The sequence below is a fragment of the Cupriavidus sp. 22TCCZM04-2 genome (assembly GCF_057798895.1).
Map to the genome: position 1 here is coordinate 1 of NZ_JBYOJS010000011.1, position 57,061 is coordinate 57,061.

At 66.2% G+C, this 57,061-nt stretch carries 48 protein-coding genes, 1 tRNA gene and 1 pseudogene (1 of these 50 cut by a window edge); 29 read left to right on the forward strand and 21 right to left on the reverse strand.

The window, feature by feature from the left end; translation table 11 throughout:
- Nucleotides 1-962: bifunctional UDP-4-keto-pentose/UDP-xylose synthase (locus AC3FKG_RS16975; protein ID WP_488743753.1), on the reverse strand; the 962-nt coding region annotated here is incomplete at its 3' end.
- 56 nt (nucleotides 963-1,018) lie between these two features.
- Entirely contained in the window at nucleotides 1,019-2,782 is a 1,764-nt protein-coding gene (locus AC3FKG_RS16980) for a glycosyltransferase family 39 protein (RefSeq protein ID WP_483711195.1), read from the reverse strand.
- 228 nt (nucleotides 2,783-3,010) lie between these two features.
- Here AC3FKG_RS16980 and AC3FKG_RS16985 point away from each other — a divergent pair, with 228 nt between their 5' ends.
- A complete protein-coding gene (locus tag AC3FKG_RS16985; RefSeq protein WP_483711196.1) occupies nucleotides 3,011-3,682 on the forward strand; it encodes a response regulator in 672 nt (223 codons plus the stop codon).
- On the forward strand, nucleotides 3,679-5,031 hold the full coding sequence (locus AC3FKG_RS16990) for an ATP-binding protein (protein WP_488743620.1): 1,353 nt from the start codon (nucleotides 3,679-3,681) through the stop codon (nucleotides 5,029-5,031). The genes AC3FKG_RS16985 and AC3FKG_RS16990 overlap by 4 nt, the downstream gene beginning before the upstream one ends.
- 64 nt (nucleotides 5,032-5,095) lie before the next feature.
- Here AC3FKG_RS16990 and AC3FKG_RS16995 read toward each other — a convergent pair whose 3' ends face one another.
- The gene (locus AC3FKG_RS16995; protein ID WP_488743621.1) at nucleotides 5,096-7,444 is read right to left on the reverse strand and encodes a Tex family protein; all 2,349 of its coding nucleotides are present in this window, start codon (nucleotides 7,442-7,444) and stop codon (nucleotides 5,096-5,098) included.
- Between the two features lie 163 nt (nucleotides 7,445-7,607).
- Between AC3FKG_RS16995 and AC3FKG_RS17000 the strand changes: the two genes are divergently transcribed.
- From AC3FKG_RS17000 to yoaA, 3 genes are all read left to right on the forward strand, one after another.
- Nucleotides 7,608-8,438: a hypothetical protein gene (locus tag AC3FKG_RS17000; RefSeq protein WP_488743622.1), complete on the forward strand. Its 831-nt coding sequence runs from the start codon at nucleotides 7,608-7,610 to the stop codon at nucleotides 8,436-8,438.
- A gap of 49 nt (nucleotides 8,439-8,487) precedes the next feature.
- Nucleotides 8,488-8,691 (forward strand): DUF465 domain-containing protein, encoded by a 204-nt coding sequence (locus AC3FKG_RS17005; protein ID WP_483711200.1) that lies wholly within the window; start codon nucleotides 8,488-8,490, stop codon nucleotides 8,689-8,691.
- Between the two features lie 68 nt (nucleotides 8,692-8,759).
- Nucleotides 8,760-10,982, forward strand: coding sequence for a DNA repair helicase YoaA (gene yoaA, locus AC3FKG_RS17010; protein WP_488743754.1), 2,223 nt, complete (start codon nucleotides 8,760-8,762; stop codon nucleotides 10,980-10,982).
- Between the two features lie 104 nt (nucleotides 10,983-11,086).
- Here the strand turns inward: yoaA and AC3FKG_RS17015 are convergent, their stop codons facing one another.
- Nucleotides 11,087-11,917 (reverse strand): outer membrane protein assembly factor BamD, encoded by an 831-nt coding sequence (locus tag AC3FKG_RS17015; protein ID WP_211948054.1) that lies wholly within the window; start codon nucleotides 11,915-11,917, stop codon nucleotides 11,087-11,089.
- A gap of 16 nt (nucleotides 11,918-11,933) precedes the next feature.
- On the opposite strand from AC3FKG_RS17015, the gene AC3FKG_RS17020 reads away from it, so the two are divergent.
- Entirely contained in the window at nucleotides 11,934-13,148 is a 1,215-nt protein-coding gene (locus AC3FKG_RS17020) for an RluA family pseudouridine synthase (RefSeq protein WP_483711201.1), read from the forward strand.
- Nucleotides 13,138-13,935, forward strand: coding sequence for a peptidoglycan editing factor PgeF (gene pgeF / locus AC3FKG_RS17025; protein ID WP_488743623.1), 798 nt, complete (start codon nucleotides 13,138-13,140; stop codon nucleotides 13,933-13,935). The genes AC3FKG_RS17020 and pgeF overlap by 11 nt, the downstream gene beginning before the upstream one ends.
- 16 nt (nucleotides 13,936-13,951) lie before the next feature.
- Here the strand turns inward: pgeF and AC3FKG_RS17030 are convergent, their stop codons facing one another.
- Nucleotides 13,952-14,185, reverse strand: coding sequence for a hypothetical protein (locus tag AC3FKG_RS17030; RefSeq protein ID WP_483711202.1), 234 nt, complete (start codon nucleotides 14,183-14,185; stop codon nucleotides 13,952-13,954).
- 404 nt (nucleotides 14,186-14,589) lie between these two features.
- Here AC3FKG_RS17030 and phaC point away from each other — a divergent pair, with 404 nt between their 5' ends.
- The 9 genes from phaC (at nucleotide 14,590) to AC3FKG_RS17075 (ending at nucleotide 25,419) form a co-directional block, all read left to right on the forward strand.
- A complete protein-coding gene (gene phaC, locus AC3FKG_RS17035) occupies nucleotides 14,590-16,383 on the forward strand; it encodes a class I poly(R)-hydroxyalkanoic acid synthase (protein WP_488743624.1) in 1,794 nt (597 codons plus the stop codon).
- A gap of 69 nt (nucleotides 16,384-16,452) precedes the next feature.
- Complete coding sequence (locus tag AC3FKG_RS17040) at nucleotides 16,453-17,634, forward strand: acetyl-CoA C-acetyltransferase (protein WP_483711204.1); 1,182 nt, start codon at nucleotides 16,453-16,455, stop codon at nucleotides 17,632-17,634.
- 74 nt (nucleotides 17,635-17,708) lie between these two features.
- The gene (locus AC3FKG_RS17045) at nucleotides 17,709-18,449 is read left to right on the forward strand and encodes a 3-ketoacyl-ACP reductase (RefSeq protein ID WP_483711205.1); all 741 of its coding nucleotides are present in this window, start codon (nucleotides 17,709-17,711) and stop codon (nucleotides 18,447-18,449) included.
- A gap of 407 nt (nucleotides 18,450-18,856) precedes the next feature.
- Nucleotides 18,857-19,408 (forward strand): polyhydroxyalkanoate synthesis repressor PhaR, encoded by a 552-nt coding sequence (phaR, locus tag AC3FKG_RS17050; protein WP_483711206.1) that lies wholly within the window; start codon nucleotides 18,857-18,859, stop codon nucleotides 19,406-19,408.
- Nucleotides 19,409-19,631: 223 nt separating this feature from the next.
- The gene (locus AC3FKG_RS17055; RefSeq protein ID WP_483711207.1) at nucleotides 19,632-20,642 is read left to right on the forward strand and encodes a tRNA dihydrouridine synthase; all 1,011 of its coding nucleotides are present in this window, start codon (nucleotides 19,632-19,634) and stop codon (nucleotides 20,640-20,642) included.
- 146 nt (nucleotides 20,643-20,788) lie between these two features.
- Nucleotides 20,789-22,150, forward strand: a complete 1,362-nt coding sequence (gene rimO / locus AC3FKG_RS17060; protein ID WP_488743625.1) for a 30S ribosomal protein S12 methylthiotransferase RimO — start codon at nucleotides 20,789-20,791, stop codon at nucleotides 22,148-22,150.
- A gap of 103 nt (nucleotides 22,151-22,253) precedes the next feature.
- A complete protein-coding gene (bktB, locus tag AC3FKG_RS17065; protein ID WP_483711209.1) occupies nucleotides 22,254-23,438 on the forward strand; it encodes a beta-ketothiolase BktB in 1,185 nt (394 codons plus the stop codon).
- Nucleotides 23,439-23,462: 24 nt separating this feature from the next.
- Complete coding sequence (locus AC3FKG_RS17070) at nucleotides 23,463-24,074, forward strand: hypothetical protein (protein WP_488743626.1); 612 nt, start codon at nucleotides 23,463-23,465, stop codon at nucleotides 24,072-24,074.
- Between the two features lie 115 nt (nucleotides 24,075-24,189).
- On the forward strand, nucleotides 24,190-25,419 hold the full coding sequence (locus AC3FKG_RS17075; protein WP_488743627.1) for a cystathionine beta-lyase: 1,230 nt from the start codon (nucleotides 24,190-24,192) through the stop codon (nucleotides 25,417-25,419).
- A gap of 14 nt (nucleotides 25,420-25,433) precedes the next feature.
- Here the strand turns inward: AC3FKG_RS17075 and AC3FKG_RS17080 are convergent, their stop codons facing one another.
- From AC3FKG_RS17080 to mfd, 6 genes and pseudogenes are all read right to left on the reverse strand, one after another.
- Nucleotides 25,434-25,670 (reverse strand): DUF2789 domain-containing protein, encoded by a 237-nt coding sequence (locus tag AC3FKG_RS17080; protein ID WP_483711212.1) that lies wholly within the window; start codon nucleotides 25,668-25,670, stop codon nucleotides 25,434-25,436.
- 131 nt (nucleotides 25,671-25,801) lie between these two features.
- On the reverse strand, nucleotides 25,802-27,433 hold the full coding sequence (locus tag AC3FKG_RS17085; protein ID WP_488743628.1) for a PepSY-associated TM helix domain-containing protein: 1,632 nt from the start codon (nucleotides 27,431-27,433) through the stop codon (nucleotides 25,802-25,804).
- 9 nt (nucleotides 27,434-27,442) lie between these two features.
- On the reverse strand, nucleotides 27,443-27,736 hold the full coding sequence (locus AC3FKG_RS17090; protein WP_488743755.1) for a hypothetical protein: 294 nt from the start codon (nucleotides 27,734-27,736) through the stop codon (nucleotides 27,443-27,445).
- Between the two features lie 482 nt (nucleotides 27,737-28,218).
- Entirely contained in the window at nucleotides 28,219-29,073 is an 855-nt protein-coding gene (gene serB, locus AC3FKG_RS17095; protein ID WP_483711215.1) for a phosphoserine phosphatase SerB, read from the reverse strand.
- Between the two features lie 198 nt (nucleotides 29,074-29,271).
- Nucleotides 29,272-30,250: pseudogene (locus AC3FKG_RS17100) on the reverse strand (M20/M25/M40 family metallo-hydrolase).
- 85 nt (nucleotides 30,251-30,335) lie between these two features.
- Entirely contained in the window at nucleotides 30,336-33,785 is a 3,450-nt protein-coding gene (gene mfd / locus AC3FKG_RS17105; protein ID WP_483711217.1) for a transcription-repair coupling factor, read from the reverse strand.
- Between the two features lie 187 nt (nucleotides 33,786-33,972).
- On the opposite strand from mfd, the gene ispD reads away from it, so the two are divergent.
- Complete coding sequence (gene ispD, locus AC3FKG_RS17110) at nucleotides 33,973-34,728, forward strand: 2-C-methyl-D-erythritol 4-phosphate cytidylyltransferase (RefSeq protein ID WP_483711218.1); 756 nt, start codon at nucleotides 33,973-33,975, stop codon at nucleotides 34,726-34,728.
- Nucleotides 34,729-34,731: 3 nt separating this feature from the next.
- Nucleotides 34,732-35,241 carry a 2-C-methyl-D-erythritol 2,4-cyclodiphosphate synthase gene (gene ispF, locus AC3FKG_RS17115; RefSeq protein ID WP_483711219.1) on the forward strand — a complete coding sequence of 170 codons (510 nt, stop codon included), beginning with the start codon at nucleotides 34,732-34,734 and terminating at the stop codon, nucleotides 35,239-35,241.
- Between the two features lie 36 nt (nucleotides 35,242-35,277).
- Here ispF and AC3FKG_RS17120 read toward each other — a convergent pair whose 3' ends face one another.
- The 6 genes from AC3FKG_RS17120 to ompR all read right to left on the reverse strand — a co-directional run bounded on the left by AC3FKG_RS17120 (nucleotide 35,278) and on the right by ompR (nucleotide 41,090).
- The gene (locus tag AC3FKG_RS17120; protein WP_483711220.1) at nucleotides 35,278-35,850 is read right to left on the reverse strand and encodes a GNAT family N-acetyltransferase; all 573 of its coding nucleotides are present in this window, start codon (nucleotides 35,848-35,850) and stop codon (nucleotides 35,278-35,280) included.
- Between the two features lie 156 nt (nucleotides 35,851-36,006).
- Nucleotides 36,007-36,528, reverse strand: coding sequence for a carboxymuconolactone decarboxylase family protein (locus tag AC3FKG_RS17125; RefSeq protein WP_483711221.1), 522 nt, complete (start codon nucleotides 36,526-36,528; stop codon nucleotides 36,007-36,009).
- Nucleotides 36,529-36,635: 107 nt separating this feature from the next.
- On the reverse strand, nucleotides 36,636-37,184 hold the full coding sequence (locus AC3FKG_RS17130) for a peroxiredoxin (RefSeq protein ID WP_012352655.1): 549 nt from the start codon (nucleotides 37,182-37,184) through the stop codon (nucleotides 36,636-36,638).
- 258 nt (nucleotides 37,185-37,442) lie between these two features.
- Nucleotides 37,443-38,741, reverse strand: a complete 1,299-nt coding sequence (locus AC3FKG_RS17135) for a tricarballylate/proton symporter TcuC (protein WP_483711223.1) — start codon at nucleotides 38,739-38,741, stop codon at nucleotides 37,443-37,445.
- A gap of 255 nt (nucleotides 38,742-38,996) precedes the next feature.
- Nucleotides 38,997-40,346, reverse strand: coding sequence for an ATP-binding protein (locus AC3FKG_RS17140; RefSeq protein WP_483711224.1), 1,350 nt, complete (start codon nucleotides 40,344-40,346; stop codon nucleotides 38,997-38,999).
- A gap of 21 nt (nucleotides 40,347-40,367) precedes the next feature.
- Complete coding sequence (gene ompR, locus AC3FKG_RS17145; protein WP_010810107.1) at nucleotides 40,368-41,090, reverse strand: osmolarity response regulator transcription factor OmpR; 723 nt, start codon at nucleotides 41,088-41,090, stop codon at nucleotides 40,368-40,370.
- On the opposite strand from ompR, the gene AC3FKG_RS17150 reads away from it, so the two are divergent.
- Together AC3FKG_RS17150 and AC3FKG_RS17155 are read left to right on the forward strand one after the other, a co-directional pair.
- The gene (locus AC3FKG_RS17150) at nucleotides 41,073-41,384 is read left to right on the forward strand and encodes a hypothetical protein (RefSeq protein WP_488743629.1); all 312 of its coding nucleotides are present in this window, start codon (nucleotides 41,073-41,075) and stop codon (nucleotides 41,382-41,384) included. The genes ompR and AC3FKG_RS17150 overlap by 18 nt on opposite strands.
- Nucleotides 41,368-41,721: a hypothetical protein gene (locus AC3FKG_RS17155; protein WP_483711226.1), complete on the forward strand. Its 354-nt coding sequence runs from the start codon at nucleotides 41,368-41,370 to the stop codon at nucleotides 41,719-41,721. Before AC3FKG_RS17150 ends, AC3FKG_RS17155 begins: the two co-directional genes overlap by 17 nt.
- Before the next feature lie 22 nt (nucleotides 41,722-41,743).
- On the opposite strand, the gene AC3FKG_RS17160 is transcribed toward AC3FKG_RS17155, so the two are convergent.
- Together AC3FKG_RS17160 and hpnD are read right to left on the reverse strand one after the other, a co-directional pair.
- Nucleotides 41,744-43,009, reverse strand: coding sequence for a Zn-dependent hydrolase (locus AC3FKG_RS17160; protein WP_488743630.1), 1,266 nt, complete (start codon nucleotides 43,007-43,009; stop codon nucleotides 41,744-41,746).
- A 91-nt stretch (nucleotides 43,010-43,100) separates the two neighbouring features.
- Nucleotides 43,101-43,937 carry a presqualene diphosphate synthase HpnD gene (gene hpnD / locus AC3FKG_RS17165; protein WP_483711228.1) on the reverse strand — a complete coding sequence of 279 codons (837 nt, stop codon included), beginning with the start codon at nucleotides 43,935-43,937 and terminating at the stop codon, nucleotides 43,101-43,103.
- A gap of 426 nt (nucleotides 43,938-44,363) precedes the next feature.
- Between hpnD and AC3FKG_RS17170 the strand changes: the two genes are divergently transcribed.
- Both AC3FKG_RS17170 and AC3FKG_RS17175 read left to right on the forward strand, forming a co-directional pair.
- On the forward strand, nucleotides 44,364-45,560 hold the full coding sequence (locus AC3FKG_RS17170; RefSeq protein WP_483711229.1) for an efflux RND transporter periplasmic adaptor subunit: 1,197 nt from the start codon (nucleotides 44,364-44,366) through the stop codon (nucleotides 45,558-45,560).
- A 9-nt stretch (nucleotides 45,561-45,569) separates the two neighbouring features.
- Nucleotides 45,570-48,680, forward strand: a complete 3,111-nt coding sequence (locus AC3FKG_RS17175; RefSeq protein ID WP_483711230.1) for an efflux RND transporter permease subunit — start codon at nucleotides 45,570-45,572, stop codon at nucleotides 48,678-48,680.
- 6 nt (nucleotides 48,681-48,686) lie between these two features.
- Here AC3FKG_RS17175 and AC3FKG_RS17180 read toward each other — a convergent pair whose 3' ends face one another.
- Nucleotides 48,687-48,839 carry a hypothetical protein gene (locus AC3FKG_RS17180; protein ID WP_483711231.1) on the reverse strand — a complete coding sequence of 51 codons (153 nt, stop codon included), beginning with the start codon at nucleotides 48,837-48,839 and terminating at the stop codon, nucleotides 48,687-48,689.
- A gap of 632 nt (nucleotides 48,840-49,471) precedes the next feature.
- On the opposite strand from AC3FKG_RS17180, the gene AC3FKG_RS17185 reads away from it, so the two are divergent.
- The 3 genes from AC3FKG_RS17185 to AC3FKG_RS17195 all read left to right on the forward strand — a co-directional run bounded on the left by AC3FKG_RS17185 (nucleotide 49,472) and on the right by AC3FKG_RS17195 (nucleotide 51,098).
- Nucleotides 49,472-49,558 (forward strand) — tRNA-Leu (locus tag AC3FKG_RS17185).
- Nucleotides 49,559-49,685: 127 nt separating this feature from the next.
- Nucleotides 49,686-50,636: an SOS response-associated peptidase family protein gene (locus AC3FKG_RS17190; RefSeq protein WP_488743631.1), complete on the forward strand. Its 951-nt coding sequence runs from the start codon at nucleotides 49,686-49,688 to the stop codon at nucleotides 50,634-50,636.
- Between the two features lie 78 nt (nucleotides 50,637-50,714).
- On the forward strand, nucleotides 50,715-51,098 hold the full coding sequence (locus AC3FKG_RS17195; protein WP_488743632.1) for a VanZ family protein: 384 nt from the start codon (nucleotides 50,715-50,717) through the stop codon (nucleotides 51,096-51,098).
- Here the strand turns inward: AC3FKG_RS17195 and AC3FKG_RS17200 are convergent.
- The gene (locus tag AC3FKG_RS17200) at nucleotides 51,095-51,952 is read right to left on the reverse strand and encodes a 23S rRNA (adenine(2030)-N(6))-methyltransferase RlmJ (RefSeq protein ID WP_488743633.1); all 858 of its coding nucleotides are present in this window, start codon (nucleotides 51,950-51,952) and stop codon (nucleotides 51,095-51,097) included. The genes AC3FKG_RS17195 and AC3FKG_RS17200 overlap by 4 nt on opposite strands.
- Nucleotides 51,953-52,067: 115 nt before the next feature.
- Between AC3FKG_RS17200 and mnmC the strand changes: the two genes are divergently transcribed.
- The 4 genes from mnmC to clpX all read left to right on the forward strand — a co-directional run.
- Nucleotides 52,068-54,074, forward strand: coding sequence for a bifunctional tRNA (5-methylaminomethyl-2-thiouridine)(34)-methyltransferase MnmC2/FAD-dependent 5-carboxymethylaminomethyl-2-thiouridine(34) oxidoreductase MnmC1 (gene mnmC, locus AC3FKG_RS17205; RefSeq protein ID WP_488743634.1), 2,007 nt, complete (start codon nucleotides 52,068-52,070; stop codon nucleotides 54,072-54,074).
- Between the two features lie 152 nt (nucleotides 54,075-54,226).
- Nucleotides 54,227-55,585: a trigger factor gene (tig, locus tag AC3FKG_RS17210; RefSeq protein ID WP_483711236.1), complete on the forward strand. Its 1,359-nt coding sequence runs from the start codon at nucleotides 54,227-54,229 to the stop codon at nucleotides 55,583-55,585.
- Between the two features lie 90 nt (nucleotides 55,586-55,675).
- Nucleotides 55,676-56,326, forward strand: a complete 651-nt coding sequence (gene clpP / locus AC3FKG_RS17215) for an ATP-dependent Clp endopeptidase proteolytic subunit ClpP (RefSeq protein ID WP_211948088.1) — start codon at nucleotides 55,676-55,678, stop codon at nucleotides 56,324-56,326.
- Between the two features lie 226 nt (nucleotides 56,327-56,552).
- Nucleotides 56,553-57,061 carry the start of an ATP-dependent Clp protease ATP-binding subunit ClpX gene (gene clpX, locus AC3FKG_RS17220; protein ID WP_483711237.1) on the forward strand. The gene runs 769 nt beyond the window's last position, so only the first 509 of its 1,278 coding nucleotides appear in the window; the start codon lies at nucleotides 56,553-56,555; its stop codon lies off the right edge, out of view.

Genomic DNA, 57,061 nt, shown 5'->3' on the forward strand with positions numbered 1-57,061 from the left:
TTCCAGCCCAGTTCCTGCATGGTGTTGTCGATCTTCGGCACGCGGTGCTGCACGTCCTGGTAGCCCTTGCCGTAGAAGTCACCCGACGAGGTCTCGACGATCTGCGTCTTGCGCGCCTCTTCGGCGTACTCGGGGTAGTCGGCGGCCATCTTCAGCATCATCTCGGCCAGCTCGCGCACCGAGTGGATGTTGGACGGATTGCCGATGTTGAAGATCTTGCCGCTGGCGACGCCGTCCTTGTTCTCGATGATGTGCATCAGCGCCGAAATACCGTCGGAGATATCGGCAAACGCGCGCTGCTGCGCACCGCCGTCAACGAGCTTGATCGGCTCGCCGCGCACGATATGGCCCAGGAACTGCGTGACCACGCGCGAGGAGCCTTCCTTCGATTCGAAGATCGAATCGAGCCCGGCGCCGATCCAGTTGAACGGGCGGAACAGCGTGTAGTTCAGGCCCTGCTCCATGCCATAGGCGTGGATGACGCGGTCCATCAGCTGCTTGGAGCAGGCGTAGATCCAGCGCGGCTTGTTGATCGGGCCGTAGATCAGCGGCGAGGCTTCCGGATCGAACTCCTCGTCCGCGCACATGCCGTAGACCTCGGAGGTCGACGGGAACACCAGGTGCTTGCCGTACTTGACGGCGCTGCGCACGATCGGCAGGTTGGCTTCGAAGTCGAGCTCGAACACGCGCAGCGGGTTGCGCACGTAGGTGGCCGGCGTGGCGATGGCCACCAGCGGCAGGATCACGTCGCACTTGCGGATGTTGTACTCGATCCACTCCTTGTTGATGGTGATGTCACCCTCGAAGAAGTGCATGCGCGGATGGTTGACCAGGTCGCCCAGGCGGTCGGACGACATGTCCATGCCGTAGACCTCCCACGACGTGGTTTCCAGGATGCGGCGCGTCAGGTGGTGGCCGATGAAGCCGTTGACGCCAAGGATGAGGACTTTCTTGCCTTGCATGGGAGTGGTCTGTTGCATGGGTTAAGCGTAAGGATGGGCCGGGCGCGGGGGCCAGCCTAGCGTTGTGGTGCCGGTGCATTCACGGCAAAGTTGGTTACGGCCACGCGGCGCCAGTCGCGTGCGACCACGTACATGGGGGCGCGCTGGCTCAGTTCGGCGAAGGTATCGGGCGACATGATCGCCATGGCGGGCTGGCCGTCCTGCCATGCGGCCAGGAACGACGCGGTGGTCGGCTGCCACTTGCGCGGTTCCTGGGTCACGCCGAATTCGAGTTCGTCGGGCCGCTCCACCATGACCAGCGTGTGGCGCAGGTAGAACGGCAGCGTGTGGTCCAGCACGCGCACGCTATAGAGCTTCATCTCGGGCCGCAGCACGCGCGCCACGGGCGCGATCATGTCGATGCCGGACGCCGAGCGGCCGATCACTTCATGCCCAAGCAGCGCACCGGAGAATGCCGTGCACATGCCGATCGCATAGACCGTGATGCTTGCCATCAGTCCGCGTCGCGGCAGCAGCCAGCGCGCCGCGAGCGTGCTCGCGATCATCAGGCCGAATGCTACGGCCACCCAGATGGCATAGGCGCGATACAGCGTATTGGGCGTGTTGTTCGAATTGAGCGTGGCGACGATGGGGCTCGCCAGCAGCCCGATGATGCCGATCGCCAGGCCGCCCACGAGCTGGCGGCGCCAGGAGCGCTCGTTGATCGAATCCAGCGCCACGCCGCCGAGGATGCCCAGCGCCGGGAAGACCGGCAGGATATAGCCGGGCAGCTTCGAGTGCGACAGGCTGAAGAAGACAAAGATGGCGATGGCCCAGATGGCGGCGAGCAGCGCGGGCTGGAATGGACGCGGGACGTCGCCGGCCGTCACGCCGGCGCGCTCGCGCACCGCGCGCCACATGCGCGGCACCAGGCCCAGCCACGGCAGGAACCCGCCGATCACGAGCGGCACGAAGTAGAGCAGCGGGCCTTTGCGCGAATGCACGTTCGACGTGTAGCGCTCCCAGTGCTCGTGGATAAAGAAGAAGCGCAGGAATTCCGGATTGCGTTCGGATACCAGCCAGAACCACGGCGCCGCGACCAGCAGCATCAGCGCGATGCCGCTCACCAGATGCAGGCGCCGCCACAGGCCGAGGTCGCGGGTCACGAAGGTGTAGATCACGAGCACCAGCCCGGGCAGCGCGATGCCGACCAGTCCCTTGGTCAGGATGGCGACGCCCATGGCGAGCCAGCACGCCAGCATCCAGTTGCGGCGGGTGGCCGGCGTGGCGTCGGGGTGCTGCGCCAGGAGCATGAACGCCAGCACGCAGGCCATGGCCCCGGACAGCGTCATGTCTAGCGTATTGAAGTGCGCCGCCACGCTCCACATCGGCGCGGCGACCATCACCAGGCCGGTGAGCAGCGCGGCGCGGGCGCCGAACCACCGGTGCGCAGCCAGCATGGAGGCCAGCAGGCCGAAAGCGCCGGCCAGGGCCACGCACAGGCGCGCCTGCCAGTCGCCGATGCCGAACAGCACATAGGACAGCGCCGTCACCCACATGTGGAACGGCGGCTTTTCAAAGTACTTGAGCGCGTTGTAGCGGATTGTCACCCAGTCGCCGCTGACGAACATTTCGCGGGCGATTTCGGCATAGCGGCCTTCATCGGGCCCGATCAGGTGGCGGAACTCCAGCGTACCGAACCAGAGCAGCGCGATCAGCGCGCAGACGCCGGCCAGCACCATCATGGGCACACCGCCGAAGCGGCGCCGGTGCCACGGCAGGGCAGCTTGCGAGGCAAGCGCGTCGGGCTCGCTCGTCAGGCGGTCGGAACCTTGATGCATGAAGGAAGGGAGGGCGTGGCGGATATCGGGCCGGAAACCGGGCAAATGCCGTGTGGCAACGGTTGTCGGATAGCGATCGGACAAGCGGCCGGCTCAGGGCAACATGGGAGGATAAGTGACGAACCTTAATGGCAGATTAAGGAAATTTGGGCAGAATGGCGGCTGCGTGACTTGCCGCGGCTTTATCGCCCTGTATTGGCCTATAACGCAAAAAAGCTGGCCTGGAAAATGAGAATTCTTATTGTTGAAGACGACCCCATGCTGGGCGACGGCTTGCTGCACGGGCTGCAACTGATGGGATACATCGTCGACTGGTTCACCACGGGCGCCGAGGCGGATCATGCGCTGGGCGTGGTGCAGTACGACGCCGTGGTGCTGGACCTCGGGCTGCCCGGCGACGACGGCATGTCGTGGCTCAGGCGCTGGCGCGAGCGCGGGTGCCAGATACCGGTCCTGGTGCTGACGGCCCGCGACGCAATCGAGAGCCGCATCAGCGGCCTGGACAGCGGCGCGGACGATTACCTGGTCAAGCCGATTTCCCTCGATGAACTGGCCGCCCGGCTGCGCGCCATGACGCGCCGCGCCGCCGGCAACTCGGCGCCGGTCTGGCGGCATGGGGCGCTGGAGTTCCACCCGGCGGCAAAGCAGGCCTTCTGGCACGGCAAGCCGGTGGACCTGACCAGCCGCGAGGCCATGCTGCTGGAGTTGCTGCTGGCGCATCCGAACCGGCTGCTGACGCGCGAGGTCCTGCGCGACAAGCTCTATGACTGGCAGGCCGGGCTGGAGAGCAACACGCTCGAAGTGCATATCCACCATCTGCGCCGCAAGATCCATCCGAAGATCGTTCGCACCTTTCGCGGCGCCGGCTATACCCTGGGCGCCGCCGAGGATTGCGCATGACGCTGCAGCGGCGCCTGATCCTGGCCGTGCTGATCGCGACCCCGGTGGTGTGGCTGCTGACCATCGCCATGACGTACGTGCGGGCGCGCCACGAGATCAACGAGCTTTACGACACCGCCATGGTCCGCATGGCGATGCAGATGCATTCGCTGGTGCCGCTGGTCGACATCACGGCAGCGCCGTCGCGCGCGCGGCTGCCGGCGCTTGCGGCGGGTGACCAGGGCGATGCGGGCCTTGGCGACCTCGCCATTGCCGCGTGGCTGCCGGACGGCACGCCCATGCATATCGATCCGGACGGGGACCGGCTGCCGCGGGCGCCGGCCGCCACGGGTTTCACCGACCGGCGCATCGACGGTCATCGCTGGCGGCTGTATTACCTGGACGATGCCATGACCGGGTGGCGAGTCTGTATCGGGCAGAAGCTGGGCGAGCGCAACGAGCTGATCCTGTCCTATATCGCCGCGCAGGTGCTGCCGTGGATTGTTGGCCTGCCTGTGCTGATCGGACTGCTGATCTGGTTCATGCGGCGTGCCATGGCGCCGGTCCGTGAACTGTCGGCCGATATCGAGCGCCGCTCCCCGCACGACCCTGCGCCACTCAGCCTGGCCGCCGTGCCGGGCGAACTGGTGCCGCTGGTCAACGCCATGAACCGGCTGCTGGTGCGCGTTTCGGACTCGATCGAGCACGAGCGGCGCCTGACCGCGGACGCCGCGCACGAAATGCGCACGCCGCTGGCGGCGCTGAAGGCCCAATGGGAAATCGCGCAGCGTTCGCCCGATGAAAGCGAGCGGGCCCGGGCACGCGCCAACGTCGAGTCCGGCATCGACCGCATGAGCCGGCTGGTGTCGCAGTTGCTGACCATGAGCCGGCTGGAGGATGCCTCGGCGCTGGCCATGCTGGAGGACGCGAACTGGCGGCCGATCGCGCAGCAGGCACTGTCGGATTGCCTGGTGCTGGCCCAGCGCAGGAAGGTGGATGTGGAACTGATCTGGCCGCCCGAGGACGTCGCGCCATTGCCGCTGGCCGGCGACCCGAACCTGCTGGGGCTGATGCTGCGCAACCTGCTGGACAACGCGATCCGCTATAGCCCGGCGGGCGCGATGGTCACCATGGATTTCCGAGCCGATGCGATCGTGATCTGCGATGAAGGGCCCGGGGCGGCGCCCGAGGTGCTGGCGCGGCTCGGGGACCGGTTCTTCCGCGCGGGTGGCCAGCGGGAGCAGGGGCATGGGCTCGGCATCTCGATCGCGCAGCACGTGGCGAGGCTGCATGGGTTGGGCATTGCGTTTGCCAACCGCACCGACCGATCCGGGCTGACGGTACGCATCTGCCGCTGCGGCGAGCAGTAAAAAAACGCCCCGTGCGGTCAATGACCCACGGGGCGCTTTTTTCGCGGACGCGGAATCCGTCAACTCATCGCTTGAGCTTGGCAAATGCCGCCGCCATGGCGCCGCCCGACTCCACCTCGCGGCGAGCGCCGCCGTTGCCGAAGCCCTTGCCACCCGGGCGCTGGCCGCCGCGGTCACCCGACGGGCGCGCCGAAGTCTGGCCCGGCTCGTCATCGAGCCGCATGCTCAGGCCGATACGGTTGCGCTTGACGTCGACCTCCATGACCTTGACCTTGACGATCTGGCCGGCCTTGACCACTTCATGCGCGTCCTTGACGAACTTGTTCGACAGGGCGGAGATATGCACGAGACCATCCTGGTGGACGCCGATGTCGACGAACGCGCCGAATGCCGCCACGTTGGTGACCACGCCTTCCAGGATCATGCCCGGCTGCAGGTCCTTCACGTCTTCGACGCCTTCCTGGAAGGTGGCGGTCTTGAACTCGGGCCGCGGGTCGCGGCCGGGCTTTTCCAGTTCGGTCAGGATGTCGCGCACGGTCGGCAGGCCGAACGACTCGTCGGTGAACTGCGCCGGCGACAGGCCGCGCAGCGCTTCACGGTTGCCCATGACGTCCGACAGCCCCTTCTTGATATGGTCCAGGATGCGCTTGACCACCGGATAGGCCTCCGGGTGCACCGACGAGCGGTCCAGCGGATTGTCGCCGGTATTGACGCGCAGGAAGCCGGCCGCCTGCTCGAAGGTCTTGTCGCCCAGGCGCGGCACCTTCTTCAGCGCGTCGCGGTTCGGGAACGCGCCGTTGGCATCGCGGTACTCGACGATATTGCGCGCCAGCACCGTGTTGAGGCCCGACACGCGCGCCAGCAGCGGCGCCGACGCTGTGTTCACATCCACGCCCACGGCATTCACGCAGTCCTCGACCACGGCATCGAGCGTGCGAGCCAGCTCGCGCTGGTTCACGTCGTGCTGGTACTGGCCCACGCCGATCGACTTCGGGTCGATCTTCACCAGCTCGGCCAGAGGATCCTGCAGGCGGCGCGCGATCGACACCGCGCCGCGCAGCGACACGTCCAGTTCCGGGAATTCCTTGGCGGCCAGCTCCGATGCCGAGTACACCGATGCGCCGGCTTCGCTCACGACGATCTTGGTGAGCGTCAGGTCGGGCGCCAGGCGCATCAGGTCCTGCACCAGCTTGTCGGTTTCGCGGCTCGCGGTGCCATTGCCGATCGACACCAGTGCAACGCCATGCTGCTTGGCCATGCGCGCCAGCGTGGCGAGCGAGCCGTTCCAGTCGCGGCGCGGCTCATGCGGGTAGATCGTCGCAGTTTCCAGCAGCTTGCCGGTGGCATCGACCACGGCTACCTTGCAGCCGGTACGGATGCCCGGATCGACGCCCATCACGGCCTTGGGGCCGGCGGGCGCGGCCAGCAGCAGCTCGTGCAGGTTGCGGCCGAACACCTTGATGGCCTCGCTTTCCGCGGTTTCGCGCAGTTGCGTCAGCAGCTCGGTTTCCAGGTGCGGCTGCACCTTCACCCGCCAGCACCAGCGGCAGACATCGGCCAGCCACTTGTCGGCGGGGCGGCCCAGGTTCTGGATGCCGACGTGGCGCGCGATCATGCCTTCGCACGGATGCGGCACCATGGCATCCTGCTCTTCGCCCAGGCCCAGCTTGACCATCAGCACGCCCGCATTGCGGCCGCGGAACAGCGCCAGCGCGCGGTGGGACGGCACCGAGCGGATGGTCTCGCTGTACTGGTAGTAGTCGCGGAACTTCTCTTCCTCGGCGGTTTCCTTGCCGTCCATCACCGTGGAACTGACCACGCCGTTGCTCCACAGGTGCTCGCGCAGCTTGCCGAGCAGTTCGGCGGTTTCGCCGAATTGCTCGGACAGGATGTCGCGCGCGCCGTCCAGCGCCGCCTTGACGTCCGGCACGCCGCCATCGGCGGTCGGGTTGCCGTTCACGTATTTGGCCGCTTCAGCCTGCGGGTCCAGCGTCGGATCGGCGAGCAATGCCTGGGCCAGCGGCTCCAGGCCGCATTCGCGCGCGATCTGGGCGCGTGTGCGGCGCTTGGGCTTGTAGGGCAGGTAGAGGTCTTCCAGCGCCTGCTTGGTTTCGGCGCCCTCGATGGCCGTGCGCAGCTCCGGCGTGAGCTTGCCTTGCTCCTCGATCGAGGCAAGGATCGCCAGGCGACGCTCTTCCATGTCGCGCAGGTACAGCAGGCGCTCTTCCAGCGTACGCAGCTGCGTGTCGTCCAGGTTGTCGGTCACTTCCTTGCGGTAGCGGGCAATGAACGGAACGGTCGCGCCTTCGTCGAGCAGGGCCACGGCAGCCGCCACCTGGCGGGGTTGAACGGTCAGTTCAGCCGCGATGAGCGACACAATCTTTTGCGAAACGGATGCGGGCAGATTGGACATCGGGAATTCGGTCTGTCGAAGCGGTCAGTCGAAAGCGGGGCATTTTGCCACAAGCGGGGCGGCTTTCCGTCACAGAAGAGGGACTGTTTGCGGGCGTGTATCTTGCTGCACGCCGCCCGGCAGCGCCCTCAGGCGCGTGGCGGGCGGATGCTAGAATTCGGCCATGACCTTCAAGCCCCATCCGGCCGTCGCGCCCGCCACGCCCGTGGCCGTCCGCGACACGGCAACCCTTGCCCCGATCCCCGCCGCATGCCTGCCCCGTTCCGTCCCGCGCCGTGAGGGGCCAATGATGCCGTCTGCCCGCCTGTTTGCCATGGCGGTGTGGCTGACCGTCGTCGGCGCCGGCACGCTGGCGCCGCTGTCGGACGGCGCCGCGCAGGCCATCGCGCCGGCAGCGGCGCCGCGTGATTTCGCCGCCGAACGCAAGGCGATCGGCGATTCCCGCGCGTGGACCAACTATCGCTTCGCCACGGCGGAACGCGCGTGCTACGACAAGTTCTTCGTCACCCACTGCATCGACCAGGCGAAGGAAGTCCAGCGCGGGGAATTGCAGGTATTGCGCCAGCGCGAGCTGGAAGTGGGTGAAGCCGAGCGCGCCCAGCGTGCGGCCGACCGCGATCGCGAACAGGCGTTGCGCCGGGCCGAGTTCGAAGCTGGCCAGCCCAAGCGCAGCGCGAACGAACAGGCCAGCCGGGAGTCGTTCGAAAAGAAGCAGCAGGCGCAGCAACTGCGGGACGCGCAGCACCAGGCCGACGCACCGAAGCGCTCGGCCAACGCACAGTCCTACCAGCAGAAGCAGGCCGACTACGACGCCCGCATGCGCGAGGCGCAGAGCAAGGGGGCGGAACAGGCACGGCAACGCGAAGAGAACGTCAAGGCGTACGAGGCCAAGCAGCGCGAGGCCGAACAGCGCCAAAAAGATCAGGACGAGCGGCGCGCCAAGGCGAAAGAGCAGCAGGGGCAGGCGTCGGCGCCGCGGCCCTTTGGCTTCTGAGCCGGGGCCATGCCAGCCTGTTTTGGGCAGATGCGGCGGGGAAATGCAAATGGACGATAACCTGAACACCCTCGAACGGCAGATCATGGACCTGCAGATCGAGCACCGCGACCTGGACTACCTGATCGACCGGCTGGCGGACGACCCGACCCACGACGAACTCCAGTTGCGGCGGCTGAAGAAGCGCCGTCTCAAGCTGAAGGACGCCATCACCCTGCTGCAGCTCCAGCTCGAACCCGACGTGCCGGCCTGAGCGCAGCGCACGCGACACTGACAGCGCCACATGGCGCGAACTCCTGAGCCTTGCCCGCCTTGACCATCCTGACCGATCCGACCGACCTGCCAGAGCCGGGCGCAGACACCGAAAGCCCCGCGCCAGCGCAGGCCGACCTGGTTCCCGCGTCCGCCGTCCCCGCCAACCACGCCAGCGAACTGGCCACGATCTTTGCCGAAACCGGCACGCTGGCGCAGGGCATTCCGGGCTATCGTCCGCGCCACGCGCAACAGCAGATGGCGCAGGCCGTGGCAGGAGCCATCGAGCGCAGCGACACGGTGATCGTCGAGGCCGGGACGGGCACGGGCAAGACCTTTGCCTACCTGGTCCCCGCCATGCTGTGGGGCGGCAAGGTGGTGCTTTCGACCGGCACCAAGAACCTGCAGGACCAGCTTTTCCTGCGCGATATCCCGACCGTGCGGCGCGCGCTGAATGTGCCGATCTCGGTATCGCTGCTCAAGGGCCGGGCCAACTATCTCTGCCACTATCACCTTGAACGCGCGCAGGCCAACGGCCGGCTCGCGTCCAAGCAGGACGCGGCATGGCTGCGCGACATCGCGCGCTTCGCCAAGACCACCACGTCGGGCGACAAGGCTGAACTGGCCGAAGTGCCCGAAAATGCGCCGGTGTGGCAACTGGTAACCTCCACGCGGGACAACTGCCTGGGTTCGGAGTGCCCGAACTACAAGGACTGCTTCGTCATGCGGGCCCGCAAGGAAGCCCAGCAGGCCGACGTGGTGGTGGTGAACCACCATCTATTCTTTGCCGATGTGGTGCTGCGCGACACCGGCATGGCCGAACTGCTGCCGGCCGCGAACACGATCATCTTCGACGAGGCGCACCAGCTTCCCGACACGGCCACGCTGTTCTTTGGCGAGACGCTGTCGACCAGCCAGCTGCTGGAGATCTGCCGCGACACGGTGGCCGAAGGGCTGTCGCACGCGCGCGATGCGGTCGACTGGGTTGCCATCGCGGCGCCGCTTGAACGCGCCACGCGCGACCTGCGCCTGGCTTTCGGCAAGGAGAATGCGCGCCTGGCGCTGGGCCAGATCGAGGCCGACCGGCGTATCGGCGAGCCGTTCTTCGACACGCTGGATACGCTCGAAGAGGCGCTGTCGATCTTCGTCGAGCATCTCGAAAGCCAGGCCGAGCGGGCGGAGACGCTGCAGCAATGCCACCGGCGCGCCGTCGAGTTGCAGCAGCGGCTGGAAGCGTGGCGGGACGAAGGCAAGGCGTTCGCCGTACCCGCCCCGCAAGCGGCGGACACGGCGGACGAAGCCGCGCAGGCGCCCGCTGCAACGCCGCCGGCCGCGCCGGCGCAGTTCGGCCCCGAGACGGTGCGCTGGGTCGAGGTGTTCTCGCACACCGTCCAGCTGCACCGTACCCCGCTATCGATCGCGCCGATCTTTACGCGGCAGCGCGAAGGGCATCCGCGCGCATGGGTGTTTACATCGGCGACGCTGTCGGTGAAAGGCAACTTCACGCACTATGCCGCGCAACTGGGGCTCAACAAGGACAATTCGCTGACCTTGCCGAGCCCGTTCGACTACGGCAAACAAGGCCTGCTTTACGTCCCGCGGGACATGCCGCCGCCCAATTCGCCGCAGTTCACCGATGCGGTGGTGGCGGCGGCGCTGCCGCTGATCGAGGCCGCCGGCGGGCGCACGTTCCTGCTGTGTACGACGCTGCGCGCCGTGCAGCGCGCCTCGGACCTGCTCTACGATGCCTTTGCCGAGCGCGGACTCGAACTGCCGCTGCTGGTGCAGGGGCAGGCCAGCCGCACGGAACTGCTGGACCGGTTCCGCGAACTGGGCAATGCCGTGCTCGTGGGCAGCCAGAGCTTCTGGGAAGGCGTGGATGTGCGCGGCGAGGCGTTGTCGCTGGTCATTATCGACAAGCTGCCGTTCGCGCCGCCCGATGACCCGGTGCTCGCCGCGCGCATGGAGGTGCTGCAGAAGAAGGGCCTGAGCCCGTTTGCGGTACACCAGCTGCCGCATGCGGTGATCACGCTGAAGCAGGGCGCCGGGCGGCTGATCCGCTCGGAATCCGATCGCGGCGTGCTGGCCATCTGCGATACGCGGCTGGTCGAGAAGCCCTATGGCCGCCAGATCTGGCAAAGCCTGCCGCCGTTCACGCGAACGCGCGAGGCTCAGACCGTGGTGCGCTTCCTCGAATCCCTGCGGGACAGGGGGAAGGGAGAGGGCGAGAGCGACAGCCGAAGCAACGACGAGGACGCGGGCCTGGACATGGACGGCGCACAGCAGGACTGAGCCGCGTCGCCCGTGCCGTCATCGAACAAAAAAACGGGACAATCCTTGCGGATTTGTCCCGTTCCTGTGTGCGTCGCAGGGTCAGTGCGCTGCGTCGCCGCCGCTCAGAACACTTCCCACCACGATTTGTCCTTGCGGCGCTCGCCGTACTTGATGTAGTCGCTGTTGGGGAAGTTGCGTTCCATCACGCGTGCCGTATCGTCGCGCAGGTCCTTCATGCCGAGCGAGTCGTACGAGCGGATCATGATGTACAGCGCTTCCTCGTTGGCCGGGGCACCGTCGTAGTCCTTGAGCGACTGCTGGGCCCGGTTGACCGCGGCGAGGTAGGCGCCGCGCTTGTAGTAGTAGCGGGCGGCGTGGACCTCGTGCTGGGCCAGCGAGTTGACGATGTACTGCATGCGCGCGGTGGCGTCAGGCGTGTACTTGCTGTCCGGGTACTTGGTGACGAGCGTATTGAAGGCGTCGTAGGCCGCGCGGGCCGCCTTCGGGTCGCGCTCGCTCAGGTCCTGGCCGGAAAAACGGCCAAGCCACCCCAGGTTGTCGTTGAAGTTGATCAGGCCCTTGAGGTAGTAGGCGTAATCGATGTTCGGGTGGCTCGGGTGCAGCTGGATGAAGCGATCCACCGCGGCCAGTGCCGCCGCCGTCTCGCCATCCTTGTAGCTGGCGTAGGCGGTATCGATCTGGGCTTGCTGCGCGTAGCGGCCGAACGGATAGCGGCCCTCGAGCTTTTCGTAGAGCTTGACGGCGCGTGTGTAGTCGCCGCCGTCCAGGGCGTCCTTGGCTTCCGAATATAATTTGTTGGCCGACCAGCCGGCAGTCTCGTCGGGCTGGTCAGCGAGCAGGCCGCATGCCGACAGCATGACGCAGCCGCCTGCGAGCAGAATCGCTCCAAATCCCGCGCGCCAATTTGCGCGCTTCATGCTCAGCAATTGCATGGGCAACGTATCCCGGATGAAGAAAAATAGCGTCAAGCATTATAGCCCAAGCCCCCAGCCAGAATCCGGCCCGGGAACACAGTCACCCGGTCAGGTGCGCGTCCAGGCATCCCTGGCCGACAACGATGAGGTCGAAGACTTCGCCGACGAGGCGCCCCCGGCACCCGCGGCAGATCTTGCCATACCGCTGATCCTGGAAGTCGACAGTGCCGCACATGGCGAGCGGCTGGACAAGCTCCTGGCTCGGCATTTCAGCGAATTCTCGCGTAGCCGGCTGCAACAGTGGATCGAAAGCGGCGCCGTGCGCGTCGACGGCGAAGTGCGCCGGCCGCGCGACGCGGTGCAGATGGGCAGCCGCATCGAGATACAACCGCAGGCCGCGCCGGAATCGCAGGCGTTCGCCGCGGAAGACGTGCCGCTGGACATCGTGTACGAGGATGAAACGCTGCTCGTCGTCAACAAGCCGGCCGGGCTGGTCGTGCATCCCGCCGCGGGCAACTGGAGCGGCACGGTGCTCAACGGGTTGCTGCACCGTTACCCTGGCGCGGCGGCCTTGCCGCGCGCGGGCATCGTGCATCGGCTCGACAAGGAAACCACGGGGCTGATGGTCGTGGCGCGCACGCTGACGGCGCAGACCGACCTCGTCCGCCAGCTGCAGGCGCGTACGGTCAAGCGCACGTATCTCGCGCTGGTGTGGGGGCGAACGTACGACGAAGGCACCATCGATGCGCCGATCGGCCGCGATCCGCGCGAGCGCACGCGCATGGCCATTGTCCATACCAGCAGCGGCAAGCCGTCGCGCACGCATTTCCGCACGCTGGCGACGGTGCCGCTCGGGCGCAGCTTCGTGTCGATGGTGCGGTGCCAGCTCGAAACCGGGCGCACGCACCAGATCCGCGTGCATTTCGAATCGATCGGCCATCCGCTCGTGGGGGATCCCGTCTACTTTCGCGCCACGCAACGCGGCCAGCGGCCGGCCGTGCGCGTGCAGCTGCCGGTGCCTTTCGAGCGGCAGGCGCTGCATGCGTTTAAGCTGGGTCTGGTGCACCCGGCCACGGGCAAGGCGGTGAAGTGGACCGCGCAGCCGCCGGAAGACCTCCAGGCCCTGATCGATGCACTCGACTTTTCTGCCGGTGAAGCCGAAAGCGATGCCGATGAGGAGGACTGGGACGAAGATTGGGAAGACGGTCCCGAGATCATTTGGGCCGATGGGGACGACGATGACGACTGATCCCGCGTGGCTCCAGCCGGACTGGCCCGCGCCCGCCTCGGTGCGTGCGTTGTCCACCACGCGGGCGGGCGGCGTGAGCCGTGGCGTGTATGGGCGGGACGGCGGTGAACCGGGCGGTCTTAACCTCGGTACGCATGTCGGGGATGATCCCGCGCATGTCGCCGAAAACCGTGCGCGTCTAGCCGCGCAGTTGCCCGCCATGCCGCTGTGGCTGGAGCAGGTCCATGGCTGTGCCGTGGCCACGGTGGATCATCTCGCAAAGTCGGACGCGGCGGCTCCGCGCGCCGATGCGAGTGTGGCGGTCGCGCCCGGGGAGGTGTGCGCGATCATGACTGCGGACTGCCTGCCCGTGCTGTTGTGCGATGCCGAGGGGACCGTGGTGGGTGCCGCGCACGCGGGATGGCGCGGCCTGTGCAGCGGCGTGATCGAGGCCACGCTGTCGCGCATGCAGGCCGCGCGCGGCAAATCTTCATCGCGCTGGCTTGCCTGGCTGGGACCCGCGATCGGACCCGGCTCCTTCGAAGTCGGTGCCGAAGTGCGTGACGCCTTTCTGGCGCAGGCCCGGGCAGGCGAGCATGCGGCCGTGGACACTGCCTTCCGGCCTGGCGCTGAAGGCAAGTACATGGCCGACATCTACGCACTGGCCCGCACGCGCCTGGCCCGTGCGGGTTGCACGGACGTCTACGGTGGCGATGCCTGCACGGTATCCGACCCGCAGCGCTTCTATTCCTATCGGCGCGACGGCGTGACGGGCCGCATGGCCAGCCTCGTCTGGCTCTCAAGCTGAACCGGTGGCGGGCCGCTTACTGCGGCCCGCTTTCGCCGGACCCGGCGCTTTCCTCTTCGCGTGCGCGTTCGGCGCGCGCTTCCTCCGCCTTGCGGCGCCGCCGCCGGCCGGGCGTCCCCATGATGTAGAGCACCAGCGCCACCGGTGCGGCGCCATAGAGCAGGAACGTGGCGACGCCGGCAACGATGCTGTGCTCGGTGATCGCCATCATCAGAGCCACGTAGAGCCATCCGATGGCTACGATGTACATGAAACTTTCATCCTTTGCAGATAGGCTTGCGCGCTGCTCCCCGAACCCGCGTCTGCCTACCGGCAGGTAGGTTTTCCGGGTGTTTGGGCCGACGCAGTTTTCCGCATTGACAGCGCGTACATTGCAAGGCAACAATGACCTCGAATGTTGCGGAATCCCGCGTAGTTTCCTTGTTTTTGCCGGCAAGCATACCGCATGGCGCTGCCATGCCGGAGTGCGGTGCAAGCCGGGCAGGGGACGTTATCCAGATCGAAGGGATAGCTGCATGTGGAAGTCCTGGGTGCCCTGGTCGCGGGTGCATTGACCAGGTCTATCCGGATTGCGTCTCCAGATGCATAAGTGCCGGCCAGGGCAATGTCCCGGGAGCCGGTCTGACATAGTGACGGCAGAGAGACATTAACATCATGGCGACCGGCAAAGGTGCGGCAGCTTCCACAGCGGAAGACAAGTCCCAACCGTTCAAGTTTCCGCCGGGGCCATTGGATCCAGCAACGTGGCTGGAGTGGTCCCGTCAGTGGCAAGGCCCTCAGGGCAACGGCACGGGGCTTCCCCCGGGCTTTTCCGGCTTCCCCGGATTCGAGGCGTTCGGTGCCAGCCCGCTGGCGGGCGTCAAGATCGACCCGGCCCTGCTCGCGGAAATCCAGCAGCGCTACATGCGCGACTTTGCCGACCTGTGGCGTGCCCTGGCTGAAGGCGATACCGAATCCGGCGCCAAGCTGCACGACCGTCGCTTCGCCAGCGAAGCCTGGCACAAGAACGCGCCGTATCGGTACACCGCCGCTTTCTACCTGCTCAATGCGCGCGTGCTGACGGAGATGGCCGAGGCCGTCGAGGCGGATCCCAAGACGCGCCAGCGTATCCGCTTCGCCGTGTCGCAATGGGTCGACGCCATGTCGCCCGCCAATTTCCTGGCCACCAATCCCGATGCGCAGCACCGGCTGATCGAGTCCGGCGGCGAGTCGCTGCGGGCCGGCGTGCGCAACATGCTGGAAGACCTGGGCCGCGGCAAGATTTCGCAGACCGACGAGAGCGCGTTTGAAGTGGGCCGCAACGTAGCGGTCACCGAAGGGTCGGTCGTCTACGAAAACGAATTCTTCCAGTTGCTGCAATACAAGCCGCTGACCGACAAGGTCTATGCGCGCCCGCTGCTGCTGGTGCCGCCTTGCATCAACAAGTTCTACATCCTCGACCTGCAGCCGGAAAGCTCGCTGGTGCGGTACGCGGTGGAGCAGGGCCATACGGTGTTCCTGGTGTCGTGGCGCAATCCCGATGCCAGCATGGCCGACCGCACGTGGGACGACTACATCGAGCATGCGGCCATCCGCGCGATCGAAGTGGCGCGCGATATCAGCGGCCAGGACCAGATCAACGCGCTGGGCTTCTGCGTGGGCGGGACCATCATTTCCACTGCACTGGCGGTGCTGGCGGCGCGCGGCGAACGACCGGTGGCGAGCCTGACGCTGCTGACCACGCTGCTTGACTTCAGCGATACCGGCATCCTTGACGTATTCGTCGACGAAGCTCACGTCAAGCTGCGCGAAGCCACGCTTGGCGGCGCGTCCGGGACGCCATGCGGCCTGTTGCGCGGTGTGGAACTGGCCAATACGTTCTCGTTCCTGCGCCCGAACGACCTGGTCTGGAACTACGTGGTCGACAACTACCTGAAGGGCAAGACGCCGGTGCCGTTCGACCTGCTGTTCTGGAACGGCGACGCCACCAACCTGCCGGGCGCGTGGTACTGCTGGTACCTGCGCCATACGTACCTGCAGGACGAGCTGAAGGTGCCGGGCAAGCTGACCGTCTGCGACGCGCCGGTCGACCTGAGCGCCATCGATGTGCCGACCTATATCTACGGCTCGCGCGAAGACCACATCGTGCCGTGGGTGGCGGCGTATTCATCGACCGCGTTGCTCAAGAACAAGCTGCGCTTCGTGCTCGGCGCATCCGGCCACATTGCCGGCGTTATCAACCCGCCGGCCAAGAACAAGCGCAGCCACTGGACCAATGAGGCCCTGCCGGCTTCAGCGCAAGAATGGCTGGCTGGTGCCGAAGAACATCACGGCAGCTGGTGGCCGGACTGGATGAACTGGCTCGGCAAGCAGGCCGGCGCCAAGCGTGCCGCGCCGACCGGCTATGGCAATGCGCGCTATCCTGCTATCGAACCCGCGCCTGGCCGCTACGTCAAAGCCAAGGCATGACTCTTGCGGACGGTCCCGGTAACGGGATCATCCGCTGACCACCCCAGATACCCTTTGAGAGGACTGCAAATGACCGATATCGTCATCGTTTCCGCCGCCCGTACCGCTGTAGGCAAGTTTGGCGGTTCGCTCGCGAAGATCCCCGCGCCGGAGCTGGGCGCCATCGCTATCAAGGCAGCGCTGGAACGTGCTGGCATAAAGCCCGAACAGGTCAGCGAAGTGATCATGGGCCAGGTGCTGACGGCCGGTTCGGGCCAGAATCCGGCCCGCCAGGCGTCGATCAAGGCGGGCCTGCCGGCGTCGGTGCCGGCCATGACCATCAACAAGGTGTGCGGATCGGGCCTGAAGGCAGTGATGCTCGCCGCCAACGCGATCCTGGCCGGCGATGCGGAAATCGTCGTGGCGGGTGGCCAGGAAAACATGAGCGCCGCGCCGCACGTCCTGCCGGGCTCGCGCGACGGCTTCCGCATGGGCGACACCAAGCTGGTCGACACCATGATCGTGGACGGCCTGTGGGACGTGTACAACCAGTACCACATGGGTGTCACCGCGGAGAACGTGGCCAAGGAATACGGCATTACCCGCGAAGCGCAGGATGAATTCGCCGTGGCTTCGCAGAACAAGGCCGAGGCTGCGCAGAAGGCGGGCAAGTTCAATGATGAAATCGTCCCTGTCATGATTCCCCAGCGCAAGGGCGATCCCGTTGCCTTCGACAAGGATGAGTACGTCCGCCAGGGCGCTACGCTGGACAGCATGGCCGGCCTGAAGCCCGCCTTTGACAAGGCTGGCACGGTGACCGCCGCCAATGCTTCCGGCCTTAACGACGGTGCGGCCGCAGTGGTGGTGATGTCGGCCGCCAAGGCCAAGGAACTGGGCCTGACGCCGCTGGCCACAATCAAGGCCTACGCCAATGCCGGTGTGGACCCGAAGGTCATGGGCATGGGTCCGGTGCCGGCGTCCAAGCGTGCGCTGTCGCGCGCGGGCTGGGGCGTGCAAGACCTGGACCTGATGGAAATCAACGAGGCCTTTGCCGCGCAGGCGTTGGCCGTTCACCAGCAGATGGGCTGGGACACGTCCAAGATCAACGTGAATGGCGGCGCCATTGCGATCGGCCACCCGATCGGCGCATCGGGCTGCCGTATCCTGGTGACGCTGCTGCACGAGATGAAGCGTCGCGACGCGAAGAAGGGCCTGGCCTCGCTGTGCATCGGCGGCGGCATGGGCGTGGCGCTGGCCGTCGAACGCAAGTAATGGGGTGTGCCCTGGGCGCGCGGCGGTTCGCGCGGCCAGGGCGAAGATAACGAAGAGCCAATCAAGGAGTGGACATGACTCAGCGCATTGCATATGTGACCGGCGGTATGGGCGGCATCGGGACCGCTATCTGCCAACGTCTCGCCAAGGACGGCTTCCGCGTGGTGGCCGGTTGCGGCCCCAATTCACCGCGTCGCGAACGGTGGCTCGAACAGCAGAAGGCGCTCGGCTTCGACTTCGTTGCCTCCGAAGGCAACGTGGCCGACTGGGATTCGACCAAGGCTGCTTTCGACAAGGTGAAGGCCGAAGTCGGCGAGGTCGATGTGCTGATCAACAACGCGGGTATCACCCGTGACGTGGTATTCCGCAAGATGACCCGTGCCGACTGGGACGCGGTGATCGACACCAACCTGACGTCGCTGTTCAACGTGACCAAGCAGGTCATCGACGGCATGGTCGACCGCGGTTTTGGTCGCATCGTCAATATCTCGTCGGTGAACGGGCAGAAGGGTCAGTTCGGCCAGACCAACTATTCCACTGCCAAGGCTGGCCTGCACGGCTTCACCATGGCGCTGGCGCAGGAAGTCGCGACCAAGGGCGTGACGGTGAATACCGTTTCGCCGGGCTATATCGCTACCGACATGGTCAAGTCGATCCGCCAGGACGTGCTGGACAAGATCGTCGGCACCATCCCGGTCAAGCGCCTGGGCGAGCCGTCGGAAATCGCGTCCATCTGTGCGTGGCTGTCGTCGGAGGAATCGGGCTTCTCGACGGGCGCCGACTTCTCGCTGAACGGCGGTTTGCATATGGGCTGATCGCGCTCTGCATACTGCGCGAACGCACCGTTTTTGCGGTGCAGCCAGCGCAGCGCACAAGGCGTTGTCAAACACGAATTGCGGGCCCTTCGGGGCCCGCAATTCCTTTGTGCGTGCGGGTTTTCCTTAAGCTACCCGGCTTTTCTTAGTGCTTTGTTGGGCATAGAATCAAGGCAGCAGCACGGCTGGCACCAATGTCGTGCAACGTGCGGCCTTCGCGGGGGCGAAGGCAACGAGCCACTGGCGGCTGAATTCGCGATGACCCGCGACGAATCCGCGACGAATCCGCGAGTGCGCACATAGAAACTTTTCACGATCTTCCCGATGGCCCGGCACTCCCGGTTTGCGCACTGCACCGCATGCGGTGCAGCAGCGCCCATCAGCGACGACAAGAGGACAGAGCACCGATGGCCACGAGCAAAAAAGGCGCAGAGCGACTGATCAAGAAATATCCCAATCGCAGGCTCTACGACACTCAGACCAGCACCTACATCACCCTGGCCGACGTGAAGCAGCTCGTCATGGAGTCAGAGGACTTCAAGGTCGTGGACGCCAAGTCCGGTGACGAGCTGACGCGCAGCATCCTGCTGCAGATCATCCTGGAAGAAGAAACCGGTGGCGTGCCGATGTTCTCCAGCGCCATGCTGTCGCAGATCATCCGCTTCTATGGCCACGCCATGCAGGGCATGATGGGGACCTACCTGGAAAAGAACATCCAGGCCTTCATCGACATCCAGAACAAGCTGGCCGAGAACTCCAAGGGCCTCTATTCCGGCGAGGCCTTCAGCCCCGACATGTGGTCCCAGTTCATGAACATGCAGGGACCGATGATGCAGGGCATGATGAGCAACTACATCGAGCAGAGCAAGAACCTGTTCGTGCAGATGCAGGAGCAGATGCAGAGCCAGGCGAAGAATATGTTCGGGACGTTCCCGTTCAATCAGCCCGAAAAGAAGTAGGAAGTACCGGCGGCGGGCAGCCCGGTTCGCTGCCTTGCCTCCTGGCGCTGTTCCGGATGTTCTGCGGGGCGGTGCCCAAACAGGTAAAATGCTCCCCTCCTGAACTGGCGGCTCATTTTGCGGATTCGCCTTGCAGCGCGATATCCCGATGTCTTCCAGCTTCCACCGTTCCGAAGTGACGCCGCTTGAATCCGGCGTATCCCTGCTGGCTCCGGCCTGGCCCATGAGCCGGCTTTTCCTTGCCCCGATGGAGGGGCTCGCCGATTATGTGCTGCGCGATGTCCTGACCGGACTGGGCGGCTATGACGGGTGCGTCTCCGAGTTCGTCCGGGTGACGGGATCGCTGCTCCCCGGGCGTGTCTACGAGCGCGACACCCCGGAAATCCTGCAGGGCGGATGCACCACGGCTGGCACGCCGATGGTGATCCAGCTGCTTGGTAGCGATCCCGCATGGATGGCGCGTAATGCGGCCCATGCCGCGACCATGTCTCCCCATGGTGTTGACCTGAACTTCGGTTGCCCGGCAAAAGTCGTCAACCGGCACGGTGGCGGTGCGATGCTGCTGGCGCATCCCGAGCAGCTGCATCGCATCGTTTCCGCGGTGCGCGAGGCGGTCCCGCCACATATCCGGGTGACTGCCAAGATGCGGCTTGGCGTCTCGGATACCGCATTGGCGCTTGATTGCGCCACAGCGCTGGCAGAGGGTGGGGCCGCGTCGCTGGTGGTGCATGCCCGGACGCGCGACCACGGCTACCGGCCGCCGGCGCACTGGGAATGGATCGCCCGCATCGCCGACACCATCGACATTCCGGTCATTGCCAACGGCGAAGTCTGGTCCGTGGCCGATTGGGAGCGTTGCCGCGCGGTCAGCGGTTGCGCCGATGTGATGATCGGGCGCGGCGCGGTATCGGACCCATTCCTGGCCCTGCGTATCAGGGGGCTCATGGATAGCACGCCGTCCGACGAGGAGTGGCCGCTGGTGCAGCATCAGATTGCAGCGTATCTGCGGAAACTGCACGACCGGATCGACGCCGGCAACGAGCATGGCCGGGTGAAGTTGTGGCTGAGCTATCTCAAGCGGACCTGGCCCCAGGCCGCGGCGCTGCACGCGGCGATCCGCCGGATCCATGACTCGGCGCACATCGCGCAAGTGCTGCAAAGTTTTCCGGACGTCACGTCCGGACAAATCCCAGAATCAGGCGATGGTTCGGCCGCCAGGCCATGTCTGGTCTGAGACGCCGGGTAAACCTCGCGAACGGTTAAAATACAAGGTTCCGTACGGCGCCTTGCGGTCGTGTCCGGCTTCGGTCGAGATTACCCGATATACTGCGCCCCGCCTGTCCTCTATTCGCATTCCCCGTGAAAAATCCTTCAGAATCAATGACCCAGAAAGACCAAAGTCCGCGCGTGGGTTTCGTTTCGCTTGGCTGTCCCAAGGCTTTGGTCGACTCGGAGCAGATCATCACCCAACTGCGCGCCGAGGGTTACGCGATCAGTGGCTCCTATGACGGCGCCGACCTGGTCGTGGTCAACACCTGCGGCTTTATCGACGAAGCCGTGCAGGAAAGCCTGGACGCCATCGGCGAGGCGCTGAACGAGAATGGCAAGGTCATCGTGACCGGCTGCCTGGGGGCCAAGAAGGATGCGGCGGGGCAAGACATTGTGTCGTCGGTCCATCCGAAGGTGCTGGCCGTGACCGGTCCGCATGCGCTGGGCGAGGTCATGCAGGCGGTGCACACGCACCTGCCCAAGCCGCATGACCCGTTCAAGGACCTGGTGCCGGCTGCAGGCATCAAGCTCACGCCGAAGCACTACGCCTACCTGAAGATTTCTGAGGGCTGCAACCACCGCTGCTCGTTCTGCATCATCCCGTCGATGCGCGGCGATCTCGTGTCGCGCCCGGTGGCCGAGGTCATGCTGGAAGCCGAGAACCTGTTCAAGTCCGGCGTCAAGGAACTGCTGGTGATCTCGCAGGACACGAGCGCCTACGGCGTGGACGTGAAATACCGTACCGGCTTCTGGGATGGCCGCCCGCTCAAGACGCGGATGACCGAACTGGTGGCCGCACTGGGCGAGCTGGCGGCCAAGTACGATGCCTGGGTGCGCCTGCACTACGTTTATCCGTACCCGCACGTCGACGAGATCATCCCGCTGATGAACGGTGGCCACGTGCTGCCGTACCTCGACGTGCCGCTGCAGCACGCCCATCCGGATGTGCTCAAGCGCATGAAGCGCCCGGCCAACGCCGAGAAAACCCTGGACCGCATCCGCGCCTGGCGCGAGGTGTGCCCGGACCTGACCATCCGCAGCACCTTTATCGCCGGCTTCCCGGGCGAGACCGAGGCCGAGTTCCAGACGCTGCTGGATTTCATCGCCGAGGCCGAACTGGACCGCGTGGGCTGCTTCGCCTATTCGCCGGTGGAGGGCGCGACCGCCAATGACCTGCCTGGCGCGCTGCCCGACGAAGTGCGCGAGGAACGCCGCGCCCGCTTTATGGAAGTCGCCGAGGAAGTCTCGGCACGCCGGCTGCAGCGCAAGGTCGGCCAGACCCTGCGCGTGCTGGTGGACGAAGTGAACCAGGAGGGCGGCATCGGCCGCTCTTCTGCCGACGCCCCGGAGATCGACGGCCTGGTCTATATCGCGCCGCCGGAGAAGGCATCGCAGCGCTATCGGGCCGGCGACTTCGTCCAGGTGACGATCACGGGCGCCGATGGACACGACCTGTGGGGTGAAGCCCAATAAAGCGGCGTTTACTGCTCATACCTTTAAGTAAAAGTACGTTCGTTCGATTTCCCCGCGATGCCGCTATACTGTGCACCGCAACATAACCTCATGGAGACGAGACATGACGCGTGAAGTCGTAGTGGTAAGTGGCGTACGTACGGCAATCGGGACGTTTGGCGGCAGCCTGAAGGACATGGCACCGGTCGATATGGGTGCGCTCGTGGTGCGTGAAGCGCTTTCGCGCGCCAAAGTGTCCGGCGATGATGTTGGCCACGTCGTGTTCGGCAATGTGATTCAGACCGAGCCGCGCGACATGTACCTGGGCCGTGTGGCGGCCGTCAACGGCGGCGTAACGACCAATGCGCCCGCGCTGACCGTGAACCGCCTGTGCGGCTCGGGCCTGCAGGCGATTGTCAGCGCCGCGCAGACCATCCTGCTCGGCGATGCCGACATCGCCATCGGTGGCGGTGCCGAAAGCATGAGCCGCGCGCCGTACCTGGCGCCTGCCGCCCGCTGGGGCTCGCGCATGGGCGATGCCACCATGGTCGACATGATGCTGGGCGCGCTGCACGACCCGTTCCATCGCATCCACATGGGTGTCACGGCGGAAAACGTGGCCAAGGAATACGACATCAGCCGCAGCCAGCAGGACGAGGCCGCGCTGGAGTCGCACCGCCGCGCCTCGGCCGCCATCAAGGCCGGCTATTTCAAGGACCAGATCGTTCCGGTGACGCTCAAGAGCCGCAAGGGCGAAGTGAGCTTCGACACGGACGAGCACGTGCGCCATGACGCCACCATCGACGACATGACCAAGCTCAAGCCGGTCTTCGTCAAGGAAAACGGCACGGTGACCGCGGGCAACGCCTCGGGCCTGAACGATGCCGCCGCCGCGGTGGTGCTGATGGAGCGTGCCGAGGCCGAGCGCCGCGGCCTGAAGCCGCTGGCCCGCCTGGTGTCCTACGGCCACGCCGGCGTGGATCCGAAGACCATGGGCATCGGCCCCGTGCCGGCCACGAAGATCGCGCTGGAGCGCGCCGGCCTGTCGGTGTCCGACCTGGACGTGATCGAAGCCAACGAAGCGTTTGCCGCGCAAGCCTGCGCGGTGACCAAGGCGCTGGGCCTGGACCCGGCCAAGGTCAATCCGAACGGCTCCGGCATTTCGCTCGGCCACCCGATCGGCGCCACCGGCGCACTGATCACGGTCAAGGCACTGTACGAGCTGCAGCGCGTGCAAGGCCGCTATGCACTGGTGACGATGTGCATCGGCGGCGGCCAGGGTATTGCCGCGATCTTCGAGCGCGTCTGAGTCTTGCCGATGCCGCATCGCCTCATGTTTCGGCGCCTTTCGCTGGCCGGCCTGGCTGGCGCGCTGGCGCTTGCGGGGGCGGGGCTGGCGCGGGCCGCGGATGACAGGGTGTTGTCGAGCGGCCCGCAAGCCAGTGCAGGGGACCTGGGCCTGAGCCAGGCCATCCGCGAAGGCGAGGCGCGCCGTGGCGCGGCGCTTTCCGCCGGCGCAGCGATGGCACCGCTCGCGCCGCGCCCGGAATACGCCAGGCTGCCCGTCTACGTCGGCAAGGTCGGCGACAAGCCGGTGCGCCTGCGCATCGGTCCCAAGCCGGACGAGCGCGACAGCCTGCGCGGCGAATACACCACCAACGGCGTGCCCGGCGTGCGCCTACTGGCTGGCGAGTGGGAGGACAGCAGCTTCCTGATGGAAGAGTCCGACGACGGCACGCGTGTCTCCGGCAACTGGGAAGGCACCATCGACGCGAGCGGCGCCGTGCGCGGCATCTGGACCGATGCCTTCAACCCGGCTGTTGTGCTTCCCTTCTTCATCCGCCCGTTCGGAAGCGTGCTGGTGATTCCCCCTTCTGACATGACACCCGGTAGCGCAGTCACCTACGCGCCTGCGCCGCCCAAATCGACGGTCCAGGGTCGCTGAGTCCGGCTTCCCGGTGGCGCTACCGGCATTTGCTGGTAAGCTCGAACGGTTGTCACGTCCGTTTCATGCCCACCGTGCAATGCGGTGCCGCATGTCAGCCATCAAGGAATCCGCCGTGTCCGATCCTACTTCCGACAAGCCCGCGTCGAGCCCTGCCTCCCATTTCATCCAGACTGTTGCGGTCCAGCCCGAACTGGATATCGCACCGGGGTTCGATTCGTTTTCTCCCGCCACGCACCGCGGTTCGACCGTGGTCTTCCAGAACCTGGCCGAGCTTCGCTCATACGGCGACCGCAGTACCACGTACTGGCGCTACGGCCTGCATGCCACGCCTACCAGCGAAGCGCTGTGCCAGCATCTGGCCTTGCTCGAAGGCGCCAGCCATACGCTGCTGCTGCCGTCCGGGCTGGCCGCGATCTCGCTGGTCTACTTCGCGCTGCTCAAGAGCGGCGATGACGTGCTGGTGCCAGACAACGTCTACGGTCCGAACCGCGATCACGGCGAATGGCTGGCCCGCGATTTCGGGGTGGCGGTGCGCTACTACGACCCGATGATCGGCAGCGGCATCGCCAGCCTGATCCGGCCCAATACGCGGCTGATCTGGATGGAGTCGCCGGGCTCGGTGACCATGGAGGTCCCGGACAGCCAGGCGATCGTCGCCGCGGCCAAGGCCCGCGGCGTGCTGACGGCCATCGACAATACGTGGTCAGCCGGCCTCTACTTCCGGCCGTTCGACATGGGGATCGATATCTCCGTGCAGGCTCTGACCAAGTACCAGTCCGGCGGCAGCGACGTCCTGATGGGCGCCGTGCTGACGCGGGACGAGGACTTGCAAGCCCGTCTGAAGCGCACGCGCATGCTGATGGGCTGGGGCGTTTCCGCCGACGACTGTCATCTGGTACTGCGTTCGCTGCCGAGCCTGCCGGTGCGGCTGGCCGCGCACGACCGTGGCGCACGCGAGGTGGCCGAGTGGCTGCACCAGCGGCCTGAGGTCGTGCGCGTGCTGCATCCCGCGCTGCCGGACTGCCCGGGCCACGCCAATTGGCGGCGCGATTTCAGCGGTGCCAGCGGCCTGTTCGCGATCATCCTGCACGACAAGTACACGCGCGAGCAGGTTGATGCCTTCGTCGAAGCGCTGCGGCTGTTCGCGATCGGCTGGTCGTGGGGCGGCGCGCACAGCCTGGCCGTGCCTTACCACGTGCCGACCATGCGCCCCGCGGGAAGCTGGCCGCCGGCGGGGTGGCAGCATGCCGGTGAACTGGTGCGCCTCTATATCGGCCTTGAAGACACGCGTGACCTCATCGCGGACCTGCGCCAGGCGCTGGAGCAGCAACTCGGCGGCTGACCGGTGCCGACCAGCTAGCTCGCGCGCAGTGCCACGTCGAGCCGGTCGACCACTTCGGCCCAGTCGGCATCGTCCGCGATCTCGTTGCGCAGCATGGCGGCCTGCGCTGGGGTCCAGAACGGCGCGTCGGCCAGTTCAACGTTGCCAGGCAGCTTCCCGTGCGTCTCGATGAACTCGGCAATGCTGGGCGGATCGCTCGGTAATCCCAACTGGGCGAACAGCTCGGAAAAACGATGAAAGGCGCTTTGCATGATGAGGGGGCTCCGCTTCCGGGTTTGTCACTCAAAGCTAGTGTAGGGCACGCGGGCGCCTGAATGGCGGCCAGTGCGCACAAGAAGAAACGGACGCCGCGGCGTCCGTTTTGCATGCTGTGCGAACCACATTAAAGCGATAGTTCGACGTCGCCCTCGCGCGCACCGTGTGTGGCACGCCGTGGGCGGCGCGCGGCCCAGACCGACTCTGCAGGACCGTTGTGCGCACGCCGCTGCGTCGCGCGTGCCAGCGCCACAAATCCGGCCGCCAGCGCCAGCGCGCCGATATCGAAGCCGGCGATGATCCAGTGTCCGCTCGGTATCGAGCGCAGCAGGTGGTCGCCAGTCAGGATGGCGTTGGCGAGCGGGATGGTCAGCGCGGCAAGCGCTGCCGTATACAGCAACTCGATCGCCGCCCGTACGGGAGGGCGCAGCAGCGCCCATGCGCAGGCGGCAAGGAAGACCGGGAAGTATGCATAGCTGACTGAGCGGCCGGGCCAGAGCAGCGCCGCCGGAAAGCACAGGGCCACGCCGATGCAGCACCCGATGCAGACACCCACCGTGGCTTGCGCGAGCAGCCGGTGCACACGCGGCTGCTCCGCCTGGCGGCTCTTGCGGCGCGATTCGATCCACAGCAGGTTGCCAGAGTAAAACAGGAACGCGCCCGCCAGCCCCGCCAGCACGTACCCGATCCGTAGCGGCAGTTCGCCATAGGTGCCGAAATGGAGGGCGAACAGCGCGCTGTAGAGGCCATGGTTGCCATCTCGGCCGCCGGCGGTCTGGTTCGCGATCAGCGTGCCGGTATCGGCTTCGCCGGCGGCCGCATGGATGCCAACGGAGCCCAGGTTGCCCAGCGCGCGGGTGCTGCTGCCACGCACTTCCACGACGGCATTGGCGTCGCCGTAGCGCTGGTAGCGGAAGGACTCGGCGGTAAATCGCTCGTCCGCCGCTTCCCGTGCAATGCGGATCAGCTCTGACGCCGGCAGCGTGGGCGCTGGACGGCCGGCGGCCGTGACTTCAGGCACGGCGGTGGTCACTCGCGGGACCACGGGGAACAGCTTGCCGTCGAAAGTCAGTGTGTTGAAGACCATGAACAGGACCAGAGACAGGCAGAATAGCGCCCCGGTGATGGCAATCATCAGGTGAAACGGCAGGCTGAACAGGCCGATCACGTTGTGCGCATCCATCCAGAAGCGCGTGAGGTTGCGCCCCGGCCGCACGGCAAACAGGTCTTTCTTCAGCCGAGGCAGGTGCAGGAGCACGCCGGAAACCAGCGCCAGTCCGTACAGCACCGAAATCGCGCCCATGAAATAGATGCCGACTTCCGGAATGCCGAGCGAGTAGTGCAGGCTGTTCAGGAACGAAGACAACTCGCCGATCACCTGGTCGCGCGAGGTGTCCTGCTGCATGGCGCGGTCGCCGGCCAGGCGTTCGTCGGTGGTCATCTGCCACGCTCCCGCCTTGTCCTGCCAATACGCGCTGATATGCGGCTCGCCCGCTGCTGGCATGTAGACGTAGGCGCTGGCGGCGGCTTCAGGATAGAGCGCGACCAGCTTCTGCATGAAGTGGTCCACGGCGGCGGGATCGGCGGCTGTCTCTGCCTGCGTGTTGCCCTTGAGCCGGTCCGGAGACTGCCAGACGTGAAGTTCGTGGTGGAACACCGTCACGGCGCCGGCAAAGAAGGCGATGAACAGCGCCCAGCCAGCCATGAGGCCGACCCAAGTGTGAAGTGTCTGGTACAGCCGGAGTGTGATGGGCTTCATGGGCGGACCTCAGGAAGCCGACAACGAGGCGAGGGCGGCCGAGGGTGCCACCTGCAGCAGGCGCAATCCCCACAGCAGCCCGAAGCACAGCAGGTTCGCGCCCCCCAGCCACAGCCATGCGGCGCGGCTGGAGCGGAACAGCAGGCTGCAGCAAAGGATGGCGACCCACAGCGGCAGGCATGTCACGACTGCAGCAACCACACCGCTTTCCCAGCCGCCGGGCAGCCTCAGGATGGCCAGCGTGCACAGCGCGACCGACAGCGGCAGCCCCAGTACGGTGCCGGCCAGCCATTTCGTGCCCATGCCGCTCATGCTCGCCCTTCGGCCGCCGGCCGCCTCGCGTTCATATACGCGCCGATAAAGGGCCAGAGGGACAGGCCCGTCGGAACGATCGCCAGGTTCGCGGCGACAGCTACGGGCCAGCCCTGGGCCTGACTCCACAGCCAGGTGCTCAGGACCGTCAACCCCAGCCCAAGCCAGCCACACAACCGGGGCACCTGCCGCCAGCCGCGGCCGTTCTGCGGCGAGTGCAGCAAGACCTGGTTGGGCGCCGCCAGGTAAAGGCAGGCGGCCGCGAGGAGTCCAAGCAGGACCGCGCAGGCTTCCATAGGCTAAATCGCAAAAGGAAAATGCAAGTATAAATGAGAATGATTAGTATTTGTAACGGCGAATTGCGCTGGGCGGAGAGGGGCATCGACGCACGCCGGCGCGATAAAGCTGTGGCAGGGGAAGTAAAGCCGGAAGCGACTGGCGGTCGCCGAAGGCGCCGCCAGTGCAGAGTGGATTCAGTGCGGGAACAGCGCCAGGAGGCCGTCCAGACCGACGTGATTGAAGGCAACGCTTGCCTGGGCGCGCACGATGGGCTTGGCGCGGAAAGCCACCGAGAGGCCAGCCACGGCCATCATCTTGAGGTCGTTGGAGCCGTCGCCCATGACGATGGCCTGGTCTGGCGTGGCGCCGATCTGCGCGCACACTTCCTGCACGGTGCGCGCCTTGACGTCGGCATTGACGATTTCGCCGACCACGTTGCCCGTGAGCTTGCCATCGACGATTTCCAGCGTGTTGGCGCGCGTCACGTCGAGCTTCAGGCGTGCCCTGAGCTTCTCGGTAAAGTGGACAAAGCCACCCGACACCAGCAGCGTGCGCAGGCCCAGCGCCTGGACGGTCTGCAGCATGCGCTCGGCGCCCGGCGACAGGCGCAGGCGCTCTTCGTAGACGCGGTCCAGTACGCTGGCGTCCAGCCCCTTGAGCAGGGCGACGCGGCGGCGCAGGCTTTCGTTGAAGTCGGTGATCTCGCCGCGCATGGCGGCTTCGGTGATGGCGGAAACCTCGGCCTTCAGCCCGCAGAAATCGGCGATCTCGTCGATGCACTCGATCGTGATCAGCGTGGAGTCCATGTCCATGGCCACCAGGCGGAAGTCCGACAGGCGGGGGCCGGCCTGCACGACGGCCCAGTCGATTGCGCGCGGACCGCAGTAGTCGTCCAGCGTGTCGCGCAGCGCCGGGGTAAGCGGGGCGCAATCTTCGGCAGCCGCCACGGTTTCGCTGCGCAGCACGGGCTCGGAGGCGCGCGCGAAGGCGCGGATGGCGGTCAGGTCGTCGGAAGCGAGCGGGCGGGTACTCTGGAGAATCAGGGGCATGACAGCAGCAGGCGGATCAGGGCGGCGCGCCGGAGGGCGGGACGGCAAAGGCGACATTGTAATCGCTGATCAGGTTCCCGCCCGCGGCCCGAAGAGAGCCGGCACTGTGCCATGGTCATGTAGGCTGCCATCGGGTTGGACAATGAGCGCACGCCATTCACAAGCGCCGGCTCGTCCACATAACAGTCGAGGGCTTCTTCAGCCCACCCGCAAGCTGTCAACGACCTTATGGAGGAATGCCTCGCACGCCGCCATCTGTTCCAGCGAGACAAACTCGTCCGGCTTGTGCGCCTGCTGGATATCGCCGGGCCCGCACACCACCGCCGGAATCCCCGCGCGCTGGAACAATCCCGCCTCGGTGCCGTAGGCCACCTTGCTGGTCTCGCGATCTCCGGTGAGCGCGCGCACGAGTTGCGTAATGGCTTCCTGCTCGGCCACATCCAGCGATGGCGCGGCGGCGATCTTGCTGATGACGAGGTCAGATGTCGCGGATGAAGCAGATCAGCCGTGCGGCGTACTCGATCGCATTGACGCCGCGCGGCGTGAGCGACGAGTGCGCGGCCTGGCCCCTGACGCAGCAGCGGTAGGCATGGATGCCCTTGTGCGCGACGATCACGCGCATGCTGGTGGGCTCGCCCACGATGCAGCCGGCCGGCCGCACGCCGCGCTCGCGCAATTCGGCGAGCAGGTAGGGCGCACCCATGCAGCCGATCTCTTCGTCGAACGACAGCGCGTAATGCACGGGCTGGCGCAGCTTCGCGTCGAGCAGCGTAGGCAGCAGCGCGAGACTGGTGCCGATGAAGCCCTTCATGTCGCAGGTGCCCCGGCCATAGAGCTTGCCGTCGCGCACCACGGGCTTGAACGGATCGGTGGACCAGTTCTGGCCGTCCACCGGCACCACGTCGGTGTGGCCGGACAGCACGATGCCGCCGTTGGTTTCGCCGCTGGCGGCGGGCACCGTGACAAACAGGTTGGCCTTGTCGCGCTGGGTGTTGTAGCTCAGGTGGGGCCGCAGTCCTTTCGCGAGGAAGTGGTCCCGCACGGATTCGATCAGTCCCAGGTTGGAATGGCGGCTGGTGGTGTCGTACGCCACCAGCCGCTGCGTCCATTCCAGCGCGCTGCCACGCGGCGCGATGGCTTCGGGGGCGGAAATCTTGCATTTGATATCGGCTTGCATGGGGCGGGGGCGGCGTGGACCGATGGGTGAAGTACCCGATGCTACACCCGCCGCGGCCGGCGGGCCAGACGCCCTGCAGCACCGACTATGCGAGCGCGCGCAGCGTCAGCTTGATGGTCTGCGCGCGGATGGCCACGTCTGGCATCTTGGCCTCGATGCGCAGCTTGTCCTGCCCGGCAAGCTTGATATGGCGGTTCTTCTGGACCAGCTCGATGATCCTGAGCGCGTCGATCGGCGGGTTCGGAACGAACTGCACGCTGATCGCCGCCTCACTCGCATCGATCTTGCGCACGCCCAGCGGCGCCGCGGCGATGCGCAGCCGGTGCGTTTCCACCAGCGCCTGTGCCTGCGGCGGCATGCGGCCGAAGCGGTCGATCAGCTCCTCCTGGATGTCGTCCACGCGGTCCGGGGCTTCGCAGTTGGCCAGGCGCTTGTACAGCGACAGGCGTTCATGCACGTCGGCGCAATAGTCGTTGGGCAACAGCGCGGGCGTGCCGAGGTTGATCTCGGTGGTCGCAGCGAGCGGCGCCATCAGGTCCGGCTCCTTGCCGGCCTTGAGCGCCTTGACGGCCGCGTTGAGCATGTCGGTGTAGAGCTGGAAGCCGATCTCGTGGATCTCGCCCGACTGCTTGTCGCCGAGCACTTCGCCGGCGCCGCGGATCTCCAGGTCATGCATGGCCAGGTAGAAGCCCGAACCCAGCTCCTCCATCTGCTGGATGGCCTCGAGCCGGCGCCCCGCCTGCTTGGTCAGGCCGTCCACGTCATGCACCAGCAGGTAGGCATAAGCCTGGTGGTGCGATCGCCCGACCCGTCCGCGCAGCTGGTGCAGCTGTGCCAGGCCAAATTTGTCGGCGCGGTGGATCAGGATGGTGTTGGCGGTCGGCACGTCGATGCCGGTCTCGATGATGGTGGTGCACAGCAGGATGTTGTCGCGCCGCGAAACGAAGTCGCGCATCACGCGCTCCAGCTCGCGCTCGTGCATCTGGCCGTGCGCTACCGCAATGCGCGCTTCCGGCACCAGTTCGGCCAGCCTGGCGCGCTTGTTCTCGATGGTCTCGACCTCGTTGTGCAGGAAGTAGACCTGCCCGCCGCGCTTGAGCTCGCGCAGGATGGCCTCGCGGATCACGCCGTCTTCCTCGCGCCGCACGAAGGTCTTGATGGCCAGCCGCTTCTGCGGAGCCGTGGCGATCACGGAAAAATCGCGCAGGCCCTCCAGCGCCATGCCCAGCGTGCGCGGGATCGGCGTGGCCGTCAGCGTCAGCACGTCGACCTCGGCGCGCAGCGTTTTCAGCGCTTCCTTCTGCCGCACGCCAAAGCGGTGTTCCTCGTCGATGATGACGAGCCCCAGCCGCTGGAACTTCACCTCGTCCGAGAGCAGCTTGTGCGTGCCGATCACGATATCGACCGCGCCCTCGTTGATCTGCTTTACCGCTGCGTCGATTTCCTTCTTGGTCTTGAAGCGCGACAGCTCGACGATGCGCACCGGCCATTCGGCAAAGCGGTCCGACAGCGTCTGGAAATGCTGTTCGGCCAGCAGCGTGGTCGGCGCCAGCATGGCCACCTGCTTGCCGCCGAGCACAGCCACGAAGGCGGCGCGCAGCGCGACCTCGGTCTTGCCGAAGCCCACGTCGCCGCACACCAGGCGGTCCATCGGCTTGCCCGAGGTCATGTCGGCGATCACGGCGGCAATGGCGGCGGCCTGGTCGGGCGTTTCCTCGAAGCCGAAACTCTCGGCGAAGGTCTCGTAGTCCTTGGGCGAGAGCGGGAAGGCAAAGCCCTCGCGGGCGGCGCGGCGCGCATACAGGTTCAGGAGTTCGGCGGCGGTGTCGCGGATCTGCTGCGCGGCCCGGCGCTTGGCCTTGTCCCACTGGCCCGAGCCCAGGTGGTGCAGCGGCGCGGTTTCCGGATCGGCGCCGGAGTAGCGCGAGATCACATGGAGCTGGTGCACCGGCACGTACAGCTTGCTGCTCTTGTCGTACTCCAGGTGCAGGAATTCCTCTTCCCCCTGGCCCAGGTCGAGCGACACCAGGCCGTGGTAGCGGCCGATGCCGTGCTCGCTGTGCACCACTGGGTCACCGATCTTCAGCTCGGCCAGGTCACGCACCATCGAATCGACGGCGGTGGCCTGCTCCTGCTTGCGGCGTCCGGCACGGCGCGCGGTGCCGGCGTAGAGCTCGGCCTCCGTCACGAAGGCCAGCTTTGCATCCGGCAGCACGAAGCCGCTGTGCAGCGGCGCCACGGCAATGCTGAAATGCGATTCGCCGGCCAGGAAGGCGGCAAAGTCGTCCACCTGCTGCGGACGCAGGCCGCTTTCGGCGAAGAGCTGCAGCAGGGTCTCGCGGCGGCCGGCGGTGTCGGCGCACATCAGCACGCGCGTGGCCTTGTCGAGCAGCAGCGATTCGAGGTTCACGAGCGGGTCTTCCGCGCGCCGGTTCACCGAGACGTCGGGCACGCTCGCGGCGAAGGCGGGCTGGTCCGCGGCGGATTCTGCCTGCAGCACCAGCCGTGCGAGCGGCTTGGCTGCGATGAAGAACTGCTCCTCGGACAGGAACAGCTCGGACGGCGGCAGCAGCGGACGCTCGCGGTCATGCCGCATGAAGTCGTAGCGCGGCGTGGTGTCGGCCCAGAAGCGGCGGATCGCTTCGTCGACCTTGCCGACGAAGGCGAGCTGGGTCTCGGCCGGCAGGTAGTCGAACAGCGTCGCGCTGGACTCGAAGAACAGCGGCAGGTAGTACTCGATGCCCGCGGAAGGCACGCCGTTGCCGATGTCCTTGTAGATCGGCGACTTGGTCGGATCGCCTTCGAACACCTCGCGCCAGCGGCCGCGGAATGCGGTGCGCGCGGCTTCGTCGAGCGGGAATTCGCGCCCCGGCAGCAGGCGCACTTCCTTGACCGGGTACAGGCTGCGCTGGGTGTCCGGATCGAACGCGCGGATGGTCTCGATCTCGTCGCCGAAGAGGTCGATACGGTACGGCAGCGCCGAGCCCATCGGGTACAGGTCGATCAGGCCGCCGCGCACGCTGTACTCGCCCGGCCGCATCACTGCGCTGACGTGCTCGTAGCCGGCCAGCGTGAACTGCGCCTTCAGCGCGGCCTCGTCCAGCCGCTCGCCCTGCTTGAAGAAGAAGGTGTAGGCCGCCAGGAAGGACGGGGGCGCGAGACGGTAGAGCGCCGTCGAGGCCGGCACCAGCATGACGTCGCACTGGCCGCCCTGGATATCGTGCAGGGTCGCCAGCCGTTCGGAGACGAGGTCCTGGTGGGGCGAGAAGCTGTCGTAGGGCAGCGTTTCCCAGTCCGGCAGCAGGCGCACGCGCAGTTCCGGCGCGAACCACGGGATTTCATCGGCCAGGCGCTGGGCGTCGACCGCGTTGGCGCAGACCACGGCCAGCATCGGCACGCGGCCGCGATGCTGGCGCGCGTAGGCGGCCATGGCCAGTGCGTCGGCGGAGCCGTGCAGGCTGGCCACATTGTGGCGCAGCCCGGGCTTGACCAGGGGCAGGGTGGCGAAGGGAAAGGCGGGAGCGGCGTCAGGCATCGGGGCAGCGGTCGGGAAGACGACAACGAACGGCAACGCCCCGCCGGCAGCGCGGGCGGGGGTATGGCGTGCGCCGCATGCCGTGGCGGCATGGCGGCAAACAAGGGCCGTATTATAGAATGCGCTCCGGTCCTGGCGCTGCCGCCGCCATGCCGTCCCCAACGCATTTCCACTTGATTCCGATCCTGTGCCAGACCGCCGCTTCGCCCTGATTCCCTGTGCCGGTACCGGCAGCCGCGCCGGTGGCCCCGTGCCCAAGCAATACCAGCCCATCGCCGGCCGGCCCATGATCTGGTACGCGCTGGCGGCGTTCTCGGCCTGTGACGCCATCAGCGCCACGGCGCTGGTGCTGGCGCCTGACGACATGCCGCTGGAGTCGCGCTTCGGCGCCGGCGTTTTTGCCGGCCTGCGCTTCGATACGGCCTTTGTCGGCGGCGATACGCGCCATGCCTCGGTGCTGGCAGGCCTGCATCACCTGGCGCAGCTTGGCGCCGTCGACACCGACTGGGTGCTGGTACACGACGCGGCCCGTCCGGGGCTGACGCCGGCGATGATCCATACGCTGGTGCGCTCGGTGGAAAGCGATGGCGACGATGATCCCGATGCCGCCATCGGCGGCATCCTGGCGGTGCCCGTGCCCGATACGCTCAAGCGCGCCGACGCCGGCACGCGCATCGGCACCACGGTGCCGCGCGACGGGCTCTGGCAGGCCCAGACGCCGCAGATGTTCCGGCTTGGCGTGCTGCGCCAGGCCCTGCAGGACGCGCTGGCCGCCGGCGCCGTGGTGACCGACGAGGCCAGCGCGATCGAACGGCTGGGCCTGCATCCACGCCTGGTCAACGGTTCGCTGCGCAATTTCAAAGTGACCTATCCCGAAGATTTCGCGCTGGCGGAGGTGCTGCTAGGCACCGCGCCGGCGCGCTCGGCCGATTCAGGAGCCTGATCGATGATGCCATTTGATATCCGCGTGGGGCAGGGCTATGACGTCCACGCGCTCGTGCCCGGCCGCAAGCTGATCCTGGGTGGCGTGCATATTCCGCATGACCGGGGATTGCTCGGGCACTCCGATGCCGATGCGCTGCTGCACGCCATAACCGACGCGCTGTTCGGCGCGGCTGGGCTCGGCGATATCGGGCGGCATTTCCCGGACACGGATGCGCAGTTCGCCGGCGCGGACAGCCGCGTGCTGCTGCGCGAAGCCGCGCGGCGTGTGCGCGAGGCCGGCTACGAGATCGGCAATGTCGATGCCTCGGTCATCGCGCAGCAGCCCAAGCTGGCACCGCATATCGCGGGCATGGTGGCGAACATTGCAGCGGATCTCGGCGTGCCGGCGGCGCGCTGCAACGTCAAGGCAAAGACCAACGAGAAGCTGGGTTTCGAAGGGCGCCAGGAAGGCATCGTGGCGCAGGCCGCGGTCCTGATCTGGCGCGGCGCGGCCACCGGCGCGCAGGACTGAGCGGGACCGGCGACCGCCGGCGTTGGCGGTCGCCGCTTATGCCTTGGCTGGCGCCGGTGCGTTCTCGGGCGTGATGCCGTAGCTGTAGTCGATCAGCCGGGCCATTGCGCCGGTGCGGGCACCGGCCTCGGTTCGCTTGGCGAATCCCATCTGCTGGCACAGGCGGTTGGCGGAGCCCATTTCCGGCATGGTTCTCACCAGCAGGGTGGGCGCGCCGATATCGCGTGCGCGCTGGATGCAGATCTGCATCAGCGTATGGCCCAGCCCCAGTCCCCGGGCCTGCGGGCTCACGGAAAGCAGCCGGGCCTCCGGCTGGGTCAGCGTGATGGTGCTGCCGTCCAGCGCCGGCAGCGTCGCGCCGGGATGGCAGAACAGCACGGCGCCCGCAATGCCGTGTTCGGTCTCGGCCACCCACCATTCCATGTCGGGGTGGCTGGCGGCAAGCACGGCCTGCATGCCGCGCTGGAAGGAGGCGCGGCAGTCCTCCATGATCTCGAGTTCGTACTGCGAATAGGCCTGCTGCGTGACCGCGGCAATATCGCCCCAGTCCTGTACGGTGGCCAGACGGTAGTGGAAGCGCGGGGAAGTCGGTGAAGGCAGGATGCTCATGGTGCGGGGGCGGATGCCTGAGTGCATTGTCCTGCCTCGATTGTAGGCCGTTCGCTGCACGAGTGGAGCGGTCAGGGCCGGCAGCGGTTGCACCGTGCAAACAGCCGGCCAACTCCCACTGGGAAGCGGCCGGCCGTTGTGGTAACGATGGCCGCCTTACTGGGCGGCGATCACGTTGGCCGCCGCGGCAATCACCGCGGCGATGCGGCCGACGTCGCGCAATTGCTGCGCGGTCATGCCTTGCTCGTTCTTGAGCAGCTGGTAGTGCGACTTCACGCAGAAATGGCACTTGCCGATGATCGAGGCGGCCAGCGCGTACATTTCGAAGCGGCGCTTGTCCACGCCGCCGTGGGTCGCGTACGCGTTCATGCGCAGGCCGGCCGGCTGGCTGGCCAGGTCCGGATCATCCGCCATTTCGATGTACGGATACCAGGTGTTGTTCATGCCCATCAGCGCGGCAGCGGTGAGCGCGCCATTGACTTCCTCGGCCGACAGCACGTTGGCGTTGCGGATCGCATCCACCAGCACCTTGCTCTGCGCGGCGAACGCGGCGGCCAGCGCCACGCCGACGGCGTCGTTGCCCTCCAGCGAAGAGCGTGCAATCGTGCCGTCGACGTTCAGGCGAATGTCCTTGGCGTAGTCGGGGATGAGATTCTTAATCGTGCTAAGGAATTCCATTTAATTCTCCTATCGATCGGGGCTCAAAAAACCCGCCTCTGCGGGTTTGGGGCGGAGGGGGGTGCCCCTCCGCGGGTCGCCGAGAATTACCGGCAACCTTGCAGCGATTACAGCGTTGCGCCGCCGACGGCACGGTTGCACGGGCACAGTTCGTCCGTTTGCAGACCGTCCAGGATACGCAGCACTTCGTCCGGGTTGCGGCCGACGTTCAGGTTGTTCACCGAAACGTGCTGGATCACGTTGTCCGGGTCGACGATGAAGGTCGCGCGCAGCGCCACGCCGGCGGCGTGGTCGCGCACGCCCAGCTGGTCGATCAGCGAACCGGTCACGTCGGCGAATTGCCACTGGTTCAGCTTGTTCAGGTCCTTGTGCTCGCGGCGCCATGCCAGCTTCACGAACTCGTTGTCGGTCGAGCCGCCCAGCACGATCGCGTCGCGGTCGGCAAAGTCGCCGTTCAGCTTGGCGAAGGCCACGATTTCGGTCGGGCACACGAACGTGAAGTCCTTCGGGTAGAAGTAGATGATCTTCCACTTGCCTTCGAACGACTTTTCGGTGATGTCTTCGAAAGCCGACTGGCCGTTTTCCTCATGGTTGTTGAAACCCGGCTTGACACCAACGACGTGGAAGGCTTCGAGCTTGTCACCAACGGTCTTCATAGACTTTCTCCTGATACGGTTGAAGAGGGAGTGTGCAAATGCGATGAACCTGCCACTGGCCGGGGCCTGAGTCTCGGTGCACCGCGACAAGGCGAGATTATGCGCCAGCCCGCACTGCAGGGCTAATTGAAAATCTCAAACAGCCCGATAGGCGCGCGGCATGGCAATCCTAATCGTCGCGCATGACAACTTGCGAAGCGGGAAGTATGCCACGGCCAGCCCATGCGGGCCGGCGTGGCAAGAAGCGGCACAGCGGTATCAGGCGGGGCGCAGGGCCGGCTGGCCGCGCTGGGCGCGGAAGATGATGAGGGTCGCAACCAGGCCGCAGGCGGCGGCGAACATCAGCCACAGGCCCGGTGCGGCCTTGTTGCCGGTGGCATGGATCAGGTACGTGGAAATGGCCGGCGTGAAGCCGCCGAACAGTGCCGTGGCCAGGCTGTAGGCGAGCGAGAAGCCCGCGGTGCGCACGGCCGGCGGCATGACTTCGGTCAGCGTGACAACCATTGCGCCGTTATAGCTGCCGTACAGGAAGGACAGCCACAGTTCCACCATCAGCAGGCGCGAGAACGAAGGCTCGGCCACCAGCCACGACACGGCAGGGTAGGCGGTCAGCAGGGTGGCGGCGGTAAAGAACACCAGCAGCGGCTTGCGCCCGATCCGGTCGGACACGGCGCCCATCAGCGGCAGCCAGATGAAGTTCGACAGGCCCACGCACATCGTGACGATGAGGTTGTCGACGTCGTCGAGCTTGAGCACCGTCTTGCCGAACGTGGGCGTGTAGGCGGTGATCATGTAGAACGACACCGTGGTCATCACGACCATCATGCAGCCGGCCACGATGATGCGCCAGTTCTCGGCCATGGAGCGGTAGATCTCGCGCATGCTCGGGCGATGCTTGCGGGTCTTGAATGCCTCGGTCTCTTCGAGCGAACGGCGGATCAGGAACAGGAACGGCACGATCAGGCAGCCAATCAGGAACGGCACGCGCCAGCCCCAGTCATCCATTTGCTGCGGCGCCAGCGTGGCGTGCAGGACCACGCCGAGCAGGCCGGCGAAGATCACCGCCACCTGCTGGCTGGCCGATTGCCAGCTCACGTAAAAGCCTTTGCGGCCCGGCTTGGCAATCTCCGACAGGTAGACCGAGACGCCGCCCAGTTCCACGCCGGCCGAGAAGCCCTGCAGCAGGCGCCCCGCGAGTACCAGCAATGGCGCAGCCACGCCGATCGAGGCATAGCCCGGCACGCAGGCGATCAGCAGCGTGCCCGCCGCCATCAGCGCCAGCGTGACGATCAGGCCCTTGCGGCGGCCGTGATGGTCGATGTAGGCGCCCAGCACGATGGCGCCCAGCGGGCGCATCAGGAAGCCGGCGCCGAAGGTCGCCAGCGACAGCATCAGCGAGGCGAACTCGTCGCCGCTGGGGAAGAATGTCCTGGCAATGGCGGCGGCATAAAAGCCGTACACCATGAAGTCGTACATTTCCAGGAAGTTGCCGCTGACCACGCGGAACACGGTCTTGAACCCGTGCTGCTGGCCGGAGGATTGGGAGGTCTCTGACATGGCTGTCTCTCTCGGACGACGCCGGTGGGTTCCGGCGCATGATTGTTCGGTGAGCCAGCCAGGCGTGGGGTAGGAGACAGCAGGCAATGCCATGGCTGGGGAGATGCGTTTGCATCGGCCCTGCTGACCGGCGCCAGTGTGCGCCGCGGCGCTGTCATTGACCTGTCAAATACCTTACGGATACCTATCAGCAGCTGTCGAAAACCTGTCAGCGGACAGGCGTATCGCTGCGGGTGTGCGGTGAGTGCCGCGTCATCAGGCGCGGCGGAAGCAGGCGCTGACGACCAGGCCGGTATCCGGCGCGGAGCGGTTGGACAGCACCAGCCTTCCGCCGTTGCGCTGCAGAATGCGGTTGACGATCGACATGCCAAGGCCTGCTCCCTTGGCTTCGCTGCGCGCGCTGTCCAGGCGGTAGAACGGCCGCGTCAGCAAGGAAAGCTGCGCCTCCGGCACGCCCTTGCCGTTGTCCGCCACGGTGAGCACGGCGTCCTTGTCGTCGAGCTTCGTCGTGATCTCGACTTCGGCGATGCCGGTTTCGTCGTCCTTGGCATAGCGGCGCGCGTTCTCGACCAGGTTGTCGAGGATGCGCTGGACCTCCATGCGATTGGCCACGGCCATGACCGGCTCGGTCGCGTGCACCGCCACGCGCACATCGTCATGCGCCGCATAGACGCCCACGGCATCGTTGACCAGCGCCGACAGGTCCACGGGCTCGACCATATCGAGGGGCGGCCGTGCGTAGTTCAGGAACTGGCCGATGATGGCGTCCATCTGCTCGATGTCGGTGATCATCGCGTCGCGCGTGGCGCTGTCCGCCGGCGACATCTCGGTTTCCAGGCGCAGGCGCGTGAGCGGCGTGCGCAGGTCGTGGGAGATGCCGGCCAGCATCACCGCGCGGTCGTCGTCGAGCTGGCGCAGGTCGCGCACCATCTGGTTGAAGCTATGGTTGGCCACAGCGACTTCACTGGCGCCATGCTCGGGCAAGTAGGGCGGGTCGCCACCCGCGCCGATATCGCGCGCGGCATTGGCCAGGCGCTTGAGCGGATAGTTGACGCGCGCGGTAATGAACGCGGCGCCGATGATCGACAGCAGCAGCGCGGCAATACTCCACCACAACCACTGGATGCCGGACACCCGTTCGAACCGTTCGGGGCTGATCGCCACCCAGTAGTCGTCGCCCTCGATCTCGAAGCTGACCCACACACCGGGAATGTCGTTGACGGTGGTGGCCAGCACCGTGTCCTCGCCCAGCCGGCTGCGGATCTCCTGCTGCACCAGCTGCGTCAGGAACGGGTTGGCGGTGGGCGCGGCGAAATCGTCATCCTTTTCGCGCGGATAGACCTTGATGCCTTCGTTCTGCACCAGGTCGAGCAGCAGGAACCGGCGCCGCGCCGGGTCCGAATAGAGCAGGGCCGCGCGCGTGAGCTTGACCACGCTGACCACCTGCATGGCGATCTGCTGCGCGCGCGGGGCGCGCTCGAACAGCCGGTAGCTCTGGAACCAGATGCCCAGCGAAATGGCCAGCAGGAGCGCGATCAGCATGAAGGTTCGCCAGAACAGCGAACCAAAGAAACGCGTGGCCGTACGGCCAATGACGGTCGGCACGATGGTGAGCGGCCGACTGTCTTACTTCACGCCATCTGGAATGAACACGTAGCCCAGGCCCCATACCGTCTGGATGAAGCGCGGGTTGCTCGGGTCGGGCTCGATCAGCTTGCGCAGGCGCGAGATCTGCACGTCCAGGCTGCGGTCGAACACTTCGTATTCGCGGCCGCGCGCCATTTCCATGAGCTTCTCGCGCGACAGCGGCTGGCGCGGATGGCGGGCAAACACCTTGAGCACGGAGAACTCGCCCGTGGTCAGGGTGATTTCCTCGTCGTTCTTGGTCAGCGTGCGGGTGGCCAGGTTCAGCACGAAATCGCCGAAGGCAAAGGTCTCGGGCGTTTCCGACGGCGCGCCAGGCACTTCGGCGGGCCCCTTGCGGCGCAGCACGGCGTGGATGCGCGCAATCAGTTCGCGCGGGTTGAACGGCTTCGGCAGGTAGTCGTCGGCGCCCATCTCCAGGCCGACGATGCGGTCTACATCCTCGCCCTTGGCGGTCAGCATGATGATCGGCGTCTGGTCGTTGGCGCCACGCAGCCGGCGGCAGATGGACAGGCCGTCTTCGCCGGGCATCATCAGGTCAAGCACCAGGAGGTCAAAGCGCTCGCGCAGCCAGAGCTTGTTCATGGCGGTGGCATTCTCCGCCACCAGTACCGTAAAACCCTGTTCGCCAAGATAGCGGCGCAGCAGATCGCGCAGGCGCGGGTCGTCGTCCACGACGAGAATCTTGTGGCTGGTATTTTCCATGGCGGTATCTTAGCGACTATCGCTTTCGCTCAAAATGGCTTAACAAAACGTTACATACTTTACCCTGTGGTATGGCAGCGTGCACGAACCATGCCATTACACTGCCATACCGTCTTTCGTGCCCTGCATCATTATCCGGTTGACGCGGGTATTGCCACCGGATTATCTGCGGCCAGCCGCAAATTGCATTGCGGCGTTTGCGCGGACGGGGTACCGAATTTTCCGGCTTCGAGCAGTCAGACGGCTGCAAATCCCGAAGCCAAAAACGCCATTATCGATGAAAGTGAACCGTAACCGGCATGGGCTGACCTTGCACGGCGCCGTCGGCGCCTGTCTGGTGCTCGTCGGTACGGCGCTGTGGCTGTGCGCGGCGCCGCGGCCGGCCCACGCCCAGTCGGCCGGCATGGCCAATCTGCTGCAGGGCCATGAGCGCCCATCCACCCACGCCAGCGACCCGGGGGCAAGCCAGCGCGAGGCGCGCACCCGCGCCGAACGCCATCGCGCCGAGCAGCGCGAGGCCGAGCGCAGCAGCCACCAGGGCCGCTCCGGCTCCAGCCTGTCGCCGGACGAGCGCCGCAAGCTGCGCCAGAACCTCTACGATCTCGGCCGCGAAATGTACCGGGGCAGCTGACGCCGCCCGGCGCTTCGCGCGCTCAGTCCTGCGGCTGGAAGTGGCGCAGGAAATCCACGAACACCTCGGCGGCAAGCTGCGCGTCTTCAGCGGTGATGGTTTCCAGCGGGTTGTGGCTGATGCCGCCGTTCCCGCAACGCACGAACAGCATGGCGACGTCGGTGATGCGCTGCATCATCATCGCATCATGGCCCGCGCCGGAGGGCAGCTCAAAGGCAGTCAGGCCGCGCTTGCGCAGCACTGCGCCGAACTGGTCCATCAGCCAGCGCGCGCACGGCGCGTTCTGCACCGGCCTGACCCGGTCCACGTGGGCGGACAAACCGCGCCGCGCGGCGATCTGCCGGATGCCGGCGACGATGTCGGCAATGGCGGCCTCGCGAATGCCATCCTCTCCCGCGCGGATGTCCATCGAGAAGGTACAGGCCGCCGGAATGACATTGCTCGAGCCGTCGGGTATCTGCAGCTGGCCGACCGTACCGACCAGTGTTGGCGCCGTGCTGCACCGCGTTTCGACCAGCAGGATCATCTCGGCGGCGCCTGCGGCGGCGTCGCGGCGCATCCCCATCGGTGTCGTGCCGGCATGGCTGGCCTGTCCCTCGACCCGCACCTGGAAGCGGCTGCTGCCGGCGATCTGGGTCACGACGCCGAGCGCCAGGCCCTTGTCCAGCAGGACCGGCCCCTGTTCGATATGGACTTCCACAAAGCCGAGCAAGGCGGCCGAATCCACGGCGGCGGCCTGCAGTGCCGCGAGTTCGCCATGGCCCGGCAGGCCGGAGGCCGCGAGCGCTTCGCGCATCGTCACGCCGTCGGCGTCCGTCCTGGCCAGCAGCGCCGGATCGAAGCGCCCGGCGAGCACGCTGCTGGCCAGGAAACTCGTCTTGAAGCGCAGGCCTTCCTCTTCGGCGAAGCCGACGACGTCGAGATGGTAGGGCAGGCGGATGCCTGCCGCGTGGAGCGCGCCCACCACCGCGATCGGAAGCAGGATGCCCAGGCGCCCGTCATAGCGGCCGCCATTGCGCACGGTGTCGAAGTGCGAGCCGGTCATCAGCACGCGCGCGTCGCCGCCGGCAGCGGGGTCGGCGGCATACCGGCCGATCACGTTGCCGATGGCATCGATGCGCACCTGCATGCCGGCCGCTTCCATCCACTGCGCCAGCAGGGCCTGGGCGGATCGGTGGGCGGGTGTGAGGAATGCGCAGGCAAGCCCGCCCTCCAGGTCGGAGAATTGCGCGAGCGCTTCGGCGCGATCCAGGATGCTCTGTCCGAGCGGATGAAGGTTGTCGGTCATGGCTGGGGGTGCCATATGGCGCAAGGCCAGGGCAGATATTGGTGGCGGCCCCGCGTGCGGGCCGCCACATCGTTGATTTCAGCGGCCGGATTCAGCTATTGCGCAGCCATGTCTTCCAGGCGATCCACAGCTTGCGCAGCGGGGTCAGCGCGATGCGCTGGTTCAGCACCTGGAAGTCACTGCGTTCGATTTCGTCGAGCAGGGCGTGGTAGATGGCCCCCATCAGCAGGCCGGCGCGCTGGGCGCGGCGGTCCTGGCGCGGCAGCAGTTCCAGCGCTTCGCGGTACAGGGTGCGCGCGCGTCCGGCGTGGTACTGCATCAGCGCGACAAAGCGCTCGGAATGCTTGCCCTGCAAGATCTCGGAAGCTGGCACCTGGAATCGCTGCAGCGTATCCACGGGTAGGTAGATGCGGCCACGGCGCGCGTCCTCGCCGACGTCGCGAAGGATGTTGACCAGTTGCAGCGACAGCCCCAGCTTTTCGGCGAACACGAGCGTACGCGCCTCGGAGTATCCGAACAGCCGCGCGCTGAGCGTGCCGACCACGCCGGCTACGCAGTGGCAATAGCGGTTCAGGCCGGTTTCGTCGAGATAACGCGTCTGGGCCAGGTCCATTTCCATGCCGTCCAGGACCTCGGACATCTCGGCATGCGGCAGGCCGGCGGCCTTGACGTGAGGCTGCAGCGCCTGCGTCACGGGGTGGGTCGGCTCGCCCTCGAAGAGACGGCGCAGTTCACCGCGCCACCAGTCGAGTTGCTGGTGGGCCAGTGCGGGGTCATGGGTGTCGTCGACCACATCGTCGACTTCGCGGCACCAGGCATACAGCGCCGTAATGGCGCGACGGCGTTCCGCGGGCAGGAACAGGAAACTGTAATAGAAGCTGGAGCCGCTCTGGGCGACCTTCTCTTGGCAATACTGATCGGGCGTCACGCCGGTCTCGGTCTGATGAGGTAGGGGAGGCGGGCGGGCCTGGCCTGATGCCAACGCCGCGGTCCGATGGGCGCCCGATGGCATGCGGCACGGGTGGTTGGTGTCCCCGCCTGCTGGCGTAGTTGGCGCCAGCGGAGCGCCGGATTGTAGCATTGCGTTATCACTAACCCGCTGGCTCCCTGGATGGGCAAGTCGCCGCTCGGGTGTACGCATGTCACGCTGTTCATCCGGTTGGAGGAAAGCTTCGGTAGCCATTCCGGCTGTTTCGTCGCAGGCCGTTTGACGCACCTGAGGGGGCTCGCTATATTGCTGACCGGCCAGTTATTTAACTGCCGGCCTTCATCCATCGCTTATAGTTTGTGTGCTATGGGGCGCTCAGGCCGGCTGCGCCAGCCTTTCCCACGTTGTCCGATTCGCTGCTTATCCATGCCAGTGCATTGCCAAATGCCGGAAGTTGCGGCCGTTCGTTCCCAGATTGTTCCTTGCTTCTCATTCAGGCCCCGGCTGGTCCGGCTGGGCGTTGTCGTCCTGGTCGGCGTGGCCTTCGCGCTGGCCGGCTGCGGCAAGAAGAGCGAGCCGGCGCCGGAAGTTCGGCCGGTGCGGTTGCAGCAACTGAGCCAGCACACGGGCAAGACCGCATTCGAGTTCTCGGGCGATGTCAGGCCACGCATCGAATCACGGCTGGGCTTCCGTGTGGGCGGCAAGATCGCGGCGCGGCTGGTCGACGTCGGCGCCATGGTGCGCAAGGGGCAGCCGCTGGCCCGGCTGGACCCGACCGACCTGTCGCTGGCCGAAGCCGGCTCGCGCGCCCAGTACGAGGCGGCCCGCACGGACCGCGACCTGGCCGCTTCCGACCTCAAGCGCTACAACGAACTCTTCGCCAAGGGCTTTATCAGCGCTGCCGAGCAGCATCGGCGCCAGGCCACCTTCGATGCCGCCGAATCCCGCGTCAAGCAGGCCTCGGCGGGATTGCGCAGCCAGGCCAACCAGACCGCCTATGCCGTACTGCTGGCCGATGCCGACGGCGTGGTGACCGCGGTGGACGCGGAGGTCGGCCAGGTCATCACCCCCGGTCAGCCGGTGATCCGCGTGGCACAGACCGCCGAAAAGGAAGTGGCCATCGGGCTCCCGGAAGACGAGGTCGAGCTGTTGCGAGGCACGACCGACGTGACGGTGCGCACATGGGCCGACCCCGGCCGCGCGCTGCCCGCACGCGTGCGCGAGATCGCCGCTGCCGCGGATCCCGTGACCCGCACCTACGCCACGCGCGTGTCGGTGCCCAACCCGCCGGCTGACCTCAAGCTCGGCATGACCGCTGTCGTGACCTTCGTGCGCACTGGCGCAGCGCCCGCGGTACGCGTGCCGCTGACCGCGCTGCTGCAGGAGCAAGGCCGCAACCAGGTCTGGATCTATGACCCGGCCGCCGGCACGGTCCGGCCGGTCCAGGTGACGCTGGGTGACCCGGTGGGCAACGAAATCGAAGTGCGCCAGGGCCTGGCCCCGGGGCAGACCATCGTCACGGCCGGCGTGCACTTGCTCAAGCCGGGGCAGAAGGTCAGGCCGATGCAGACCGTTGCGCCGGCCTCGGCGCCTGGGGCCGCTTCGGCGCCGCAGCAGGGTTGAGGCCGCGGCATGGATCATTCCCGCTTCAATCTGTCGCGCTGGGCCCTGGAACACCAGCCGCTGACGCGCTATTTGCTGGTGGTGCTGTTGCTGGCCGGCATGCTGGCATTTTTCCGCCTGGGCCAGGACGAAGACCCGCCGTTCACCTTCCGCGTGATGGTGGTGCAGGCGTTCTGGCCCGGCGCTACCGCCGAGCAGATCGCGGTGCAGGTCACCGACAAGATCGAGCGGCAATTGCAGGAAGTGCCGTACGCCGACAAGATCCGCAGTTTTTCCAAGCCGGGTGAGACCACGGTCATCTTCCAGCTCAAGGACACGTCTCCGGCCAAGGAGACGCCGCAGATCTGGTACACCGTGCGCAAGAAGATCGGCGACATCGCGCAAACGCTGCCGGCCGGCGTGCGCGGGCCGTACTTCAATGACGAGTTCGGCGACGTGTACGGCAGCATCTACGCGCTGTCGGCCGATGGCTTCAACTACAAGGAATTGCGCGAGTATGCCGACCTGGTGCGCCAGGAACTGCTGCGCGTGCCCGCCGTGGCCAAGGTGTCGCTGCTCGGCCTGCAGGACGAAAAGATCTACATCGAGTTCAACCAGGCACGGTTCGCCCAGCTCGGGCTCGACATCAATGCCATTGCCGACCAGATCACGCAGCAGAACAACCTGAACGGCAGCGGCGTGCTGGTCACGCCGACCGACAATCTGCAGGTGCGCGTGACGGGGCAGTTCGCGAGCGTGTCGGATCTCGAGAACCTGGTGCTGCGGGGACCGAACGGCATCGCCAATATCCGCCTGGGCGACATTGCGCATGTGTACCGCGGTTATGTCGATCCGCCGCAGAGCACCATGCGGTACAACGGCAAGAATGTCATCGGGCTCGGGATCTCGATGGCGAAGGGCGGCGACATCATCGAGCTGGGCAAGAACCTGCGCGGCGCGTTCGAACGCCTGCGCGGCCAGTTGCCGGTCGGCATCGAGATGGACCAGGTGCAGGACCAGCCGCAGGCCGTAAAGCGCTCGGTGGGCGAGTTCGTGCATGTGCTGATCGAGGCCGTGGTCATCGTGCTCGGCGTCAGCTTTGTCTCGCTGGGCCTGCATACGCGGCCGCTGCGGCTCGATGTGCGCCCCGGCCTGGTGGTGGCACTGACCATCCCGCTGGTGCTCGCGGTGACGTTCCTGTTCATGAACATCTTTGGCATCGGCCTGCACAAGATATCGCTGGGCGCGCTGATCGTGGCGCTGGGCTTGCTCGTCGATGACGCCATCATTGCCGTGGAGATGATGGTGCGCAAGCTGGAGGAGGGGCTGTCGAAGATGGAGGCCGCGACCTTCGCCTATACCTCCACGGCCATGCCGATGCTGACCGGGACGCTGATCACGGCTGCCGGGTTCCTGCCGGTCGGCCTGGCGAAATCCACGGTCGGCGAATACACCTTCGCCATCTTCGCCGTGACCGCTCTGGCCCTGGTGCTGTCATGGCTGGCGGCCGTCTATTTCACGCCTTACCTGGGCTACCTGCTGCTCAAGTCGCGGCCGGGAGGCGGCGAGCACCACGAGGTTTTCGATACGCCGTTCTACACGGGCTTCCGGCGCCTGGTGGACTGGTGCGTGACCTGGCGCAAGACCGTCATCGCGATCACCCTGGTGACGTTCGCGCTGGGCCTGTACGCATTCAAGTTCGTCGAGAAGCAGTTTTTCCCGGACTCGAGCCGGCCCGAGCTGATGGTCGAGCTGTGGATGCCGGAAGGCACCAGCTTTGCCCAGATGGAATCCGAAGCCAAGCGCTTCGAAGCCGCCATGCGCCAGGACCGCGACGTGCAGAGCCTGACCACCTTTGTCGGCAGCGGCACGCCGCGCTTCTACCTGCCGCTGGACCAGATCTTCCCGCAAAGCAACGTGGCGCAGGTGATCGTGATGCCGGTCAGCGCCGAAGCGCGCGACGCGCTGCGCCAGCGCGTGATCGCGGTGCTGAACAGCCAGTTCTCGCAGTTGCGCGGGCGTGTCAAGCTGCTGCCCAACGGGCCGCCGGTGGCGTACCCGGTGCAGTTCCGCGTGATTGGCCCCGACGCCGCCGGCGTGCGCCAGCTCGCCGACCAGGTCAAGGCGCTGATGCGCGCGAACCCCAACACGGTCGGCGTGAACGACAACTGGAATGAGAGCGTCAAGATGCTGCGCCTGGAGATCGACCAGGACAAGGCTCGTTCGCTGGGCGTGACCACCAGCTCGATCGCGCGCGTCATGCAGACGGTGCTGACCGGCATTCCGGTGGGTCAGTATCGCGACGGCGACAAGCTGATCGACATCATGATGCGCACGCCGCGCAACGAGCGCGACGCCATGTCCGACCTCGGCAATATCCAGGTGCCGACCAACACCGGCCGTGTCGTGCCGCTCACCCAGGTGGCGCGGCTGTCGCTGCGCTCCGAGCCGGGCGTGATCTGGCGCGAGAATCGCGACTTCGGCGTGACCGTGCAGGCGGATGTGGTGGACGGCATCCAGGGGCCCACCGTGACCGCGCAGATCGATCCGCTGCTCAACAAGCTGCGCGATCAGCTGCCGCCGGGCTATCGCATTACGGTGGCCGGTGCCGAGGAAGAGAGCGGCAAGGCGGGTGCATCGATCGCGGCGCAGTTGCCGCTGTGCATCTTCCTGATCTTCACGCTGCTCATGCTCCAGTTGCACAGCTTCTCGCGCACGCTGATGGTGTTCCTGACTGGCCCGCTCGGGCTGATCGGGGCCGCCGCCACGCTGCTGTTGCTGCGTGCGCCGATGGGCTTCGTGGCGCAGTTGGGCATCACGGCGCTGCTGGGCATGATCATCCGCAACTCGGTGATCCTGGTGGACCAGATCGAACAGGACGTCAAGGCCGGCGTGCCGGCGTGGAACGCCATTGTGGAAGCGGCGGTGCGGCGCTGCCGTCCGATCATCCTGACCGCCGCAGCTGCCGTGCTGGCCATGATCCCGCTGTCGCGCTCGCTGTTCTGGGGACCGATGGCCGTGGCCATCATGGGCGGACTGATCATCGCCACAGTCCTGACGCTGCTGTTCCTGCCAGCGTTGTATGCGGCATGGTTCCGGGTTGCGAAGCCGGAGGCGGGGGCGGGGGCGGTGACGGCTTGAGGCCGGCTAATTGCAGAGCGTCCCCGGAACCGGCTTGCCCGAATTCGTCATGCCCTGGCAGGCATCGCCAATGATCAGCGTCGTGTCGCCGGCACTGCCCGGGGCCAGCTTCAGCTTGCCGGCAACCGTGCAGCAGCCACGCGGCGCAGGCACAGACATTGGTGCCGGCGCTGGCGCTGCGACCTGTGCTGCAACGGGAGCTGCAACGGGAGCTGCAACGGGGGCTGCAACTGGCGGAGCAACTGGAGCCGCCACGGGAGCCGGCGTTGCCGGTGCGGTGGTCCTTGGGGATGGAGTGGCCTTGGGCGCGGTGGCGTCCGCCTGCTCGTCCGCATCAGGGGACACGCATTGGCCCTGCTGGCAAATCCGTTCCCCTTTGCATTGCATGTCGTACTGACAACCAGCAGCCCTGGCCGTCGATGACCATGCAAGCGCCATCGAGGCTGCCAACAGCAAGGCACGTAATTTCATATCCCCTCCGTGCGGGGCGGAAGCGCTCCGCAAATCGCGCTGCTCTCTGCAAGCATGCGTTGCGCGTCCCACGACTTCAGCATAGATGGCGGACCACCATCGCGAAAGGCGACGCACATGAGGGCTTGCACTATGTCATCGGGGCGGGGGTGGATTCCCCCCGGCGCTTGCGCTACAATCCGCTGCTTCGTTGCACAGCCGGCGCGCAAGCGCGGCAAGCGGGCGATGCGAGAAGGCGGGCAGTTCCAGCCGCCTTTTTTGCTTTCGCGCGCCATGGCTGCAACGTGCATCGTGGCCACCGTCCGGCGGCCGCAAGGACCGCGAGGGTGGCGAAATTGGTAGACGCACCAGGTTTAGGTCCTGACGCCAGCAATGGTGTAGGGGTTCGAGTCCCCTCCCTCGCACCAATCCCTTCTTTTCAAGTGGCGAAAGGCTGACTTCCCGGCCTGCCGCGGCACACGGCCGCCTTTCCCGGCACCTCGGCTTAGAATGATCCTGCTCCGCCCGCCCGGCGTCACGCGAAAGGATCTTGCCATGTGCTATTCCTCCCAGATTCAGGCCGAGTTCCGCAGGTTCGAGCGCGAATACGGCGCGTCGATCAGCATGGAGCGCTTCGTGGAACTGTTCTGGCAGCAGCGCCGCAGCGGCGGCTGGCAGCGAATCCCCAAGGCGCTGCGCATGGCGTTTGCCGAGGCAGGCACGGACGCTTCGCTTATCGAGGGCGGCGACCGGGAGCAGGCCAACCGGTTCGAGTCGGAGATCTTCCAGCAGCGCACGCGTCTTGCGGAGGCGGAGCGTGCGCTGGCCGCGCGCCCGACCAAGAAGGCCGAGACTGACCGGCGCATTTCGACGGACAAGATCACCCGGGCCCAGCAGAACCTTGCGGACCTGCAACGGCCGGCGCTGACCGAGCAGGATTACCGCCTCTTTCCGGGCTACTACGCCCCCGTGATCATCGTGCAGGGCGATCATCGGGTGGTGGTGCCGATGCGCTACCAATGCCGCCTGCCTGGCTGGACGGAAGCCGACGAACGCAAGCGGCCCGGCACCTACAATGCGCGCCGCGACAACCTTGAGCGCGTCTGGCGCCCGTTGTTCGGGCATCGCCACGGCGTGGCGGTGATGACCGCGTTCTACGAGCACGTGCCGCGTCACAAGGCGGAACGTCGCGCGCTGCGGCCGGGCGAGGCTGAGGAGAGCGTCATCCTGGCATTCCATCCGCGCCCGCCGCAGGACATGCTGGTGGCGTGCCTGTGGTCGGTGAGTCCTGGCGAGGAGGCTGGGCAGGACCTGTACTCGTTCGCCGCCATTACCGACGAGCCGCCGCCGGAAGTGGCCGCCGCCGGACACGACCGCTGCATCATTCCTATCCGTCCCGAGCATCTCGACGCGTGGCTTGACCCCGATGCCTCGGACCTGGCTGCGATGCATGCCATCCTGGACGATCGCCAACCGCTATTCTTCGACTGCAAGCTGGCCGCCTAGCGTGCTGGCATCCACCGATGCGCGGCAAGCCAGGCGAGCCGTTAGCATGCGGAATCATCGAGATCACTACGCCACCCCATGAGTCCCAACCCCGCTTTCCGGCTGTCGCCGCGCATCTGGCGCCTGTTGTTCTGGTTGTGTGTGATCGCCGTGCAGGTGCTGGCGCTGATGCCGCCCACGCAGCCGATGCCGACTACGGGCTGGGACAAGGCCAACCACGTGCTGGCCTTCGTGGTGCTCGGTGGGCTAGGCCGGCGGGCTTATGGGCGCCAGCGTACGGCGGTGCTGCTGGCGCTGGTGGGATATGGCGTCCTGATCGAATTGCTCCAGGGCATGACGACGTACCGCGACGCGGATCCGGCGGACGTGCTGGCTGATTCGATCGGTCTGCTGGCTGCCCTGGCGCTGGATTGGCTTCTCGCCTGGGCTGGTCGGTTGCGTACCGGCGCTTCCCGCGGTTAGCCTTCTTCCGCTTCGAGCACGAAGCTGGCGCCACTGTCCTGCCCGAGCAGTTCCTTGAGCACCGGCATGGCTTCCTGCAACGATTCCTTGAGCCGCCATGGCGGGTTGACGATGAACATGCCGCTGCCATGCAGGCCAAGTCCGCCGGCCACGGGATGCTTGACGGTCAGGCTGACGTGGAGCCAGCTCTTGAGCGGCAGGTTCTTCAACTGCACCGGAAGCTGGATCGATTCGCGGCGCTGGACCTGCGGGTACCAGACGGCGTAGACGCCGGTTGCGAAGCGTTGCAGCCCGTCGCGGACAGTCTGCAACGTGCGCGCGTAGTCCTGCTTGTCTTCATAGGACGGGTCGATCAGCACCAGCGCGCGCCGCGGGGGCGGCGGCAGGATCGCGTTGATGCCGCCAAAGCCGTCACCGTCGTAGAGCATGACCTTGCGGCCGGCGCCGCGGAAGTTGTCGCGCAGCACCTGGATCTCCGTGCTGTGCAGTTCGAACAGGCGCAGGCGGTCCTGGTCGCGCAGCATCTGCCAGGCAAGCCAGGGCGACCCTGGATAGTGACGAAGGTTTCCGTCCGGATTCAGTGCGCGCACCTGGTCCAGATACGCGTCCAGCATGGGCGGCAGCGAGGTGCCGCCGGCGGTGGCGCGCCACAGCGGCGCGATGCCGGTTTCGAACTCGGACTTCTTCTGCGCGTAGGCATGATCCAGCGCATACAGGCCGGCGCCCGCGTGGGTGTCGATGTACCAGAACGACTTGTCTTTCTGCGTCAGGTGCTCGAGCAACTGCACCACGACGGCGTGCTTGAGGACATCGGCATGGTTGCCGGCATGGAAGGCGTGACGATAGGACAGCATGGCGGATCAGCGCGGGGCGGCGGCCGGGACGGCCGTGCCGGATTCAGGACGGGGCGCTATGCTACCATCCGCCGCGAGTCGCCCCCTGGCTCTTTTTCCTGCTTCTGTCCTGTCTATGCCGCGTGCACTCGAGCCCGCCGAGCCTGTCCTGTCTGCCGAAGGCACCCCTTGTTCCCCGCGTTACGACGACGTCTGCCACAGTGCGGAAGGCGGCCTCGCGCACGCGCATCACGTTTTCCTTGCCGGCAACGCGCTGCCACGGGCCTGGGCCGGGCGGGAGCAATTCGTCATCATCGAGACCGGCTTCGGCCAAGGGCTGAACTTCCTGGCAACGTGGCAGGCCTGGCGCCAGGATCCCCGGCGCTGCGCCCGCCTGCATTTCGTTTCAATCGAGAAGCATCCGCTTACGCGCCACGGGCTGGCGCAACTGCACGCCGGGCTGGATGAACTGCGGCCGCTCTCCGGCCAGCTTCAGGCTGCGTGGCCCGATGCGCTGCCCGGTCTGCACCGGCTTGCTTTCGAGGATGGCGGCGTGATCCTGACGCTGGCGCTTGGCGATCTCGAGACTCTGCTGCCCAAGCTGGTGGCCGGCGCCGATGCGTTCTATCTGGACGGTTGTGCCCCGGCACGCAATGCGGATACGTGGTCGCCCAAGGTGTTCCGCGGACTGGCGCGCCTGGCGCGGCCGGGTGCCACGCTTGCGGCGCATGCGGCGGGCGGCTCCGTGCATCGGGGGCTTCAGGCAGTCGGGTTCGACGCGCGCCTGGCGCCGGGATCCGGGGGCAAGCCGGACATGACCGTTGCCACGTTCCGTCCGGCATGGAAAGTCAGGCGGCATGCGCCGGCAGCTGCCGCAGACTGGAACGACCGGCATGCCATCGTGATCGGCGCGGGGCTGGCCGGCTGCGCCATGGCGGAGCGGCTGGCTTCGCGCGGCTGGCGGGTGACGCTGCTGGACGCCCACGACGGCCCGGCCAGGCAGACATCGTCCCATCGCGCTGCCGCCATGCACGCGCACATATCGGCCGACGACAGCCTGTTGTCCCGCTTGTCGCGCGCGGGCAACCAGTACGCGTTGCGTGCCTGGGCGGCGCTCGCTGCTGCCGGCCATCCGGTCGGCTGGCATGGGTGCGGGGTGCTCCAGATCGGCGAGAACGAAGCGGAAGCCGAAGCGCAGCGTGCAGCGCTTAAAGCACTCGGTTTGCCCGAGTCCTTCGTACGCTGGATGACGCCTGAGGAAGCGGCGGCGCATCACCGCGCCGGCGTGGCGCGCGGCGGACTCTGGTTCGCCCAGGGCGGCTGGGTCGCGCCGCCGGATATCTGCAACGCGCAACTGCGCCGCGCGGGCGATGCCGTCCATGCGAGGTTCGGCGTGCGCGTGGATCGCGTCCGCAGGCAAGACCGGGAGTGGGAGGCCGTCGGGCACGATGGCGCAATCCTGGCATCGGCCCCCGTCATGGTCCTGGCCAATGCCCACGAAGCACCACGGCTGGTCCCGATGCGGCACCAGGTGGTGCGTCGTGTTCGGGGGCAGCTCACGACGCTATCGCAGGAGCAGGTTGGCGCCCTCGGGCAATGGCCCGACTGCGTGGTGACTGGGGCAGGGTACCTGTTGCCGGTGGCAGAAGATGGCCGTGGCCGGGTCGGTTCCAGCTATGAGGCGGATGAAGGGCCACTGGTCGCGCGGGCGCACGTCCACGCAGAAAATCTGGATCGGCTGGCCGGACTGCTGCCCGCGACCTCCGCGGAAATCGGACGGCTGGACGCCAGCGGGATGGAGGGGTATGTCGGCGTGCGTACCGTTTCGCACAACCGGCTGCCTTTGATTGGTCCGATGCCGGATGAGGCAGCGGCAGCAGCGTCGGCCTCGGCATTGCGCGGAGGGCACTTGCGCGATATTCCACGCCTGCCTGGGCTTTACGCTGCACTTGCATATGGCTCGCGCGGCCTCACATGGGCCGCATTGGGTGCGGAACTCCTGATCAGCCAGATCGAGGGTGAGCCCCTTCCGCTGGAAGCCGACCTGGCCGACGCCGTGGATCCCGCGCGCTTGCTCCTTCGCGCGTTGCGCCACGGGCTGGTCATCGATGCGGAACAGCATTCTGGCGGTACCTCAGGGTAAAAACTGCCGGAACCGGACGGAAACCGTGCGATAATGCTCGTTTTCCGTTCGCGCGGAGCTTGCTATTCGCGGGCACGCGCCAGTGCCGGACTGGCCGGCGCGCAGGCGATTGCGCTACGAACACAACTACATTTCTGGATTGGATCACGACCATGTCGAACGTCATTGAAAACCTCGGCAAGCTGGACCGCAAGGTGACCCTGGCCATTCCCAAGGCCGAAGTCGAAAAGGAAAAGCAGGAGCGCCTGGTTCGCCTGTCAAAGACGGTGAAGATGTCGGGCTTCCGTCCGGGCAAAGTGCCGATGAAGATGGTCGAGAAGCAATACGGCCAGCAAGTCGAGTTCGAAGTCCGCTTCGACAAGGCTGCCCGCAAGTTCTTCGACATCACGAAGGAGCAGGACGTCAAGGTTGCCGGTCAGCCGAAGTTCGAGATCAAGACCGATGGCGTGGGCGCGGACGAAGTCGCGTTCGACGCAACCTTCGAGGTGTACCCGGAAGTCAAGCTGGGTGACCTGACGGGCGCGGAAGTGACCCGCACCAAGACCGAAATCAGCGACGCCGAAATCGACAAGACCATCGACATCCTGCGCAAGCAACGCGTGCACTACCACGTGCGCGGCGAAGCCGGCGAGCACGGCGACGGTGGCGGCGACGTGACGGCGCAGAACGGCGACCGCGTGACCCTGGACTTCGTCGGCAAGATCGAAGACGTGGAATTCCCCGGCGGCAAGGCCGAAGACTTCCCGTTCGTGCTCGGTGAAGGCCGCATGCTGCCCGAGTTCGAGGCCGCCACGCTGGGCCTGAAGGTCGGCGAAAGCAAGAGCTTCCCGCTGTCGTTCCCGGCCGATTATCACGGCAAGGACGTGGCCGGCAAGACCGCCGAGTTCACCGTCACGCTGAAGAAGATCGAGTGGGCCCACCTGCCGGAAGTGAACGATGCGTTCGCCAAGTCGCTGGGCATCGCCGACGGCAGCGTCGAGAAGATGCGTGCCGACATCCGCGAAAACCTCGAGCGCGAAGTGAAGCGCCGCACGCACGCCATGCTGAAGGACCAGGTCATGGATGCGCTGCTGAAGGTGAGCGAGCTGGACGTGCCCAAGGCCCTGATCGAGCAAGACCAGGAGCGCCTGGTGGAAATGGCCCGCCGTGACCTCGAGCAGCGTGGCATGCCGAACGCCAAGGACATGCCGATTCCGGCCGAGATGTTCGCGCAGCAAGCGGAGCGCCGCGTCAAGCTGGGCCTGATCCTGGCCGAGATCGTCAAGGCCCACGGCCTGGAAGCCAAGGCTGACCAGATCAAGGCCGAGATCGAAGACTTCGCCAAGAGCTACGAAGACCCGAAGGAAGTCATGCGCTGGTACTACGGCGACCAGCAGCGCCTGGCCGAGATGGAAGCCTACGTGCTCGAAAACAACGTGGTAAATTTCGTGTGCGACAAGGCCAAGGTCACCGACAAGTCGGTGTCCTTCGAGGAACTGACCGCCGAAGGCAACGGACAGCAGCAAGCCTGAGGTCAGGCGTGATTCGCAGCCCCCGTGCCATGGTGCGGGGATGTGAAGCCCGACATTCCTTGCCATCCAACGATACCCTGGAGAACTTGCATGACCCGCAATGATTTGCTGGACCGTCTCGCCACCACGCAGGCTTCGGCGCTGGAAACCCAGGGTCTGGGGCTGGTGCCGATGGTCGTCGAGCAGTCCGGCCGGGGCGAGCGTGCCTACGACATCTACTCGCGCCTGCTGAAGGAGCGCGTGGTGTTCCTGGTTGGCGAGGTCAATGACCAGACCGCCAACCTGGTGGTGGCGCAGTTGCTGTTCCTGGAAAGCGAGAACCCGGACAAGGATATTTCGCTGTACATCAACTCGCCGGGGGGGTCGGTCTCGGCTGGTCTGGCGATCTACGACACCATGCAGTTCGTCAAGCCCGACGTGCAGACGCTGTGCATGGGCATGGCGGCGAGCATGGGCGCGTTCCTGCTGGCGGCCGGTGCCAAGGGCAAGCGCTCCGCGCTGCCGAACTCGCGGATCATGATCCACCAGCCGCTGGGCGGCGCGCGTGGTCAGGCTTCCGATATCGAGATCCAGGCACGCGAGATCCTGTACCTGCGCGAGCGCCTGAACAGCATCCTGTCCGAAGTGACCGGCCAGCCGGTTGAGAAGATTGCGCGCGATACCGATCGCGACAACTTCATGAGCGGCGACCAGGCTGTGGACTACGGCCTGATCGACAAGGTCATTGCCCGCCGCGGCTGATGCTGCGCGCTGCTGCGGCAAGGTGGTACGCGGCGGCACGTTGGCTGGCCGAAACGGCACAGGCTACAACGGAACGAGGCCTTGTGCCTCGTTTTTTGCGTTTGCCCCACATGCCGGGGTAACCCCTGCCGGCTGGGCAAATTGTTTTGGCGTATGATGCGTCAGAAGCGTACGCCTGCGGCGCCCCCCGTGTCGCAGTGCGCGCACTGCTAAGTGACTGATTCCTATGGCGGAAAAAAAAGGTTCATCCAGCGAAAAGCTTCTCTACTGCTCCTTCTGCGGCAAGAGCCAGCATGAGGTGAAGAAGCTGATCGCCGGCCCGTCGGTGTTCATCTGCGACGAATGCATCGACCTGTGCAACGAAATCATCCGAGACGAAGCCACCGCGACCGAAAAGGATGCGACCGCGGCCACGCGCTCGGACCTGCCGACGCCACATGAGATCCGGGTAAGCCTGGACCAGTATGTGATCGGCCAGGAACAGGCCAAGAAGATCCTGGCCGTGGCGGTGTACAACCACTACAAGCGCCTGAAGCATCTCGGCAAGAAGGACGATGTCGAACTGTCCAAGAGCAACATCCTGCTTATCGGTCCGACCGGCTCCGGCAAGACGCTGCTCGCCCAGACGCTGGCCCGACTGCTGAACGTGCCGTTCGTGATTGCGGACGCCACCACGCTGACGGAAGCCGGCTATGTCGGCGAGGACGTCGAGAACATCATCCAGAAGCTGCTGCA

Coding starts and splice junctions, on each gene's coding strand:
- AC3FKG_RS16980 (WP_483711195.1), bottom strand. CDS start 2,782: ATGCATCAAGGTTCCGACCGCCTGACGAGCGAGCCCGACGCGCTTGCC.
- AC3FKG_RS16985 (WP_483711196.1), top strand. CDS start 3,011: ATGAGAATTCTTATTGTTGAAGACGACCCCATGCTGGGCGACGGCTTG.
- AC3FKG_RS16990 (WP_488743620.1), top strand. CDS start 3,679: ATGACGCTGCAGCGGCGCCTGATCCTGGCCGTGCTGATCGCGACCCCG.
- AC3FKG_RS16995 (WP_488743621.1), bottom strand. CDS start 7,444: ATGTCCAATCTGCCCGCATCCGTTTCGCAAAAGATTGTGTCGCTCATC.
- AC3FKG_RS17000 (WP_488743622.1), top strand. CDS start 7,608: ATGACCTTCAAGCCCCATCCGGCCGTCGCGCCCGCCACGCCCGTGGCC.
- AC3FKG_RS17005 (WP_483711200.1), top strand. CDS start 8,488: ATGGACGATAACCTGAACACCCTCGAACGGCAGATCATGGACCTGCAG.
- AC3FKG_RS17015 (WP_211948054.1), bottom strand. CDS start 11,917: ATGCAATTGCTGAGCATGAAGCGCGCAAATTGGCGCGCGGGATTTGGA.
- AC3FKG_RS17020 (WP_483711201.1), top strand. CDS start 11,934: ATGAAGAAAAATAGCGTCAAGCATTATAGCCCAAGCCCCCAGCCAGAA.
- pgeF (WP_488743623.1), top strand. CDS start 13,138: ATGACGACTGATCCCGCGTGGCTCCAGCCGGACTGGCCCGCGCCCGCC.
- AC3FKG_RS17030 (WP_483711202.1), bottom strand. CDS start 14,185: ATGTACATCGTAGCCATCGGATGGCTCTACGTGGCTCTGATGATGGCG.
- phaC (WP_488743624.1), top strand. CDS start 14,590: ATGGCGACCGGCAAAGGTGCGGCAGCTTCCACAGCGGAAGACAAGTCC.
- AC3FKG_RS17040 (WP_483711204.1), top strand. CDS start 16,453: ATGACCGATATCGTCATCGTTTCCGCCGCCCGTACCGCTGTAGGCAAG.
- AC3FKG_RS17045 (WP_483711205.1), top strand. CDS start 17,709: ATGACTCAGCGCATTGCATATGTGACCGGCGGTATGGGCGGCATCGGG.
- phaR (WP_483711206.1), top strand. CDS start 18,857: ATGGCCACGAGCAAAAAAGGCGCAGAGCGACTGATCAAGAAATATCCC.
- AC3FKG_RS17055 (WP_483711207.1), top strand. CDS start 19,632: ATGAGCCGGCTTTTCCTTGCCCCGATGGAGGGGCTCGCCGATTATGTG.
- rimO (WP_488743625.1), top strand. CDS start 20,789: ATGACCCAGAAAGACCAAAGTCCGCGCGTGGGTTTCGTTTCGCTTGGC.
- bktB (WP_483711209.1), top strand. CDS start 22,254: ATGACGCGTGAAGTCGTAGTGGTAAGTGGCGTACGTACGGCAATCGGG.
- AC3FKG_RS17070 (WP_488743626.1), top strand. CDS start 23,463: ATGTTTCGGCGCCTTTCGCTGGCCGGCCTGGCTGGCGCGCTGGCGCTT.
- AC3FKG_RS17080 (WP_483711212.1), bottom strand. CDS start 25,670: ATGCAAAGCGCCTTTCATCGTTTTTCCGAGCTGTTCGCCCAGTTGGGA.
- AC3FKG_RS17085 (WP_488743628.1), bottom strand. CDS start 27,433: ATGAAGCCCATCACACTCCGGCTGTACCAGACACTTCACACTTGGGTC.
- AC3FKG_RS17090 (WP_488743755.1), bottom strand. CDS start 27,736: ATGGGCACGAAATGGCTGGCCGGCACCGTACTGGGGCTGCCGCTGTCG.
- serB (WP_483711215.1), bottom strand. CDS start 29,073: ATGCCCCTGATTCTCCAGAGTACCCGCCCGCTCGCTTCCGACGACCTG.
- mfd (WP_483711217.1), bottom strand. CDS start 33,785: ATGCCTGACGCCGCTCCCGCCTTTCCCTTCGCCACCCTGCCCCTGGTC.
- ispF (WP_483711219.1), top strand. CDS start 34,732: ATGATGCCATTTGATATCCGCGTGGGGCAGGGCTATGACGTCCACGCG.
- AC3FKG_RS17120 (WP_483711220.1), bottom strand. CDS start 35,850: ATGAGCATCCTGCCTTCACCGACTTCCCCGCGCTTCCACTACCGTCTG.
- AC3FKG_RS17125 (WP_483711221.1), bottom strand. CDS start 36,528: ATGGAATTCCTTAGCACGATTAAGAATCTCATCCCCGACTACGCCAAG.
- AC3FKG_RS17130 (WP_012352655.1), bottom strand. CDS start 37,184: ATGAAGACCGTTGGTGACAAGCTCGAAGCCTTCCACGTCGTTGGTGTC.
- AC3FKG_RS17135 (WP_483711223.1), bottom strand. CDS start 38,741: ATGTCAGAGACCTCCCAATCCTCCGGCCAGCAGCACGGGTTCAAGACC.
- ompR (WP_010810107.1), bottom strand. CDS start 41,090: ATGGAAAATACCAGCCACAAGATTCTCGTCGTGGACGACGACCCGCGC.
- AC3FKG_RS17155 (WP_483711226.1), top strand. CDS start 41,368: ATGAAAGTGAACCGTAACCGGCATGGGCTGACCTTGCACGGCGCCGTC.
- AC3FKG_RS17160 (WP_488743630.1), bottom strand. CDS start 43,009: ATGACCGACAACCTTCATCCGCTCGGACAGAGCATCCTGGATCGCGCC.
- AC3FKG_RS17170 (WP_483711229.1), top strand. CDS start 44,364: ATGCCAGTGCATTGCCAAATGCCGGAAGTTGCGGCCGTTCGTTCCCAG.
- AC3FKG_RS17175 (WP_483711230.1), top strand. CDS start 45,570: ATGGATCATTCCCGCTTCAATCTGTCGCGCTGGGCCCTGGAACACCAG.
- AC3FKG_RS17180 (WP_483711231.1), bottom strand. CDS start 48,839: ATGTCTGTGCCTGCGCCGCGTGGCTGCTGCACGGTTGCCGGCAAGCTG.
- AC3FKG_RS17190 (WP_488743631.1), top strand. CDS start 49,686: ATGTGCTATTCCTCCCAGATTCAGGCCGAGTTCCGCAGGTTCGAGCGC.
- AC3FKG_RS17195 (WP_488743632.1), top strand. CDS start 50,715: ATGAGTCCCAACCCCGCTTTCCGGCTGTCGCCGCGCATCTGGCGCCTG.
- AC3FKG_RS17200 (WP_488743633.1), bottom strand. CDS start 51,952: ATGCTGTCCTATCGTCACGCCTTCCATGCCGGCAACCATGCCGATGTC.
- mnmC (WP_488743634.1), top strand. CDS start 52,068: ATGCCGCGTGCACTCGAGCCCGCCGAGCCTGTCCTGTCTGCCGAAGGC.
- tig (WP_483711236.1), top strand. CDS start 54,227: ATGTCGAACGTCATTGAAAACCTCGGCAAGCTGGACCGCAAGGTGACC.
- clpP (WP_211948088.1), top strand. CDS start 55,676: ATGACCCGCAATGATTTGCTGGACCGTCTCGCCACCACGCAGGCTTCG.